The 56,789-nt window shown below is 72.8% G+C and carries 50 protein-coding genes, 1 tRNA gene and 2 pseudogenes (2 of these 53 cut by a window edge); 34 read left to right on the top strand and 19 right to left on the bottom strand.

Annotated features, from left to right (window positions below; all coding sequences use genetic code 11):
* The 3 genes in view from purB to LPU43_RS13950 are tightly spaced (at most 12 nt apart) and all read right to left on the bottom strand, a layout consistent with a single transcriptional unit that may run on beyond the window.
* On the bottom strand, positions 1-1,375 hold the 5' portion of the coding sequence (gene purB / locus LPU43_RS13940; protein ID WP_229400820.1) for an adenylosuccinate lyase. The gene continues 56 nt to the left of window position 1, outside the view; 1,375 of the gene's 1,431 nt are visible here — the first part of the coding sequence; it begins with the start codon at positions 1,373-1,375; its stop codon lies off the left edge, out of view.
* Between the two features lie 12 nt (positions 1,376-1,387).
* Positions 1,388-2,395: a beta-ribofuranosylaminobenzene 5'-phosphate synthase family protein gene (locus LPU43_RS13945; protein ID WP_229400821.1), complete on the bottom strand. Its 1,008-nt coding sequence runs from the start codon at positions 2,393-2,395 to the stop codon at positions 1,388-1,390.
* Positions 2,392-3,360 (bottom strand): phosphoribosylaminoimidazolesuccinocarboxamide synthase, encoded by a 969-nt coding sequence (locus tag LPU43_RS13950; RefSeq protein WP_229400822.1) that lies wholly within the window; start codon positions 3,358-3,360, stop codon positions 2,392-2,394. Before LPU43_RS13950 ends, LPU43_RS13945 begins: the two co-directional genes overlap by 4 nt.
* 125 nt (positions 3,361-3,485) lie before the next feature.
* Here LPU43_RS13950 and LPU43_RS13955 point away from each other — a divergent pair, with 125 nt between their 5' ends.
* On the top strand, positions 3,486-4,673 hold the full coding sequence (locus tag LPU43_RS13955; protein ID WP_229400823.1) for an amidohydrolase family protein: 1,188 nt from the start codon (positions 3,486-3,488) through the stop codon (positions 4,671-4,673).
* On the opposite strand, the gene LPU43_RS13960 is transcribed toward LPU43_RS13955, so the two are convergent.
* The 3 genes from LPU43_RS13960 to LPU43_RS13970 are packed head-to-tail and all read right to left on the bottom strand — an operon-like array spanning position 4,663 to position 8,647.
* The gene (locus LPU43_RS13960) at positions 4,663-5,778 is read right to left on the bottom strand and encodes an NAD(P)/FAD-dependent oxidoreductase (RefSeq protein WP_229400824.1); all 1,116 of its coding nucleotides are present in this window, start codon (positions 5,776-5,778) and stop codon (positions 4,663-4,665) included. The genes LPU43_RS13955 and LPU43_RS13960 overlap by 11 nt on opposite strands.
* A gap of 17 nt (positions 5,779-5,795) precedes the next feature.
* Complete coding sequence (locus tag LPU43_RS13965; RefSeq protein ID WP_229400825.1) at positions 5,796-7,430, bottom strand: FAD-dependent oxidoreductase; 1,635 nt, start codon at positions 7,428-7,430, stop codon at positions 5,796-5,798.
* Positions 7,427-8,647, bottom strand: a complete 1,221-nt coding sequence (locus tag LPU43_RS13970; RefSeq protein WP_229400826.1) for a Rieske 2Fe-2S domain-containing protein — start codon at positions 8,645-8,647, stop codon at positions 7,427-7,429. Before LPU43_RS13970 ends, LPU43_RS13965 begins: the two co-directional genes overlap by 4 nt.
* A 318-nt stretch (positions 8,648-8,965) precedes the next feature.
* Here LPU43_RS13970 and LPU43_RS13975 point away from each other — a divergent pair, with 318 nt between their 5' ends.
* From LPU43_RS13975 to LPU43_RS14025, 11 genes are all read left to right on the top strand, one after another.
* Positions 8,966-10,228 carry an ATP-grasp domain-containing protein gene (locus tag LPU43_RS13975; RefSeq protein WP_229400827.1) on the top strand — a complete coding sequence of 421 codons (1,263 nt, stop codon included), beginning with the start codon at positions 8,966-8,968 and terminating at the stop codon, positions 10,226-10,228.
* A 25-nt stretch (positions 10,229-10,253) separates the two neighbouring features.
* Complete coding sequence (locus LPU43_RS13980; RefSeq protein WP_229400828.1) at positions 10,254-11,420, top strand: saccharopine dehydrogenase family protein; 1,167 nt, start codon at positions 10,254-10,256, stop codon at positions 11,418-11,420.
* Positions 11,417-12,721 carry a lysine N(6)-hydroxylase/L-ornithine N(5)-oxygenase family protein gene (locus LPU43_RS13985; protein WP_229400829.1) on the top strand — a complete coding sequence of 435 codons (1,305 nt, stop codon included), beginning with the start codon at positions 11,417-11,419 and terminating at the stop codon, positions 12,719-12,721. Before LPU43_RS13980 ends, LPU43_RS13985 begins: the two co-directional genes overlap by 4 nt.
* 40 nt (positions 12,722-12,761) lie before the next feature.
* On the top strand, positions 12,762-14,741 hold the full coding sequence (locus tag LPU43_RS13990) for a class I tRNA ligase family protein (protein ID WP_229400830.1): 1,980 nt from the start codon (positions 12,762-12,764) through the stop codon (positions 14,739-14,741).
* A gap of 19 nt (positions 14,742-14,760) precedes the next feature.
* Entirely contained in the window at positions 14,761-16,068 is a 1,308-nt protein-coding gene (locus LPU43_RS13995; RefSeq protein ID WP_229400831.1) for an aspartate aminotransferase family protein, read from the top strand.
* 71 nt (positions 16,069-16,139) lie between these two features.
* Positions 16,140-16,736, top strand: a complete 597-nt coding sequence (locus LPU43_RS14000; protein WP_229400832.1) for a sigma-70 family RNA polymerase sigma factor — start codon at positions 16,140-16,142, stop codon at positions 16,734-16,736.
* A gap of 25 nt (positions 16,737-16,761) precedes the next feature.
* Positions 16,762-17,796, top strand: coding sequence for a hydroxyacid dehydrogenase (locus tag LPU43_RS14005; protein WP_229400833.1), 1,035 nt, complete (start codon positions 16,762-16,764; stop codon positions 17,794-17,796).
* Positions 17,796-19,064 carry an adenylosuccinate synthase gene (locus LPU43_RS14010; RefSeq protein WP_229400834.1) on the top strand — a complete coding sequence of 423 codons (1,269 nt, stop codon included), beginning with the start codon at positions 17,796-17,798 and terminating at the stop codon, positions 19,062-19,064. The genes LPU43_RS14005 and LPU43_RS14010 overlap by 1 nt, the downstream gene beginning before the upstream one ends.
* Positions 19,065-19,084: 20 nt before the next feature.
* Positions 19,085-19,657, top strand: a complete 573-nt coding sequence (locus LPU43_RS14015; protein WP_229400835.1) for a phosphoribosylaminoimidazolecarboxamide formyltransferase — start codon at positions 19,085-19,087, stop codon at positions 19,655-19,657.
* Positions 19,650-20,558: a carbohydrate kinase family protein gene (locus LPU43_RS14020; protein ID WP_229400836.1), complete on the top strand. Its 909-nt coding sequence runs from the start codon at positions 19,650-19,652 to the stop codon at positions 20,556-20,558. Before LPU43_RS14015 ends, LPU43_RS14020 begins: the two co-directional genes overlap by 8 nt.
* Positions 20,559-20,632: 74 nt before the next feature.
* On the top strand, positions 20,633-21,628 hold the full coding sequence (locus LPU43_RS14025; protein WP_229400837.1) for an alkene reductase: 996 nt from the start codon (positions 20,633-20,635) through the stop codon (positions 21,626-21,628).
* A 16-nt stretch (positions 21,629-21,644) separates the two neighbouring features.
* Here the strand turns inward: LPU43_RS14025 and LPU43_RS14030 are convergent, their stop codons facing one another.
* On the bottom strand, positions 21,645-22,247 hold the full coding sequence (locus LPU43_RS14030; protein WP_229400838.1) for a hypothetical protein: 603 nt from the start codon (positions 22,245-22,247) through the stop codon (positions 21,645-21,647).
* 483 nt (positions 22,248-22,730) lie between these two features.
* On the opposite strand from LPU43_RS14030, the gene LPU43_RS14035 reads away from it, so the two are divergent.
* Positions 22,731-23,606, top strand: a complete 876-nt coding sequence (locus LPU43_RS14035) for a hypothetical protein (protein ID WP_229400839.1) — start codon at positions 22,731-22,733, stop codon at positions 23,604-23,606.
* 140 nt (positions 23,607-23,746) lie between these two features.
* A complete protein-coding gene (locus LPU43_RS14040; RefSeq protein ID WP_229400840.1) occupies positions 23,747-24,223 on the top strand; it encodes an SMI1/KNR4 family protein in 477 nt (158 codons plus the stop codon).
* Positions 24,224-24,295: 72 nt separating this feature from the next.
* Here the strand turns inward: LPU43_RS14040 and LPU43_RS14045 are convergent, their stop codons facing one another.
* A complete protein-coding gene (locus LPU43_RS14045) occupies positions 24,296-24,568 on the bottom strand; it encodes a hypothetical protein (RefSeq protein WP_229400841.1) in 273 nt (90 codons plus the stop codon).
* Between the two features lie 3 nt (positions 24,569-24,571).
* Positions 24,572-24,910 carry a hypothetical protein gene (locus LPU43_RS14050; RefSeq protein ID WP_229400842.1) on the bottom strand — a complete coding sequence of 113 codons (339 nt, stop codon included), beginning with the start codon at positions 24,908-24,910 and terminating at the stop codon, positions 24,572-24,574.
* A gap of 147 nt (positions 24,911-25,057) precedes the next feature.
* On the opposite strand from LPU43_RS14050, the gene LPU43_RS14055 reads away from it, so the two are divergent.
* Positions 25,058-26,479 (top strand): helix-turn-helix domain-containing protein, encoded by a 1,422-nt coding sequence (locus tag LPU43_RS14055; RefSeq protein ID WP_229400843.1) that lies wholly within the window; start codon positions 25,058-25,060, stop codon positions 26,477-26,479.
* Between the two features lie 3 nt (positions 26,480-26,482).
* On the opposite strand, the gene LPU43_RS14060 is transcribed toward LPU43_RS14055, so the two are convergent.
* The 3 genes from LPU43_RS14060 to LPU43_RS14070 all read right to left on the bottom strand — a co-directional run bounded on the left by LPU43_RS14060 (position 26,483) and on the right by LPU43_RS14070 (position 30,455).
* Positions 26,483-27,049 carry an NUDIX hydrolase gene (locus LPU43_RS14060; RefSeq protein ID WP_229400844.1) on the bottom strand — a complete coding sequence of 189 codons (567 nt, stop codon included), beginning with the start codon at positions 27,047-27,049 and terminating at the stop codon, positions 26,483-26,485.
* Positions 27,050-27,400: 351 nt separating this feature from the next.
* A complete protein-coding gene (locus LPU43_RS14065; protein WP_229400845.1) occupies positions 27,401-28,600 on the bottom strand; it encodes a restriction endonuclease subunit S in 1,200 nt (399 codons plus the stop codon).
* A complete protein-coding gene (locus LPU43_RS14070; protein ID WP_229400846.1) occupies positions 28,593-30,455 on the bottom strand; it encodes an HsdM family class I SAM-dependent methyltransferase in 1,863 nt (620 codons plus the stop codon). The genes LPU43_RS14065 and LPU43_RS14070 overlap by 8 nt, the downstream gene beginning before the upstream one ends.
* A 520-nt stretch (positions 30,456-30,975) precedes the next feature.
* Here LPU43_RS14070 and LPU43_RS28680 point away from each other — a divergent pair.
* Positions 30,976-31,215, top strand: a pseudogene (locus LPU43_RS28680) (tyrosine-type recombinase/integrase); the annotation flags it as partial.
* 71 nt (positions 31,216-31,286) lie between these two features.
* Here the strand turns inward: LPU43_RS28680 and LPU43_RS14080 are convergent.
* Positions 31,287-31,363: transfer RNA gene (locus tag LPU43_RS14080), tRNA-Pro, on the bottom strand.
* A 190-nt stretch (positions 31,364-31,553) separates the two neighbouring features.
* On the bottom strand, positions 31,554-32,447 hold the full coding sequence (locus tag LPU43_RS14085) for a metallophosphoesterase (protein ID WP_229400848.1): 894 nt from the start codon (positions 32,445-32,447) through the stop codon (positions 31,554-31,556).
* A 25-nt stretch (positions 32,448-32,472) separates the two neighbouring features.
* On the opposite strand from LPU43_RS14085, the gene LPU43_RS14090 reads away from it, so the two are divergent.
* The 4 genes and pseudogenes from LPU43_RS14090 to LPU43_RS14105 all read left to right on the top strand — a co-directional run.
* The gene (locus tag LPU43_RS14090; RefSeq protein WP_229400849.1) at positions 32,473-32,928 is read left to right on the top strand and encodes a GatB/YqeY domain-containing protein; all 456 of its coding nucleotides are present in this window, start codon (positions 32,473-32,475) and stop codon (positions 32,926-32,928) included.
* An 83-nt stretch (positions 32,929-33,011) separates the two neighbouring features.
* Positions 33,012-35,183, top strand: a complete 2,172-nt coding sequence (locus LPU43_RS14095; RefSeq protein WP_229400850.1) for a glycoside hydrolase domain-containing protein — start codon at positions 33,012-33,014, stop codon at positions 35,181-35,183.
* Positions 35,183-35,845, top strand: coding sequence for a hypothetical protein (locus LPU43_RS14100; protein ID WP_229400851.1), 663 nt, complete (start codon positions 35,183-35,185; stop codon positions 35,843-35,845). The genes LPU43_RS14095 and LPU43_RS14100 overlap by 1 nt, the downstream gene beginning before the upstream one ends.
* Before the next feature lie 113 nt (positions 35,846-35,958).
* Positions 35,959-36,456: pseudogene (locus tag LPU43_RS14105) on the top strand (SanA/YdcF family protein); the annotation flags it as partial.
* Positions 36,457-36,749: 293 nt separating this feature from the next.
* On the opposite strand, the gene LPU43_RS14110 reads toward LPU43_RS14105, so the two are convergent.
* Positions 36,750-39,200: a penicillin-binding protein gene (locus LPU43_RS14110; protein ID WP_229400852.1), complete on the bottom strand. Its 2,451-nt coding sequence runs from the start codon at positions 39,198-39,200 to the stop codon at positions 36,750-36,752.
* A gap of 399 nt (positions 39,201-39,599) precedes the next feature.
* On the opposite strand from LPU43_RS14110, the gene LPU43_RS14115 reads away from it, so the two are divergent.
* Positions 39,600-39,917, top strand: coding sequence for a WhiB family transcriptional regulator (locus tag LPU43_RS14115; protein ID WP_229400853.1), 318 nt, complete (start codon positions 39,600-39,602; stop codon positions 39,915-39,917).
* 27 nt (positions 39,918-39,944) lie between these two features.
* Here LPU43_RS14115 and bagB read toward each other — a convergent pair whose 3' ends face one another.
* Genes bagB through LPU43_RS14130 form a run of 3 tightly spaced genes read right to left on the bottom strand, consistent with a single transcriptional unit; the run spans position 39,945 to position 42,729 of the window.
* A complete protein-coding gene (gene bagB / locus LPU43_RS14120; RefSeq protein ID WP_229400854.1) occupies positions 39,945-41,096 on the bottom strand; it encodes an ArsA family ATPase in 1,152 nt (383 codons plus the stop codon).
* 53 nt (positions 41,097-41,149) lie between these two features.
* Complete coding sequence (gene bagA, locus LPU43_RS14125; protein ID WP_229400855.1) at positions 41,150-42,127, bottom strand: ATPase BagA; 978 nt, start codon at positions 42,125-42,127, stop codon at positions 41,150-41,152.
* Between the two features lie 26 nt (positions 42,128-42,153).
* Positions 42,154-42,729: an Rv0361 family membrane protein gene (locus LPU43_RS14130; protein ID WP_229400856.1), complete on the bottom strand. Its 576-nt coding sequence runs from the start codon at positions 42,727-42,729 to the stop codon at positions 42,154-42,156.
* A 353-nt stretch (positions 42,730-43,082) separates the two neighbouring features.
* On the opposite strand from LPU43_RS14130, the gene LPU43_RS14135 reads away from it, so the two are divergent.
* From LPU43_RS14135 to LPU43_RS14165, 7 genes are all read left to right on the top strand, one after another.
* On the top strand, positions 43,083-43,568 hold the full coding sequence (locus LPU43_RS14135; protein WP_229400857.1) for a hypothetical protein: 486 nt from the start codon (positions 43,083-43,085) through the stop codon (positions 43,566-43,568).
* A 44-nt stretch (positions 43,569-43,612) separates the two neighbouring features.
* Positions 43,613-43,768: a Sp36 family protein gene (gene sp36, locus LPU43_RS14140; protein ID WP_229400858.1), complete on the top strand. Its 156-nt coding sequence runs from the start codon at positions 43,613-43,615 to the stop codon at positions 43,766-43,768.
* A gap of 5 nt (positions 43,769-43,773) precedes the next feature.
* Positions 43,774-44,235, top strand: a complete 462-nt coding sequence (locus LPU43_RS14145; RefSeq protein ID WP_229400859.1) for a RidA family protein — start codon at positions 43,774-43,776, stop codon at positions 44,233-44,235.
* Positions 44,236-44,361: 126 nt separating this feature from the next.
* Positions 44,362-45,159: an MBL fold metallo-hydrolase gene (locus LPU43_RS14150; RefSeq protein WP_229400860.1), complete on the top strand. Its 798-nt coding sequence runs from the start codon at positions 44,362-44,364 to the stop codon at positions 45,157-45,159.
* Entirely contained in the window at positions 45,156-48,737 is a 3,582-nt protein-coding gene (locus tag LPU43_RS14155) for an adenylate/guanylate cyclase domain-containing protein (RefSeq protein ID WP_229400861.1), read from the top strand. Before LPU43_RS14150 ends, LPU43_RS14155 begins: the two co-directional genes overlap by 4 nt.
* A 207-nt stretch (positions 48,738-48,944) precedes the next feature.
* A complete protein-coding gene (locus tag LPU43_RS14160; RefSeq protein WP_229400862.1) occupies positions 48,945-49,439 on the top strand; it encodes a hypothetical protein in 495 nt (164 codons plus the stop codon).
* 30 nt (positions 49,440-49,469) lie between these two features.
* Positions 49,470-51,083: a serine/threonine-protein kinase gene (locus tag LPU43_RS14165; protein ID WP_229400863.1), complete on the top strand. Its 1,614-nt coding sequence runs from the start codon at positions 49,470-49,472 to the stop codon at positions 51,081-51,083.
* On the opposite strand, the gene LPU43_RS14170 is transcribed toward LPU43_RS14165, so the two are convergent.
* Positions 51,070-51,423, bottom strand: a complete 354-nt coding sequence (locus LPU43_RS14170) for a hypothetical protein (protein WP_229400864.1) — start codon at positions 51,421-51,423, stop codon at positions 51,070-51,072. The two genes, LPU43_RS14165 and LPU43_RS14170, sit on opposite strands and share 14 nt — an antisense overlap.
* A gap of 264 nt (positions 51,424-51,687) precedes the next feature.
* Between LPU43_RS14170 and LPU43_RS14175 the strand changes: the two genes are divergently transcribed.
* From LPU43_RS14175 to LPU43_RS14200, 6 genes are all read left to right on the top strand, one after another.
* Positions 51,688-53,511, top strand: coding sequence for an alpha/beta hydrolase (locus tag LPU43_RS14175; protein WP_229400865.1), 1,824 nt, complete (start codon positions 51,688-51,690; stop codon positions 53,509-53,511).
* A gap of 131 nt (positions 53,512-53,642) precedes the next feature.
* A complete protein-coding gene (locus LPU43_RS14180; RefSeq protein WP_229400866.1) occupies positions 53,643-54,584 on the top strand; it encodes a transporter substrate-binding domain-containing protein in 942 nt (313 codons plus the stop codon).
* Positions 54,581-55,627: a hypothetical protein gene (locus tag LPU43_RS14185; protein WP_229400867.1), complete on the top strand. Its 1,047-nt coding sequence runs from the start codon at positions 54,581-54,583 to the stop codon at positions 55,625-55,627. Before LPU43_RS14180 ends, LPU43_RS14185 begins: the two co-directional genes overlap by 4 nt.
* 145 nt (positions 55,628-55,772) lie before the next feature.
* Positions 55,773-56,216 carry a helix-turn-helix transcriptional regulator gene (locus LPU43_RS14190; RefSeq protein WP_229400868.1) on the top strand — a complete coding sequence of 148 codons (444 nt, stop codon included), beginning with the start codon at positions 55,773-55,775 and terminating at the stop codon, positions 56,214-56,216.
* A 10-nt stretch (positions 56,217-56,226) separates the two neighbouring features.
* Positions 56,227-56,637: a VOC family protein gene (locus tag LPU43_RS14195; protein ID WP_229400869.1), complete on the top strand. Its 411-nt coding sequence runs from the start codon at positions 56,227-56,229 to the stop codon at positions 56,635-56,637.
* Between the two features lie 123 nt (positions 56,638-56,760).
* On the top strand, positions 56,761-56,789 hold the 5' end (the start) of the coding sequence (locus LPU43_RS14200; RefSeq protein ID WP_229400870.1) for a S8 family serine peptidase. It continues 2,860 nt past the right edge of the window; the window shows 29 of its 2,889 coding nt (coding positions 1-29); its start codon is at positions 56,761-56,763; the stop codon falls past the right edge of the window.

Raw genomic sequence — 56,789 nt, forward strand, 5'->3', positions numbered from 1 at the left:
CCCCGATCCGCTTCACGACCTCGGTGACCTGCGCCCCGGCCGCGCCGGTGAACACCAGCCGGTCGGCGAGGAGCGCCTCCAGCGCGGCGCGGTCGAGCGGGAACCGTTCGTCGGAGCCCAGCGCGTCGAGCAGGCCGTGCTCCCCGCCCCCCGCGCGCAGCCGGTCGCTGCACCGCACCGCGTGCTCCTTGATGATCTCGTGGGCGGTCTCGCGCCCCTGGCCGGCGCGCACCGCGGCCATCAGCATCCGGGTGGTGGCCAGGAAGGGCAGGTAGCGCTCCAGCTCGGCCTCGATCACAGCGGGGAAGGCGCGGAACTCGTCCAGCACCGTCAGCAGCGTTTCGAGCATCCCGTCGAGGGTGAAGAACGCGTCCGGCAGCGCCACCCGACGCACCACGGAGCAGGAGACGTCGCCCTCGTTCCACTGGCTGCCGGCCAGCTCCCCGGCCATCGCCGCGTAGCCGCGCAGCACCAGCATCAGGCCGTTGATCCGCTCGCAGGAACGCATGTTCATCTTGTGCGGCATCGCCGACGACCCGACCTGACCCTCGGCGAACCCCTCCGTGACCAGGTCGTGGCCGGCCATCAGCCGCAGCGACGTGGCCAGGGACGAGGGCCCGGCGGCGAGCTGGACCAGCAGGCTGAGCACCTCCCAGTCCAGCGAGCGCGGATAGACCTGCCCGACGCTGGTCATCACCCGCGTGAAGCCCAGGTGCTCGGCGACCCGGTCGTTCAACCGGGCGAGCCGCTCGTGGTCGCCGTCGAAGAGGTCGAGCACGTCCTGCCCGGTGCCCACCGGCCCCTTGATCCCCCGGATCGGGTACGCGGCGAGCAGGTCGTCCAGCCTGCGCACCCCCAGCAGCAGCTCCTCGGCCACCCCGGCGAACCGCTTGCCGAGCGTGGTGGGCTGCGCGGGGACGTTGTGGGTGCGCGCCGCCATCACCGTGTCGCTATGCTCCGTGGCGAGCCGACCCAGCCGGGCCAGCACGGCGACGCAGCGACCGCGCAGCAGCCGGAGGCTGTCGCGGACCTGCATCTGCTCGACGTTCTCGGTCAGGTCGCGGGAGGTCATCCCCTTGTGGATGTGCTCGTGGCCGGCGAGCCGGTTGAACTCCTCGATCCGGGCCTTGACGTCGTGCCGGGTGACCCGCTCGCGATCCTTGATCGCCGCCAGGTCGATGTGGTCGGCGACCGCGCGGTACCGCTCCACCACGCCGGCCGGCACGGCGACGCCGAGGTCCGCCTGTGCCGCCAGCACCGCCAGCCACAGCCGGCGCTCCAGGACGATCTTGTGCTCCGTCGCCCACAGCCCGACCATCTCGGCGGAGGCGTACCGCTCGGCCAGGACGTTGGGTACGGCGAGCTTGTCAGACATGCTTCCTCATCATCAGGGGACGTAGTCGAGGGTCAGGCCACGGTTGTCGGCGTTGGTGAACCAGAAGTCGCGGAGCAGGCCGCGCCGCACCAGCGACTGCGCCCACTCCCGCGCGGCCTCCGGGGCGCGGGTGAAGGCGAAGCAGGCCGGCCCGGTCACGCTGAGCGCGATGGCGTCGATCGCGGTGCTGGCGCGCCCGGCGGTGAGCACGTCCTCGACGGCCCGCCCCTGGAACGCGATCTGTTCGCGCTTGAAGTGACCGGTGAAGGTGATCTCGTTGACCGCGTCGCAGAACGCGTCGTAGTCGCGCTCCGCCACGGCGGGGGCCAGCCCCATGAAGACCAGTTGGGCGGTGCGCTGCGCCTGCTCCTGCGGGATCGGGGTGACCCGCTGGAACCAGGCCAGCTCCTCGGCGCCGCCGAGGTGGCGCCCGTTGGTCATCAGCACGAGCACCGGCCAGGGCGGGAAGGGCAGCCTGACGACCGGCTTGGGCACCGGCACGGGCTGGGCGAACCGGCTCGGTCGCAGGTACGTCGCCGGGGAGGCGGCGAAGTCGGCCGGGTTGCGGTGGCCGCCGTCGACCAGGAAGCCCCCGAACTCGGCGAGCCCGGTGCTCGCCCCCGACGTCCGACCCCGGCCGAGGAGCTCGGACAGTTGCGGCAGGGCCGGTTCCTGCCCGCACAGGGCCCCGTACGCCCGGCCGACGGCCAGCAGGCTGACCGTCTTCGACCCGAAGCCGCAGTGCTGCGGCAGCGGGCGGCTGACGGTGACCGTGGCCGGCGGGCCCTCCCACAGCTTCTCCAGCGTGGCGAGCGCTGCCGCCAGGTCCGCCGTGGTCTCCGGCTCGACGCCGAGCACCCGCGACGTGCCGTCGTCGCTCGGCCGCACTCGCACGGTCAGGCCCGGCCGCCGCACCGCCATCGCGGCGATGCCGTTGCGCCGCAGGGACGCCGCGTCCAGGTTGATGAGCGTGAAGCTCAGCCGGGCCGGACCGCTGACCTGCACGGTGTGGCCGGTCACCGGAGTTCCTCCCGCGCCGGTGCGGCGGCGGCGCAGCCGGCCCGGTAGGTCTCGACGGCGGCGGAGAGCCGATCGCGTGCGGCCGGCGTGCCGGCCACCCAGAGCTGCGCGAGGGCGGCGTACACCTCGGCCACCGCAGCCACCAACTCGGGGTCGAGCGGCTCGGGGCGCGGCCACCGCGAGCGGGGCAGGCCCTCGCGCACCCACCCCTGCACCCGCTCGCGCAGCCCCGGGTGCAGAGCCCGCAGCAACTCCTTGCAGACCGGCGTGTCGTCGAGGTAGAAGCGGTTCTCGTCCGGCGTGCCGGCGTGGTCCACCAGCATCAGGCCGCGACGCTCGTCGAACCCGTACTCGGCCTTGCCGTCCACCAGCGTCAGCCCCACGGTGGCGCAGTGCTCGTCGACCACCGTGCAGACCCGGCGGGCCCGCTCGGTGAGGCCCGTGAGGTCCTCCGGCGCGACCCGGCCCACCCGGGCCGCCTCCGCCGTGTCGAGGAACCTGTCGGTCTCCTCGAACTTGCTGGTGAACTCCACCATCACCGACTCCAGCCGGCCGGTCCCCGGCTCGACCGGCGGGATCGACGCCGGGTCGAGGTCACCGGCGGCCACCCGGCGGTGCACCGACGATTCCGGGCGGAGCTGACGCCGGTAGACGACCTGTAGCGGGATGAGCTGGGCCGGCCCGGTCTGCCCGGGCCCGTCGAGGTCCAGGTCGAGCAGCCGGATGCGGATCGCGTCGTCGGCGACCTGCTCGACGAAGTGCGTCGCGACCCCGGCCCGTTCGAGCAGCGCGAACGAGCGCACCGCCATGGCGCACGAGGCGCGGCCCTTGCCGGGCACCAGGTCCGGCATGACGCCGTGGTCGAAGACCGAGTACCGGTCGGTGAAGGTCAGCACCGCGTCGCCGGCCCGACCGTCGGCGGCGGGCCTGATGACGTGCAGGTCCTTCGTGGACCATTGCTTCACGGTCGTCCCCCCGGGTATCGGCATCAACAAGGGTAACCAGAAAGACGATCGAGGCCCTCCCCGTGTGACAAGGTGGACAGATCGACGTCTATTCGGTAAGCAGTGGTGAACCAGAGAGGGGCACCGTGTCCACGCTTGCCGTCACCCGCATCGGAACGCTGTTCTCCGGCATCATGGAAAAGCCGCTGATCAGCGGCGCCGACACCGTCCTCTGCCGGGACGGCGCAATCGCGGCGATCGGTTCCGCCGCCGACCTCGCGGCGGAGATCACCAACGCTGACCAGGTCCTGGACGTGGACGGCGCGACGGTGGCGCCCGGCCTCATCGACTCGCACGGTCACGTCACGATCGGCGACTACACGCCCCGGCAGAAGGCGGTCGACTTTCTCGAAAGCTACGTGCACGGCGGGGTCACCCGGATGATCTCGGCCGGCGAGGTGCACGTTCCGGGCCGCGCCCGCGACCGCGAGGCGGTGAAGGCATTGGCCGTGACGGCCCGGACCGTCTTCGAGAACATCCGGCCGGGCGGAATGCGCGTGCACGCGGGCAACGTGCTGTTGGAGCCGACGCTGACCGAGGAGGACTTCCGCCATCTCGTCCGCTGCGGGGTGTGGCTGGCGAAGTTCGGCTTCGGGGCGTACCCGGACCCGCTCGACGCGGTGGAGCAGATCCGGCTCGCCAAGTCCTGCGGCCTGCTGGTGATGTGCCATGCCGGTGGGGTCAGCGCCGCCGGCTCGGCGGCACTTCGGGCCGCCGAGATCATGGCGCTCGACCCGCACGTCTGCGGCCACGCCAACGGCGGCCCCACCGCCATGCCCGACGCCGACGTCGACCGGCTGCTGTACGACACCCGGATGGTGCTCCAGGTGGTGCAGGCCGGCAACCTGCGCTCCGGCCTGCGCCTGGTGCGGCGCGCGGAGGCGACCGGCGCGCTGCACCGCGTCGTGGTGGGCTCGGACACCCCGTCGGGCTTCGGCGTCATGCCGCTGGCGGTCCTCAAGACCGTCGTGGAGCTGTCCGCGCTCGCGCCGCTGGAGCCGGCGGTGTCCTGGGCGCTGGCGACCGGCAACGTCGCGCGGGCGTGGGGGCTGTCCGCGGGCCGCGTCCAGAGCGGCGCGGACGCCGACCTGGTCGTGCTGGACGCGCCGCTCGGCGGCGTCGCGACCGACGCCGCCGGGGCGATGCGCAACGGCGACGTACCGGGCATCAGCGCCGTCGTCACCGACGCCGAGGTGCGCGCCCTGACCAGCAGGAACACGCCGAAGGCGCGGCGTCAGGCGACGCTCGTCGCCCGGCGGCCGGTCACCCACTGAGCGGGCCGTCGGCCGGGGCGAACCGGTGCGGCCGGAAGGCCTCCGCCAGCTCGTGCCGGGCCCCGGTCACCTCCCGGGTGACGATCTCGGCGAGCACCGGCGCGAGCGTGACGCCGCTGTGCGTGACCACGACGTAGAGCCGGTCGGAGCCGGGCAGCCAGCCGACGACGCTGTGGCCGTCCACCGGCATCGGCCGTACGCCCACGAAGGCCGACTCGACCGTGACCCCCGCCGCGGCCGGCACCACGGCCGCCAGCCGGCCCAGTACCGCCTCCGCCGCCGTCGGCACGTCCGCCGGCAGCGTGTGGTCGACGTCGTGGCTGTGCAGCACCAGGCGCCGGCCGTGGTGCGGCCGGACGCTGAGCCCCGGCGCGTGCAGGACGCGGCGCACGGTCGCGTCGCCGGGCACCGGCGAGGTCCGCACCAGCAGACCCCGCGTCGTGACCGCCGGGTCGTCCGGCTCGACCAGCGGCACCGCGTGCCCGGCGGAGGCGAGGAGCGGGCCGGTGCCCCGCCCGGCGCAGCAGACCACCACGTCGCCGCGCAGCCGCACGCCCGAGGCGAGCCGCACCGTGCGGTCCTCGACCGCGACGGCGGCGTCACCGAGCACCAGCCGTACTCCCTGCCGGCGGCCGGCGGCCTGCACCTCCGCGAGGAAGCGGTCCGGGTGCAGGTGGGCGTCCTCCGGGTAGAGGACGACCGGGCCGGCCCGGTCGTCGAGCCGCAGGGCGGGTTCGAGGGCGCGGGCCTGCGGTCCGGTGAGGACCTCGGCCGGATACCCCTTCGACCGGTACGACTCGGCGGCGGCGAGCAGGCTCCCCGCGCCCTCGGGGGAGCCCGCCCAGGCCAGGTTCCCGGTGGGCCGGTACCACTGCCGCCCCGGCACCTCGTCGGCGAGCCGCCGGTGCGCGGCGAGCGACTCCCGGGACAGCGCGAAGTACGGCGTCGACCCGTCGTCCACCGCGTTCACCCAGGCGAAGGAGTGCGCCGACAGGGACCGGCCGGGGTCCTGCGCGTCCACCAACGTCACCGCCGCGCCCTGGCGGGCGAGCCGGTAGGCGGTGCAGGTGCCGATCGCCCCGGCGCCCACGACGACGACGTTCATCGCGGTTCCGCCGCCGTTCATCGCGCTTCCGCCGTCGCGCGCAGCGAGCGCCCACACCGGTAGCCGCCGGCCAGCGCCGGCGCCAGCGTGCCGCCCGAGCCGGGATAGCCGGGGCCCATCGGCCCGGCCGCCACGTTGCCGCAGGCGTACAGGCCGGCGATCGCCGTCCCGTCGTGCCGCAGCACCTCCCCGGACGGCGCGGTGCGCAGCCCGCCCCTGGTCCCGAGCATGCCGGAGCGCAGCTCGACCGCGTAGAAGGGCGGCTCCTCCAGCGGGGCCAGGCACGGGTTGCCGGGCCGGCGCTGGTCGCCGTAGTAGCGGTCGTGCGCCGACGAGCCCCGGCCGAAGTCGGGGTCCACCCCGAGGCGGGCGTGCCCGTTGAAGGCGGCCACCGTCTCCTCCAGGCCGCCCGGGTCGATGCCCGCCGTCTTCGCGAGAGCGGCGAGGGACTCGCCGCGCAGGAACCAGGCGGGCGCCGGCCGGTGCGGCTGCGCGGCGCCCACCGGATACCGGCGGCGGAAGGTCTCGTCGAAGACCAGCCACGCCGGCGCGTGGGCGTGCCGGTGCGCCGTGGGGTCGAAGGCGTGCAGCGCCCGGGTGACGTCGTTGTAGTTGACCGCCTCGTTGACGAACCGGCGACCGCGCCCGTCGACGACGATCGAGCCGGGTAGGCAGCGCTCGCCGACGAGATGGCGGTAGAGCGGGGCACCCTCGTACGTCTCGTCGGGGTCGGAGACCACCGGCACCCACCAGCCCTCGGCCATCGAGTCCACGGCGGCGCCCAGGCTCATGGCCATCACCAGGCCGTCGCCCCGGTTGCCGGGCGGGCTCACGGCGACCGTGCCGGGCTCGCGCAGGAACGCCCGCTTGAGCCGGTCGTTCCATTCGAAGCCGCCGCAGGCCAGGACCACGCCCCGGCGGGCGCGCAGCAGCGCGGGGCCGGTCGGCAGATCGACGTGTACGCCGGCGACCCGGCCGCCCTCGACCGCCAGCGACGCGGCCCGCGTGCCGGTGCGGAACCGCACCCCCCGGTCGTCGGCGGCGGCGACGAGCGCGGCGACCAGGCCGGCCCCGACGGCGAGCGCCCCGTCGCGCTCGCGGCGGGCCAGCAGCTCCTCGTCGCGGGTGCCGGGCCACCGCCACCGGTGCCGCTCGTCGTAGGTCATGGTGGCGGCGAAGTGCGCGCCGGCCCGCACGCGGTCCCGCAGTCCCGGGCGGTCGGCGGTCGGGAACGGCACCACGTCCAGGGTGCGCCCGGCCACCCGGGCGCCGGGCCACTCGCTGTGGTAGTCCGGCCGGTCGATCGGCGACAGCCGCAGCGGTGTCCGCGTCACCAGGTAGTCGACCGTCTCCGCGACGGTGTCGAGGAACAGCTCGATCGCCTCGCGCGGCACCGCGCCCTCGGTCACCCGATCCAGGTAGCGCAGCGCGTCGGCCCGGGTGTCGGTCTGCCCCAGCTCCGCCATGAACGGGTTTCCGGGCGCCCAGATCATGCCGCCGGAGACGGCCGTGGTGCCGCCGAGCCGGTCGGTGCTCTCGACCACCGTCACGGAGCCGCCCGCGTCGGCGGCCACGCAGGCGGCCAGGAGACCGGCCCCGCCGGAGCCGATCACGACGACGTCGGACTCCTCCGCCACGTCCGGGGTGGTCATGCCGTGCGCCAGTCGACGCCCGGGGCCACCGTGATCTCGGCGGAGCGGACCAGGGCGTAGTCGGCCTCCGGGCCCAGCCCCGGCGGGGTCTCGCCGCGCCCGTGTCGCCTGAGCGCGTCGAGCAGGTACCGGCGGGTCGCGACGATGCCCGTGTCGCTGCGGCCGGGGTTCTCCCTGGTCCGGTCGACGACGGGGCCCATGCTCTCCTGCACGGCGATGTCCTGCATCACCAGCCCCCGGATGCCCGAGAAGCTCCGGTTCTCCCGCATCTCGCGGCGGTCCTGACCCCAGTTGTTCTCCCGGGTGAACCCCGCCCGGATGTTGTCCGGGTCGAGGGCGTCGAGGTCCAGGCCGAACTGGTCGGCGAAGACGGTCGGGTCGACCGGGCGCTCCTCGTTGTACCAGAGGTACCACATGATGGTGCGGTGGTCGTCGATCGGCACCCAGGCGTGCCAGAGCCGGTCGCCGCTGGGCAACTCGGGCACCACCGTGTACCAGGGCATCGCGAACGGCTTCACGCGGACCAGCGCGTCGCCGGAGGCCAGCGTCCGGACGGAGGCGAAGCGCAGGCCGTACGGCTGCTCGTCGATCTCGTCGCGGGGCGCCCGGTCGTCGAGCAGGTCGCGCAGCGCGCCCGCCCGCGCCTCGGTCTCGTGCAGCAGCGAGACGTGCGCCGAGTCGATGTCGGCCTCCAGGCCCTGCAACCAGTTGCACTCGACGACGGCCACGAGGCCGAAGACCTGCTCCGGGGGCAGCTTGGTGAAGGTGAAGGCCGGTGGCGGCGGGGCGGCCCGGCCGGTGCCGCCGATCCAGACCCAGATCACGCCACCGGACTCCAGCACCGGGTGATGCCGGAGCTTCACCCGGGAGGCGAACCTGGTCAGCTCGGCGGGCTCCGAGGGGGTCTCCAGGACCTCGCCCGTGACCGAGAACTTCCAGCCGTGGTAGATGCAGCGCAGCGCGCAGTCCTCGTTGCGGGCCAGCGTCAGGGAGGCGCCCCGGTGCGGGCACGCCTCGGCGAAGCAGCCGAGGCGGCCGTCGTCGGCGCGGAAGACGACGAACCTCTCGCCGAGTAGCTCGACCGCCAGGGGCGCGCCACCCGGCTCGGCCAGCCGTGCGGCGCGCATGACGGGCATCCAGTACTCCCGCAGGAGTCGGCCCATCGGTGTCCCGGGGCCCACCCGGGTGAACTGATCATTCACTTTTCTGGTGGTCACTGCCTGGCCTCCGTCAGTTGCGGCGCGGGATGCCTCCGCCGTGTCGAGAGCTCCCTCCGATAGACGATGCGGGTCGGTCGATTGTGACAGGAGCAATGCGGCGGATACCGTCCTTGACATAGGAGGTGATCTATGTTGAAATTTCTCCAGTGTTGGGTCGACCCGGTATGCACGCGGCTGGTGCGGCGCTGTTGATCCGCTATTGCTGACGGCCTCCGCAATGGAGCACCGTAGCCGTCGGTCCGGGAAGAATCGTTAACTTCTATCGACCACGCGAGCACTATTCGACAGACCGATGAACAATTCGCGGGGGATCTGGTGGAAAGACCGAAGCTCCTGTTCGTCAACCTGCGGCGCATCGAGAGGGAGGGGCTGGAGTCCCTCCTGGCCGCGCGCCGGCTCGGCTACGACGTCGTCCTGCTGGGCCGCTCGCTGCCGGCGTTCGCGGCGCCGCTCGTCAGCGACTTTTGTCAGGTCGACACGTACGACACGGCGAAGGCGCTGGCCTCGGCCCGGGAACTGGCCGGTCGGTACGACTTCGTCGGCGTGCCCAGCTTCACCGAGATCGACGTCCAACTCGTCGCCGCCATCGCGGCCGAACTGGGCCTGCCCGGCATGACCGCGGAGGCCGCCCTCAGGGCCCGGAACAAATACCGGATGAAGCAGGGCCTCCAGGGATGCGGCGACGTTCTGCCCGGTTACCGCCGGGTGCGCACCCTTTCGGAATTGCGGGACGCGGTGCGCGAGATCGGCTTTCCCGCCGTCGTCAAGCCGACCGGCGCCTCCGGGTCCAAGGGGATTTTCGAGTTACGCGAGGAAGGCGATCTAGAAGCGGCGATCGGGCAGCTCGAAAAGATCACCAGACCGCAGTTCGACGCCGTGTTCCGACAGTTCGGTGCGGAATTCATCGTCGAGGAGTATCTGGAGGGCGACGAGTTCAGCGTCGAGGGTCTGGTCGCCGGCGGCGAGGTGCACGTGGTCATGGTGACGGACAAGGTGACCAGCGTGCCGTACCACCTCGAACTGCAACACACCATGCCCAGCACGCTGCCCGCCGATGCGCTCGCGGAGGCCAAGGCCACCACCGTGCGGATCGTCACCGCCCTGGGCTTCGACAACTGCGCCTTCCACCTCGAAGCCAAGTGGGGGCGGCGGGGGATGAAGTTCATCGAGGTGGCGGCCCGCCCGGCGGGCGACTACATCGCCTCCCACCTGATCCCGCTGAGCTGCGGCGTCGACTACTTCGCCAACGTCGTCCGCGTCGCCGTCGGCGCCCCGCTCGACCTGGAGCCGGACCGCGACCTGCACGTCGCCCTGCGCTTCGTGCTCGCCGAACGGCCGGGCCGGTTCGAGGGGCTGGACGGGATCGAAACCGTCTGCGCCGACCCCGGCTACCCGTACGTCTTCTTCGAGCACCCGGCGGGCACCGAGGTGACGTTGCCACCCGAGAGCTTCGGCCTCCAGCGGGTCGCCGCCGTGTGCGCGCGGCACGTCGACCGGGTGGGCCTCGACGCCCTGCTGTCGACGGTGGACGGCGCCGTCTCGGCGCGGGTCACCGTGGCCGAGAGCACCCCGGCGTGACAGCGGGCGGGAGGGGCGGACAGCGATGAGGGCGGCCCAGTTCGGGTGCGGAAAGATGGGCGTGGGCGCGGCGTACGCCCTGGCCACGGACCCCGCCACGACCCGGCTGACGCTGGTCGACCGGGACCGGTCGCGGGCCGAGGAGGCGGCCCGGCTGGTCGCGCCGCACAGCGCCTGCCGGATCGTCGTCAGCGCGGACCCGGAGGCCGCGATCGCCGGCCAGGACGTCCTCACGCTGGCGCTGCCCTGGGCGGCCACCCGCCAGGTCGTCGAGCACGCGGCGTCGGGCGGCACGCCCCTGGCGAGCATCACCCGCCCGCCCGTGGACCAGCTCGCCACGCTCGACGCGGTGGCGCGGGCCGGCGGCGCGCCCCTGCTGCTCCCCGTCGGGCTCGAACCGGGCCTCACCGAGCTGCTGGCGGCCTCCCTCGCCGAACGACTGGACCACACCGCCGCGGTCGAGATCTTCTGCGGCGGGATACCCCGGGAGCCGCGCGAGCCGATCGGGCACGTCACCTTCTTCGGCGGCGAGTCCGCCCACCACCTGCCGATCGCCCAGCGGGAGGCGTACGCGGCCACGGCCGGGCGGGTCGTCACGCTGCCCCGCTTCTCCGGGCTGGAGCAACGCAGCTTCCCGGGCGTCGGGACGCTCCAGGCGTACCACGACGGCATGGTGCCCTGGCTGTGCGACCACCCCGCCCTGCGCGCGGCCGACTGCACCCAGAAGACGGTGCGCTGGCCCGGGTTCGGCGAGGCGGTGACGGAGCTGGCCCGGCTCGGGCTGCTCGCCGAGGAGCCGGTCGATCTCGACGGCACGCCGGTGACGCCGAGACGGCTGACGGAACGGGTGCTCGCGCCGCAGCTCAGCGCCGGGCCGCAGGACAGCGACGTGGTGGTGCTGGACGTGGCGGCGCGGGGCACCGTCGCGGGCCGCCCGGCGCACCTGCACGTCGGGCTGCGCGACGCGCACGACCCCGCGACGGGCCTGTCCGCGATGGCGCGCACCACCGGGTTCACGCTGGCCGCCGCCGGCGCGCTGCTGGCCGAGGGCGCCGTCGGCGGCGCGGGGTGGCTGATGCCGCACCGGGCCATCGGCGGCGCCGCCCGGGAACGGCTGTTCCGGTCGCTGGCCCGGCGCGGCATCACGATCACCCGCACGCCCGACCCCCAGCCGCAGGAGGAGACACGATGAGCGCACCGCAGGAGACGCTGCACCTCGTCGGGGTCGGGATCGGGCCGGCCAATCTCAGCCTGGCCGCCCTCCTGCACGGCAACGACCGGGTGACGAAGACCTTCCTCGACCGCAAGAAGACCTTCGAGTGGCACGCCGGGATCATGGTCCCGGACGCCCACATGCAGGTCCACTTCCTGAAGGACCTGGTGACGCCGGTCGACCCGACCAACCCGTTCACCTTCCTGGCCTTCGCCGTCGAGGCCAGGCGGCTGTACCGCCTCCTGATCACCGGTCGTTCCCGGGTGCCCCGCCGGGAGTTCGAGCAGTACTGCCGCTGGGCCGCCGACCGCGTGGACGACGTGCGCTTCGGCGTCACGGTGGAGGGCATCCAGTGGGACGGCTCGGCGTTCGTGGTGCACACCGACGACGCGCCGATCCGGGCCCGCAACATCGTCACCGGCACCGGCCTGGTGCCGCAGCTTCCCGGGTGCGCGCAGGGCCACGCCCCGGAACAGGTGTTCCACGCCTCGCAACTGCTCGACGTCCCGCGCGACCTGAGCCGCCGGCGGGTCGCCGTGGTCGGGGGAGGACAGAGCGGGGCGGAGATCGTCCACTACCTGCTCGGCGCGGAGGCGGGGCGCCCCGAACGCATCGTCTGGGGCTCGCGCCGGCCGAACCTGTTTCCCCTGGACGACAGCCCGTTCGTCGAGGAGCACTACCTGCCCAACTACAGCCGGCACTTCCACGGCCAGCCCGCGGCCCGCCGCGACCTGCTCAACGAGCAGCAGCGCATGTCCAGCGACGGCGTGTCGGTCGACCTGCTGCGTGCGGTGTACCGGCGGCTCTACGACCTGGAGCTGCTGGAGGGGGTGGAGCGACCCTGCGAGGTGCTGGTGGACCACCAACTGCTCCGGATCGACAGGGAGCGGGGCGGCCTGCTCACCACCTGGCGCGCCGGCTCCGGCGAACTCGTCCGCGAACAGGTCGACGTGGTCGTCTGCGCCACCGGGTACCGGCACGGCCTGCCCCCGGTCCTGGACGCACTGCGCGACCGCCTGCCCCACCCGGACGAGCTCGACGTCCGCGCCGACTTCAGCGTCACCTGGGACGGCCCGCCGGAGAACCGCATCCACGTGCAGAACGCCGCCCGGCGGCACTTCGGCGTCGCGGACCCCAACCTCAGCCTGCTCGCCTGGCGCAGCGCGGTGATCGCCAACAGCCTGCTGGGGCACCGGCGCTACGACGTCGACGCGGTCAGCGGGGCCGTCACCTGGAGCCTCGCCGGCGAGCGCCGCCCGGTGGGCGCCCTCGGCACCTGAACCGACCGACCCCGCACCACCGACCGAGAGGAGCAAGGCCGTGCTGGTCGCCGGCATCCCGCGTTCCGTCAGCGACATGGGCGCGCCGACGTTCGTCCGCAGCAGCCCGCCGCCGTGGGCCGACGTCGCCCGCCCGCCCTTCAACGTCACCCGGGTGACCCTGCGCCCGGGCGAGACCACCGCCGCGCACAACCACCACGACAACGAGGTCTGGATCATCCTGGACGGGCGGGGCGTGGTCCGGTTCGACGACGTCGCCGAGCGGGTGGCCGCCGGCGACACGGTCTACCTCGCGCCGCTGGGGACGCACACCCTGCACAACGAGGCGGTGGACCGGCCCCTCACCTTCCTCAGCGTCTGGTGGGAGGACATGGGCGCGCTCGCCGAGGCGCACACCGCGCGCTCCGGCGCGAGCGCGACGGACGGCCGCCCGGTCCTGCTGCTCCCGTCGTTCCCGACCCCCAACGGCGAGCTGCACCTCGGCCACGTGGCCGGGCCGTACCTGGGAGCCGACATCGCCCGCCGGGCGCTGGCCGCCGCCGGAACCCCGGTGCACCTGCTGCTCGGCACGGTCGGCCACCAGAGCCAGGTGGCGGCTGCGGCGGCCAGGGCCGGCGTCTCCTTCCACACGCTGGCGGAGCGGAACACCGAGGCGGTGATGGCGGGGCTGGCCGCCGCGGGGATCGACTGGGACGTCTTCGTCCGCCCCAGCTCACCGGAGTACCCGGGCCTCGCCCGGCAGGTGTTCCAGCGGCTGCACGACGACGGCGTGGTCGTCACCCGGACCGAGCCGACCTACCACTGCCCCCGCTGCGACCGCTTCCTGTTCGAGGCGTTCGTCGCCGGCGCGTGCCCGCACTGCGGCTCCCACGACACGGCGGGCATCGAGTGCGAGGCGTGCGCGCTGCCCTTCGCCGACGGCGACCTCGTCGACGTCACCTGCGCCACCTGCGGCTCCGCCGCCGAGCGCAGGCCGCTCACCCGGTACTTTCTGCCGCTGGAGCCGCTGCGGGACCGGCTCACCGCCTACCTGCGCACGGTGCGCATGGGCTCGCGGCTGGCCGGCTACGTCGACCGGGTGCTGGCGAAGCCGCTGCCGGACATGCCGGTCAGCATCGTGGCCGACGACGGCATCGAGGTGCCCGGCGCGGACGGCCAGCGGCTGTACTCGGCGTTCGAGCTCCCCGCGCGCTACCTGACCGCCGTCGACCGGTTGGCCCGGGCCCGGGGCGAGTCCGGCTGGGAGTCCTACCTGGCCCGCCACCGGCCGAGGACCGTCCTGTTCTTCGGCTTCGACAACGCGTACCTGCGGGCCATCCTGTTCCCCGCGGTCCTCGGCGCGTTCACCGACCTCGCGCCGCTGCCCGACACGCTGGTCAGCAACGAGTTCTACGAACTCGACGGCGCGAAGTTCTCCACCGGCCGGCGGCACGCCATCTGGGCCCGCGACGCCTTCGCCGACAAGAACCGGGACCGGCTGCGGCTCTACCTGGCCGCCACCCGGCCGGAGAACCGCCGCAGGAACTTCTCGACGGCCGAGTACGACGCCTTCGTCCAGCGGGAGCTGGTGGAACGGCTCGACGGCTGGCTCGGCGCGGTCGGGGCCCGGTTGGCCGGGCACTTCTCCGGCGCGGCCCCCGAGGCGGGGGGTTGGATTCCGGAGGCCGAGGAGTTCTACGGCCGGATCCGCGCCCTGCACGCCGAGGCGGGTCCGGCCCTGCGACCGGAGCGGTTCTCCCCGGCCACCGTGGTCGCGGCCCTGTCGTCGTTCGTCGCGGCGGGCCGGCGCTTCGGGGAGGTGGCCGAGGACGTCCTGGCCGCTCCCGGGCTCACCGGGCCCGCACGCACCTGCATGGCCCTCGAACTCATGGCCGTCCGGACGGTCGCGGAGGTGCTGCGCCCGCTCGCTCCCGACGCCGCCGACCGGCTCGTCGGGCAGCTCGGCGGGGCGACCCCGGCACCGGACCCCCGGTGGGTCACGCCCGGCACGGCGGTCACCGTCAGCGCCCTGTTCTCCTGACGAACCAGAAGGGATCCGCATGACCACCTCCGCCCACGAGTTGAGCGACGCGCTCATCCCGGACTCGACCCGTTCCCGGCAGCTCTACCAGCGCGCGCGGGAGGTGATGCCCGGCGGCAACAGCCGTACCGCCGTCTTCACCACGCCCTACCCCGTCTACGTCCGGTCCGGGCGGGGCGCGCGGGTCGTCGACGTCGACGGCAACGAGCGCCTGGACTTCCTGAACAACAGCACCGCTCTGATCCACGGGCACGCGCATCCGCGGATCGTGGAGGCGGTGGCGCAGGCGGCGGCCCGTGGCACGTCCTTCGGTATGCCGACCGAGGTGGAGGTCGCCTTCGCCGAGGCGCTGTGCGCCCGCAACGAGACGTTCGAGCACGTCCGGTTCACCAGCACCGGCACCGAGGCCGTCATGATGGCCGTGCAGGCCGCCCGGGCGCACACGCTCCGCCCGAAGATCGCCAAGATCGCCGGTGCCTACCACGGCGCGTACGACTCGGTGGCGATCAACAACGACGGCTCGGGCTCGTTGATCACGCACGCCACCCGGGGCATCCCGGAGGGGGTCTCGCGCAACACCGTCGTCATCCCGTTCAACGACCCCGAGGGCGCGCTCGCGGTGCTCCGCGAGCACGCCGACGAGCTGGCCTGCGTCCTGATCGACCCGGTGCCGTGGCGCATCGGGCTCGTCGCGGCCAGCGCGGAGTACCTGGCGGCGCTGCGGTCCTTCTGCGACGAGACCGGCGCGGTGTTCATCTCCGACGAGGTGGGCTCGTTCCGGATCGACTGGCAGGGCGCGGTCGCCCGGCTCGGCTCCGCCGCCGACATCACGGTGCTGGGCAAGGTCATCGCCGGTGGGATGCCGATCGGCGCGGTGGCCGGGCGTCGGGAGGTGATGGCCGTCTTCGACCCGAGCAACGGCTCTCCCGCCCTGCCGCACTCGGGCTCCTACAACGCCAACCCGGTGAGCATGAGCGCCGGCCTGGCGTCGCTCGACCTGCTGACCCGGGAGGAGATGCGGCGCATCAACGACCTGGGCGAGTCGGTCCGCCGGGGCATGAGCGACATCCTGGCGGCGCGGACCGAGGGGTGGACCGTCAACGGCTACGGATCGCTGTTCCGGGTCCTCGGCCCGGCGGCCACCGACGCCTCGGGGAACCGGGTGAACCTGGTCAACCTGCTCAGCCGCGCGCTGCTGCGGCGGGGCGTCCACATCGGCGACAGCGGGCTGGGCTGCGTGTCGACCGCGATGGGGACGGCCGAGGTCGACAGCTACGTCGAGGCGTTCGAGGGCGCCGTGGACGACGTCGTGGCGGCCCGGCGCTGACACGGGAGTCGGGATCCGCGGGGGTGAGGCCACCTGTTCCCGCGGATCCCCGGACGACGGAGGGGCGGTTCATGGGGGGCAGCGTGCAGGAGTTCGAGAACCATCGCCGATGGCTCCTGGCGATGGCCTACCGGTGGGTGGGGTCGACGGCCGAGGCCGAGGACATCGTCTCCGAGGCGTGGATCCGGTGGCACCGCGTGTCCAACGTGCGCGACCACAGCGCCGTCCTCGCGACGATCGTCACGCGGCTGTGCAGCGACCACCTCAAGTCGGCCCGGGTACGTCGCGAGAAGTGCGGCGCAGCGGTCCTGTCCGCGCCCTCCCCGGACGCCTCGCCCACCCCGGACGGCCTGCTGGAACGCAACGAGGAGGTCAAGCTCGTCGCGCGCCGCCTGCTCGAACGGCTCAACCCGGCGGAGCGGGGCGTCATGGTGCTGCGCCACGGGTTCGAGTACAGCTACCGCGACGTCTCCGAGGTCCTCGGCATCCGGGAGGCCTCGTGCCGACAGCTCTACAGCCGGGGGCGGGCGCGGCTCGCGGTCAGCGCCCGCCGGTTCGCCGCGGAACCGGCCAAGCAGGCCGAGCTCGCGTCCCGGCTCGCCGCGGCGAGCCGCGCCGGCGAGCTGCGCGCCCTGGAACGACTGCTCGCCGCGGACGTGAAGATCTAGCCGCCACCCGGGAAGGGGCCTGCTGATGCGCCTGAATGTCCTGCTCGTCGGAGCGATGTACCACCAGGAGGCGGAGGCGCTGCTCGAGGAGCACTTCACCGTCAGCCGGATCGAGGCCGACGAGCTGCCCGGCCTGCCGGCCGCGCTGCGCCGGGCGCACGGCCTGGCCGTGCGCTACCCCGCGCAGATCACCGAGGACGTCCTCGCCGCCGCGCCGGAGCTGCTCGCCGTCCTGTCCAGCGGTCGCGGGGTCGACAACATCGACATCCCGGCGGCGACCAGGGCCGGCGTCGTGGTGGCCAACAACCCGGGGCTGGGCGGCAAGCCGGTCTCCGAGCACGCCCTGGGGCTACTTCTCATGATCACCCGAGATCTGGGCGCGGTGGCCCGCGACGGCATGGCCGGCGCCTGGACCAAGCGGCTCACCACGCGGCGCGTCGAGCTGACCGGCGGCACGCTCGGCATCGTCGGCTGCGGCAACGTCGGCGGGTGGGTGGCCCGGCGCGCCTCGGCGGGCTTCCGGATGCGGGTGCTCGCCTACGACCCGTACGTCTCGGCGGAGCAGATGGAGCAGGTCGGCGCCACGAAGGTGGACGACCTGGCCGACCTGCTCGCCGAGGCGGACTTCGTCACCTGCCATCCCGAGCTGAACGACGAGACCGACGGCATGTTCGACGACGACACGTTCGGCAGGATGAAGCGGGGGGCGTACTTCGTCAACACCTCGCGCGGCGGGGTGGTGCGGACCGACGCGCTGGTGCGGGCGCTGCGCTCCGGGCACCTCAGCGGCGCGGCCCTCGACGTCTACGACGAGGAGCCGCCGCCGGCCGACAGCCCGCTGCTGAAACTCGACAACGTGGTCCTGAGCGCGCACGTCGCCGACTTCACCGTGCAGACCACGCACGCGCTGGCCATGTCGGCCGCCCGCCAGCTCGTCACCGCCCTGAACGGCGAGCCGCCGCCCCACCCGCTCAACCCCCAGGTGTGGAACAGGGTCACCGCGAAGCGATCTAAATTCATAAACTCGTCGAGCATCATGTCTGAGCGAGGGGGCTCGTAGTGATCTCGACGGTGGTCGGCCTCAACTGGGGCGACGAGGGCAAGGGACGCATGGTCGACTGGCTGGCCGCCGACGCGGACATCGTCGGCCGCTACCACGGCGGCGGCAACGCCGGGCACACCATCCACGTGGCGGAGGGCCGGTTCACCCTGCACCACCTGCCGAGCAGCGTGTTCCGGCCGGGAGTGCGCAACATCCTGGGCCCCGGCGTGGTCGCCGACGTCGACGGGATCATGGACGAGATCGCCCTCGTCACCAAGCACGGCGTCGCCCCGGACAGCATCCTGGTCTCCGCCGCCGCCGCCATCTGCTTCCCGTTCCACCGGGACCTGGACGCGGCCGAGGAGGACCGCCTCGGCCGGAACCAGTACGGCTCGACGAAGATGGGCATCTCCCCGGCGTACGGCGACCGGGTCATGAAGAAGACGCTGCTGGTCCGCGAGATGTACGAGACCCGGCACCTGTCCGACCGGCTCGCCGCCGTCCTCGACTGGGCCAACGCCCGCTTCGAGAAGATCTACGGGCGTCCGGCGGTGCGCCTCGCCGACGCCGAGCGGTGGGTCCTCGGCATCCGCGACCAGATCGAGCCGTTCGTCGCCGACACCACGGCGCTGCTGACGGCGGCGGAGGCCGACGGCGCGTCCGTCCTCGCGGAGGGGCAGCTCGGCGCGCTGCGCGATGTCTACTTCGGCATCTACCCGTTCTCCACCTCGTCCTCCTGCCTGGCGGCGCACGCGCCGGTGGGGCTCGGCGTCCCCTGGGCCCGGGTGCGGCACACGATCGGCATCACCAAGGCCTTCTCGAGCTGCGTGGGTGCGGGCCCGTTCGTCACCGAGTACGAGCCGGACCTGGCCGCGTCGCTGCGCGAGCGCTGGGGCGAGTACGGCGCCACGACCGGCCGGCCGCGCCGACTGGGCTACTTCGACGCGGTGGCGACCCGCTACGGGGTGGTCATGCAGGGCGCCGACGAGGTCGCCATCACCAACCTCGACCAGTTGACCGGCGTCGACGACCTGCGGATCTGCGTCGCCTACCAGCGCGAGGGGCGCACGACCCGCGAGTTCCACCCGTCCCCGGCCCGGCTGGAGGAGTCGACGCCCTGCTACGAGACGTTCGCCGGGTGGGACGAGGACATCTCCGGCGTCCGCGACTTCGCCGACCTGCCGGAACCGGCCCGGGCGTACGTCCTGGCCATCGAGTCGCTGCTCGGTGTGCCGGTCCGGTACGTCTCCGTCGGCGCGCAGCGCGACGCCCTCATCACCCGCTGACCGGACCGGAAGGACCGCCCGTGCTCGCAGTGCTGGCAGTGAGCGACAAGCGCAACATCGAGGAGCTGGCGACCGGCCTGCTCGGCCTCGGCTGGGACGTCGTGGCGACGGAGGGCACGCGCCGGCTGCTGCGGGACAACGGCGTGACCGTCGGGGCGGTGTCGGACCTCGCGGGTGTGCCGACGCTGCTGGGCGGGCGGGTCAAGACGCTCACCGTCTCGCTGATGGGCGGCATCCTGGCCCGCGACGAGCCGGCGGACCGGGCCGAGGTGGAGGAGCACGGCCTCACCCGCGTCGACCTGGTCTGCTGCAACTACTACCGGCTGCCGGCCCCGGAGCCGGGCCGGTCGTTCGAGCAGTTCCGGGAGCTGATCGATGTCGGCGGCCCGGCGATGCTGCGCGCGGCGGCCAAGAACTGCGCCTACGTCGTCCCCCTCAGCGACCCGGACGACTACGCCGGGGTGCTGAGAGCGCTGGCCGACGGCGGCGTGGGCCGGCGACAGCGGCTGCGCTTGGCGGCGAAGGCGTTCGCGATCAGCGCCGCCTACGACACGGCCGTGGCCGACCTGCTCGCCGGAGCCGTCGATGGGTAGCCCGGTCCTGGTCGGCACGGTCACGCTGGACCTCCTGCACGAGGGGCCGATCGGCGCCGGCCGGCCGCCGGTCGTGCTCCGCTGGGGCGGGGTCATGGGCAACACGGCCTGCGCGCTGGGCATGCGCGGCGTCGACCCGGTGCTGGTCACGGTCACGTACACCGGGGAACTCGCCGCCGCGGTCTCCGCGCACCTGGCGGCCAACCGGGTGCGCTGGGCGCCGCTGCCCGTGAGCCTGCCGCTGCCGCTGTTCCACGCCGAACTCGTCGACGGGTCGGTGAAGCACAAGGTGTTCATCGGCGACGAGGCGCTGTCGGCGCTGACGCCGGCCGAGCTGGAGGCGGGTTCCGCCGTCCCCGCCGACGCGAGCGTCGTGGTGGCCGGCACGGACGCCGAGGAGGAGACGCTGGCCTGGCTCGCCGACGTCGCGGCGGCGCGCGGGCTGCCGTTCTGGCTGCTCTCCGCCGACCCGACCGAGGTCGGCAAGCTGCGGCCGAACGGGCGTGGGGCGGACCTCGTCGCGCTCAACCTGCCGGAGCTGTCGGGCTGGGCGGGCCGGGCCTTGACCGGCCGGGCCGACATCGTGGCGGCGGCCCGCGAGCTGGCCGCGCCGGGCGGCCGGTGCCTGGTGACGCTCGGGGCCGAGGGGGCCCTGCTGGTACGGGCCGACGACGCGGAGGTGACGTTCCAGCCCGCCCCGCCCATCGAGCACCCGCCGCTGGCGGTGGGCGCCGGCGACGTACTGTTCGGATGCCTGCTCGCGGCCCGCCTCGACGGCGTCGACTGGGCCACGGCCCTGGAGCGGGCGTCGATCCTCACCGGCACCTTCCTGCGGGGCGTCGCCTCCGACCGCTTCCCCTACCACGCGCTGGACTCCGCCGTCGTGGCGCGGTCAAGCTGAGCGACGACGCCGTGGCCACCGCGCTGTGGGCCCCGACGGCGGTCGGCGGGCTCGAGCTCGCACACCGACTCGTCATGGCCCCGATGACCCGCAACCGGGCGACCCCCGACGGCGTCCCGACCCCCCTGAACGCCACCTACTACGCGCAGCGGGCCTCGATGGGTCTCCTCATCAGCGAGGGGACCCAACCCTGTGCCGACGGCCAGGGGTATCCGCTCACCCCCGGCATCCACACCCCGGAGCAGATCGCCGGATGGCGTCGGGTGGCCGACTCGGTGCACGAAGCCGGCGGCCACCTGTTCGTCCAGCTCATGCACGCCGGCCGGATCGCCCACCCGGCCAACACCCCCCACGGGCGGCGGCCGGTCGCGCCCTCGGCCGTCCGGCCGGCGCACACGGTGTTCACCGCCTCGGGCCCGCAGCCCACGCCGGTGCCCCGCGCGATGAGCGAGGCGGAGGTCAGCGCCACCATCGAGCACTTCCGGCACGCCGCCGCCTCGGCGGTGGCCGCAGGGGCGGACGGCGTGGAGATCCACGCCGGCAACGGGTACCTGATCCACCAGTTCCTCTCCGACAACGCCAACCAACGCGACGACGCGTACGGCGGCACCGTCGCGGGCCGCATCCGCTTCGCCGTGGAGGTGGCCCGCGCCGTCGCCCGGACGATCGGGCCGGAGCGCACCGGCATCCGGATCTCGCCGGGCGGCACCCTGCACGACATCGTCGAGCGCGACCCGGGCCGCGTCTACGGGGCGCTGCTGCGCGCCCTGGCCCCGCTGGGGCTGGCCTACCTGCACCTCGTCCACGGCGGCGACGACCGGCTCGCGGCGGCCCTGCGCGGGGCGTGGCCCGGCACGGTCATCCTCAACCGGGGCGGCGCGGCCATCGGGACCCGGGCCTCGGACGTCGAGACGGGCCTGGCCGATCTCGTCTCGGTGGGCGCCCTGGCGCTGGCCAACCCCGACCTGGTGGAGCGCCTGCGCGCCGGGGCCCCGCTGAACAGGCCCGACCGCGCGACCTTCTACGGAGGGGACCACCGCGGCTACACCGACTACCCCTGCCTGCGGTAGTCCCGGGTGAGGCCGGTCAGGAGCCGGTCGTCCGGTACCTGTGGAGCGCGGCTTCGGCGAGCGGGGTGACGTATCGGTCGCCGCCGGGATCGCCGCCCTCCCCCTTGATGACCAACAGGGTGCTTCCGGTCCGGACGATCAGGGCTTCGCATCTGAGCGTGTCGGAGTCGGACGTCGAGTTGCAGCCGAGGCGAATGCTGTCGTCGCCCAGCCGTGGGCCTGGTGCCACGGTGAACCGGGAGGTGCTGCCATCGCCCAGGCCGGACGACACGACGGGGCAACGGCCGACGAAGGTCCGCAGGTCGGCCATCGCTCGTCGCGCGCCGTCGTCGGCGTACGTCCTGAGGACCTCGCTTCCCACCCAGAGGTCGAGGTCGTCGGGGTCCCCGTCGTAGCCGAGGGTGGCGGCGGCCATCGCCGACGGGGTGCCGGTCAGCCGCGTGCCCGACAGCAGCGGAATCATCTCCGAACAGGAGGCTTCGGGGCCTGGGCGTCGCTCTCCCGCATCCGACGCCATGACTGTGGCGATCTGCACGGTGAATCCGGCCGGCACCGAGTCGGCGGTCAGCAGGCGTGCGGACAGCGACGCGGAGTAGCCGGGGCCGCCGGTCGCCGGCACCGCCGGGGAGGCTGGCCTCGTGGCTGCGGCCGAGCCTCCCACCTGCGCGGTGGAGGGGGTCGTCCCGCCCGCTGACCGATCCGTTGTGGCCGTCGAGGAACCGCACGCGGTCACCATGCAGACGGCCGCCACCGCGACCGCCCTTCGCAGCACCGTCCTGGGCACCGGGCAGACCCACCTCTCGCGCGAAACGCGCGTCAGGCTACCAGCACGCGTGGCCTCAACCGTCACGTTCGACAGATCGTCCGCTCACGTCTGCGGGCGACCGGTGATTGTCGATCGGTAAGCGACCTGGGTCCGTGGGCGTCTTCCTCGCCTGTGCCGGCGCGGCGTTCGTGGTCTCCGGTCCAGCGCGATCCGGGCGCGGCACCGCGCTGGGCGGCGGTCGTGTCGGCGCTGGCCGGGCGGGAGTCGGAAGCCTGGAAATATAGGCTTTATCGGTCATAACGGGCATATCGTTGTAGCCTCGCCCTAGGAGGTATGATGAGCCCGAAACTACTCAAGAAGACCAGCCGGAGATTCGGTCGGTACGTCGGCTACGGCCTGGTGGCCATCGGCATGGCGGCCGCAGGGACAGGTCTCCTGCTCGCCCCGTCATCCGGCGTGTCAGCCCAGATTCCGGCCGGATCGACGATCCAGGTGGTCGTCCCGACCAATGGCGAGTGCGATCTGAGCGACGTCGTCGCGCACACCCTGCCCACCGACGTGATCACCTACGAGGCACCTAACTTCATCATCACCCGAGTGACCGATCAGGAGATCCCCACCAATGCTGCGGTGCAGTTCGGCCTGATCGTGAACACGCCGATCAGCGGGTGCGCCCTCCAACAGCCGGTCACCATCACGGTGAACGGTGAATCGGTGGAACCGTTCGAGAACAACATCTCGCCCGGGGGCGCCACGTTGACGGTCACCTTCAGGGCGCCCGCATCACCGCCGCCCCCCACGGCGACCCAGCCGACGGGCACGCCGACCGTGACGCCCACGGTGACCCCGACGGTGACGCCCACTGTCACGCCGACGGTGACGCCCACTGTCACGCCGACCGTCACGCCGACGGTGACGCCCACTGTCACGCCGACCGTCACGCCGACGGTGACGCCCACTGTCACGCCGACCGTCACGCCGACCGTCACGCCGACCGTCACGCCGACCGTCACGCCCACTGTCACGCCGACCGTGCAGCCGACTCCGCCCACCCCCAAGCCGACGCGGACCGGTCACCCGTCCCTCCCCGTGACCGGAGCAGGTACTGGTCCGCTCATGGCCCTGGGGCTCGGCATGGCCGGCGTAGGCGCTCTGCTGCTGATCGGCATGCAGATGACCACCGCCGGCGCGGGAATGTCCCGACGTAGATAGGGAACTGCCCGTCATCCCGTCCGCCACCGTCCGGACCCTGCTCTTGGGCTGAACGGTGGCGGACGGGACCGTCCGCGTTGCTGTCGACAGCGGCAGGGCACCGGCGCTTCTGACTGACGTCAACCGCCTACCATCGACCGGTGCTCGATCCCGCAACCGTCTTCGACGGATCCGGCCCGCTGGAGGCCCCGCTCACCGACGAGGTCCTGCGGGAGGTGGAAGCGCAGCTCGGGCACCGGCTGCCCACCGCGTACGTCGACCTGGCCCGTCGACACAACGGCGGCTCGTTCGCCCGTGGCATCCACCCCGCGCCCAGCCGAACCTCCTGGGCCGAGGACCACGTCGGCGTCACCGCGCTGGCGGCGATCGGTCGAACTGCCGAATTCAGCCTCTGCGGCGAGTACGGCAGCGAGTTCTGGGTGGCGGAGTGGGGCTACCCCGACATCGGCATCTACATCGTCGACTGCCCGTCGGCGGGCCACGACATGATCGCCCTCGACTACCGCTCGCCCGGTGAGCCGGCCGTCGTGCACGTCGACGAGGAGTGGGACTACCAGATCACCGTCCTCGCCCCCGACTTCGAGACCTTCGTGGCTGGCCTGGTCGACAAATCCTAGTTCGGCGTCGAGGACTAGATCCGACCGGCGACCTCCTTGTTCGAACTCTCAACAGGCCCGTCGGATCGGGTGTCATCCGAGGTCGTCCGGCGTGCTGGAGTCGCTTCGGGTCGAGTTCGGTGGGCTGGGTTGCTGTACTTCGCCGCTGTACTGCTCCCCGACCAGGAACTGCCTGAAGTGGGTGCGCACCTCCAGCCAGTGTCGACGTTCGTCGCAGGGGTGGAGTCGGCCGCATCTACACAGGCTCAGGGCCGACTCGGAGTGCTTGGTCAGCAGGATGTCCGCGTAGGCCACCTGCGCCCTGGCGTATTCCCGGAAGGCCGCCGAGGTGTAGAGGGCTCCCATCGGTCACCGCCCCGGCCTGCGGGTGTGGCGGTGATGCCAGAGGACTTCGGCGACGGCGTCCACGGGGTCGATGTCCCCGGCCGCCAGACGCTCCCGGGTGATGGCGATCCAGGGTGGCGAGGCGGGGGTGGCTTCGCCACAGGCGGTTCGCATGCCCTCCTGAGCGAGTCGGGCCAGCCGGCAGGGATCGCGTTGGTTCGTGTGCCAGCAACCGGTTGCCACGCAGAAGCCGGCGCTGTCGGGCCGGTGGGCCTCCCAGAGGGCACGGGCCAGTCGCCACAGCAGGCGGTGCTGGCACGCGGCGGGCGGCTCCACGGGTGGGCTCTCGACATCGAAGGACATGCGCCGACCATCCCGCCGGGCGACGGGGCGTTCCATGGCCAGCGGTCATGTCACGGTGGCATGGGGCGGCTCGACCAGCACGAATGGCCGCCCTAGGCTGTCGACCTGAACACTTTGAGTAGTCGGAACGCGACGCTGGGAGCTGCCGTGCTGCTCGATCCGCTTCGGATACCGGAGGATGCGTGGTCGCACGGCGAGGTGCTGACCGCCCTGGCTGCTCGCGACATCGGCAGGCTGTTCCGCTGGATCACCAGTCTCACTGGGGCGAGTCAGAGCCGGATCGGGGCCGCCGTCGGGCTGGAACAGGGCTACGTAAGCCGGATCATGGCCGGACGCAAGGTCACCTCGATCGACGTCTTCGAACGGATCGCCGACGGCTGCCGGATGCCCGACCAGGCGCGGATCACGATGGGCCTGGCACCCCGACAGGCCGCACCGCCGGCCGACCCCAGCCGGTCCACCGCCGGTCGGCCCAGCGAGCCGCCGGCCAACCGGACCTGGCGGGACGACATACGTAGTGCCGCAGAGCTTTGGCGAGGTGACGTGAACCGTCGAGACGTGCTCCGGCAGGTGGCCTTCAGCTCCGCCGGCTACACCCTGCCGGCGCTTCGCTGGTTCACCGCACCCGACCCGGCCCCGGTCACCCAGCCCGGACGCAACACGGTCGGTCAACCCGAGATTGACACCATCCGCGCGATGACCGCGACCTACCGCCAGCTCGACAACCAGTACGGCGGCGGGCACGCCCGCGACACCGTCGCCCGCTACCTCCACCAGGAGGTGACCCCACTACTCACCGACGGCCGGTACGACCACCCCACCGGCCAACGGCTGCTCAGCGCCGCCGCCGAACTGGCCCAGCTCGCCGGCTGGCAGGCGTACGACACCGCCGAGCACGGCATCGCCCAGCGGTACCTGACCCTCGCCCTGGACTTCGCTTACGCCGCCGGAGACGACGGCCTCGGCGCGGAGATCCTCGCCGCGATGAGCCACCAGGCCACCTACCTCGGCCACATCACCACCGGCCTCGACCTCGCCCGCGCCGCCGGTCGGACCGCCCGCCGCGCCGGGGTTCCCGTCCTGACCGCCGAAGCCCACGTCATGGAAGCCCACGCCCTGGCCAAGGCCAACGACGAACGGGCTTGCGCCGCTGCCCTGCACCAGGCGGAACAGGCCCTCGACCGGGCCGACCGCAGCAGCGACCCACAATGGCTCAGCTACTTCGACGAGGCGTACCTGTCGGCCAAGTTCGGCCACTGCTTCCACGCCCTCGGCCGCAACGCCCACGCCGAACGCTTCGCCGCCCGATCCCTGCGGATGGACAACCGCTACGTACGCGGCAAAGCCTTCAACCTCGCCCTGCTCGCCAGCGTCCAAGCCCAGCAGGGCGAACCGGAGCGGGCCTGCGCCATCGGCGCGGAAGCCCTGACCCTGACCGCCCAGCTACGGTCCGCCAGAGCCGTCCGCTACCTCCGCGACCTGCAAACCCAACTCGCCCCGCACCGGCGAGTGCCCGCCGTCCGGCACTTCACCGGCCGCATCGACGCCACCCTCGGTCCACGACGCTGACCATCACAGCTCCCCCCGAGCCCTGCGGGCGACCAACTCCAGCACGGCGATCACCGTGCCGGCACCGACGATCTCGCCCCGGGACACCAACCCGTACGCCTCATCGAGCGGAATCCACGCGACCTGCTCAGCCTCGTTTACGTCCACGGGTGCGCCGATGTGCTCGGCCTGCCGGGCCAGGAACAGCAAGTTCTCGGCGTCGGCAGTGCCAACCCACGGTTGGAAGGACAGCAACGGCTCCACCGCCCGGGGCCGCCAGCCGGTCTCCTCCTCGACCTCCCGCACCGCACACTGGGCCGGCTGCTCCTCGTCATCGACGTAGCCACCGGGCAGCTCCCACACCCACCGGTCGAACACGAACCGGTGCCGCCGCATCAACAGCAGGCGTTCCTGGTCGTCGAGTACGGCGACCAGGGCCGACCGAGGAGCCCGGATCACGTACTGCTCGAACCGCACTCCGTCGGGCAACTCCACCTCGGCGATACTCAGCCGTGCTCGGCGGGTGTCGTCCACCACCCGCTCGCCGTGGATGGTCCACCGGGTCAACTCTGTCGCCTGCTCCTCCACCACCCCGCCAGTATCCGCACCGAACCCCCGCTCGCGTAGTAGGCGGCGTCTACCGGGGGCACAGCCCGGTGCGCCGCCCAGACGAACCCAACACCGAACCCCGTCGGGGTGATGCGGGCTCAGGTTGTCGGCTACTGAAACCTGTTGGCGGACCGCGTCAACGGGCAGGTGCCGGACGTCGTCGGTTAACGTTCCGGAGCGACCCGCATCGAAGCTCGCGCTGCCTCCTTGCTGCCTCGCTGCCTGACGTCTCGTTTACAAGCTCTGTGCGGTTCGTTCAGCATCGTCTGCCGGCGTTCACGACCTCGGGCGTTGTCCTCACTCATCCGCCAGTGGGCGCCTGGGCTCTGCATGTCATGCCGGGTCGGTAGGCAGGTCGGACGGCGTGACGTCGATTTTGTGGGTCAGCAGGGCGTCCAGCAGCGCCGCGCGCGCGGTCTGGGCTCGAGCCACCTCGTCCGAGATCGCGCGCACCTGCCGGTCGATGGTATCCATCGTGTCGGCGATCTCCTTCTGCGTGTCAGGAAGCGGCACCGGAACGGTCAACCGTTCGAGCGCGTCCTTGGAGACCCGAACGACCTTGGTATTCGAGATAACGGCCGGCAGCTGCGCACGGAAACCAGGAGACGCGAACACGTAGGACGCAAACCGAGGCTCCATCTCGTGCTCGAAGATGTACGCGTCGTCATGTACCGCCACGTCTTCCTCGCCGAGCCAGGCAACGGCCTTCAGCACCCCGTCGAAGTTCTCGCTGGTGCCGGCGATCACGAGGTCGCCCGGCTTGGCAAACCGCAGCTTGGGGCGCATCCCCTCCGGTAGCCAGGAGTGGACCTCGTCGGTGTGCGCGCCGAAGTCCGTGTGGATCTGCGAGTAGTGGATGCAGCCGATGCCGCTGTCGACATAGTCCGATTTGATGAACCGTTTGCCCCGAGTTACGAAGCCGAGTTTGCCTATCGGCTTGTCGGTCCACGAGTCATCCCGTCGCCGTAGCAGCTCATCGAGCAGGGCCGTCCGGGCTGCCGCCGCGGCTGCCGCCTCGGCCAGCAATGCTTCGATGACGGTGTCGACAGCGGTGATGACCTCGAGGATGCGGTCCTGCACCTTCAGCGGTGGACACGCGACCTCCAGCCGGAGGAAGTCGGCTTCCTTCAGCCGATTCCGGCTCACGGCAGCTGATCCTGACGACAGGCTTAGTGCCTTGGCGGCGAAGACAGGCGACGAGCAGTAGAGGGCGAGGAACTCGGGCGTCGCCTGCGCGGTGTCCACCTCGAATTGGGGAAACTCATTCGAGACCACGACTCCGTCGTAGTCGTCCGTGACGACCGCGAACGACTGCTTCCAGGCAAACAGCCGGTTGTAGACCAGCAGTCCCGGCTTCAGCGCGTAGCACTTTCCCTTGACTGCGGAACCCTTGCGCTCCTCGCGCACGAATAGGCCGTCGCCGTACCAGCGCACTCCCGCGAATCGAACAGTGTCGTCGGGGTTAGGGGTGACCAACTCCGGAGCGTGCTGGGTTACCAGCCGCTCAAGAGGAACAGAGTGCCACTCAGTCATCGAAGCCGCCGATGCCTGCGGCCGATAGCACCGCCGCCATCGCCACCTGGGCTTCCTCGCGGACAGCACGGGCTTCCTGCCAGTCGGCGATCGCCGTGTCCAGGTCGTGCGACTGCGTCTGTGGCCAAGGGTTGTGCCGGACGCCGCGCGGCATGAACCGGCCGGCATCGTCGAAGACCGGTGTGCGCCAGGACCGGGCCTCTCGGTCTTCTAGACCGTCACGGATGGCGCGCTGGACGTTCGTGGCGATGCCGCCCCATCGACCGGTGTCGCGGCGTCCGTGCGCGAGCTGCACCTCGTGCCCATCGTCCTCCATATCAGCGAAGGTCACGAGGGCGTCGTGGTCGTGACCGTTGCTCGTCTTGGTGAAGCCGAAGATCGACGTCTTCACGCCGCGCTTCTGTTCGAAGAAGAGCTGCTGGGGCATATCGATAATGAAGTCGAGGCGAGCATGCTCGAGAATCGCGAGAGCTGCCTTCTGGTTCGAGTTTTTCGACAGCGTATTGTTCGGCATGATGATGACTAGCCGACCGCCCTCTTCGAGGTACTCGATTGCTGACATCGTGAAGTTGATCGGGTTATCGTTCTCGTACGGCGGATTGATCACGCACTTCGTCGGTTTCAGACCCTTGACGTAATCGCGGAACTTCTCATCTCGCTTGGCCACCGTGAACGATTTGCCTCGCGTGATGAGCGAATCGCGGTAAAGCAGGTTCGACCGGCCGTCGCCGTGGAGAAACATGTTCGAGCAGGCGAGAGCGAAAAGGATCGGGTCCAGCTCCAGCCCGATCAGCTGGTGCTCGTGTATGTGCTCGATCCTCTTCCCGTCGCCGTGGGCCTTGTCGACGAGTTGCTCCATAGCGTCCATGAGGAACCCGCCGGAGCCCATACAGGTGTCGAGGACAACGTCGTCGCGCTCCAGCCGGGCCAGATCGACCATAAAAGTCTTGATGTGGTCGGGCGTCAGGATGATGTTCTTATTGTCCATCTTGCCGGCGCGCGACAGAAAGATTTTGTACGCGCGGCCAAGGATGTCCCGCTTCACCGAGCGCTTGGACGGCTGGTGCACCCTCTCGTCAATCTCGCCGATGATCTCCTTATACTCGTCGAGCGGGATGTCAACGGTCTTCACGAACGCGAAGCGGTCGCGCCAGTCGATCTGCTTCGACTCGGAGTTGATCTTTTTCTCCAGCTGACGGGTGACAGCGTCGACGATCTGATCGTTGAGATACCTGGCCCCGACCAGCCGGTCGTCCTCGGGCTTGCTGATCGACCTGTAGACGTTGCGGAACGGCTCGTCGTCGAGCGCGATCATCAGCGCCGAGAAGAACAGTGAGCGCTCGGTGTCCCGCACCCGCGAGTCCCTGTGGAACCGCTCGTTGAGCCGCCGCAGGAAGCGTCGCAGCTCGGTATCGGAGAGCGGATCGCCGATGGCTGCAGCCGCGTAGTGGTTGGTGAGCGCTTCCAGGCTTACCAGGCTCTGCATGCCTTGGAGCTCTTCAATCTCGTCGCTGTCGCCTTTGCGCAGCAGATGCGTGACGCGCAGGCTCTCGAGGCTCTGGCCGGAGACGGCGATGCCGACGATGTCGGTGTGAGGCACGGCGTTGTTGGTCATGTAGCTGCGTACGTCAGTCAGGGCGGCGGCGTGATCCGACCGCGGCCCAGGCTCGCCGGACTTGGCCTCCACGACGATGAGCCACGAGCCCATGTCTTTGAAGAAGTCCGGGAAGCCATCGTCGGTCGACCCCTTGCGCTTGGACCGGAACCCGAACTTCTTCGGAATGTCACGCTTCTCGACGAACGTCGAGGCCCCGTAGAACTCGCGGAACAGGTTCTCCGTGGTGCTCTCTGCCATGGCCAGCTCCTACTTCTTCCCCTCACGCGTTGAAGCGGAACATAGAGCCGCTGCCCTGTCACCAGCCGCAACGGCACGCGCTCCTGCTCACACGGCGTCCGAGCTTCGCACGACTGATCACTAGTCGACAACGTTGGAGAGTGTGTTGTGCCCCCTGCACGCCCCGCAGACGGGTGCCTGACCCTCCTGGCTGATGATCACCGAAACTTATCGCACATGGTTCGCACGGCGGCTCCCTACCCCAGGGAGGCGAACTCTTCCTGGAGTGATAGTCCTCCACGCGAACTGTCAGCAGCCGCTCACGGAGGTGATCGGAGAGGGGGAGCCGCTGCGGGTTCCTGAGCGCTCAGCCGGCCCCACGGGGAAGCTGCCCGTGCCGCATCGCTCGGCGACTACCTGCTGCCATCCCGTCTGCCGTCGACCCGCCCTCCTGGGGAGCGGGCCGCCGCCCGGCCCGCCACGTCAAGACGGCCTTGACGGCTCGTACGGACGCTGGCGGGTCGGGCGGTGGTCTGCTCGGCTGCTGCTCACCACCCGTTACGGAACCCCGGTCGAGCCGCGCAACTTCAACCGTTCCTGGGACGCGCGCTGCGCCCGCGCCGGGGTCCGGAAGATCACCGTGCACGACGCCCGGCGTACCTGCGCGACCCTGCTCGTCGACCCGGACGTGCATCCGCGCGTCATCATGCAGGTGCTCGGGCACGCCGAGGTGTCGGTGAGGATGGAGATCTACTCCCAGGCGTCCGAGAGCCTGCGCTGACCCGCTGCTGTACCGGACTGCTGTACCAATGCACTGAGGGCACATCCTTCGATAGGATGTGCCCTCTTACCTGGTCGGGGTGGCCGGATTCGAACCGACGACCTCTTCGTCCCGAACGAAGCGCGCTACCAAGCTGCGCCACACCCCGTGGCGTGCTGACAAATAGTAGCCCACCCGGTCCGATGGTCAAACTCGGTACCCCCTCCACCGGCCGGGCGGCCCCGACGGTGCAGGTCGGCGGGGGTGGCACGTACGGGGCAGCTCCATCAGGCGCGCGGGCCACACTCCAGCCCGGCCCGGCGTCGCCCCCCAACAGGGCCGCCGGGCCGGGCCGGTGGTCAGCGCGGGATCAGGGTGAGGATGCTCGCCTCCGGGCGGCAGGCGAAGCGGACCGGCGCGGTCGGGTGGGTGCCCAGGCCCGCCGAGACGTGCAGCCAGGAGTCCGAGCCGGGCCAGCGGTGCAGGCCCTTGGCCATCGAGCGGGGCAGGCCGCAGTTGGTCACCAGCGCCCCGACGCCGGGCACGCAGACCTGGCCGCCGTGGGTGTGGCCGGCCAGCAGCAGGGCGAAGCCGTCCGCCGCCATCCGGTCGAGCAGGGCCGGCTCGGGGGAGTGGGCCAGCGCGATCGACAGCTCGGCCGAGGGCGAGACCGGGCCGGCGACGGAGGGGTAGTCGTCCCGCTCGATGTGCGGGTCGTCGACCCCGACCAGCTCGATCAGCCGCCCGCCCGCCTTCAGCGTCGTCCGGGCGTTGTTGAGGTCCGCCCAGCCGGCGCCGGTGAGGACGTCGCGTAGCTCCTCGTACGGCAGCTCGGCGCCCTCGGTGTACTCCCGGTCCGGCAGGAAGTAGCTGAACGGGTTCTTCAGCACCGGGCCGGTGTAGTCGTTGGAGCCGAACACGAAGGCGCCGGGGAGGTCCAGCAGGGGCTGCAGGGCGCGCAGTACGCCGGGCAACGCCGCCGGGTCGGCCATGTTGTCCCCGGTGACCACTACCAGGTCCGGGTCCAGCGCCGCCAGCGACGCCACCCACTCCTGCTTGCGGCGCTGCTCCGGCATCATGTGCAGGTCCGACAGGTGCAGGATCCGCAGCGGCTCCGTGTCGGCGGGCAGCACCGGCACGTCGAACCGGCGCAGGGTGAACATGTTGCGCTCGACGAGTGACGCGTAGGCAAGGGTGGCGGCTCCGAGGGCGGCGGTTCCCGCGGCGAGCCGGAATAGTGTGCGCTTTCGCATGCCCTTCAGGGTAGTTTCAGCGTTCATGAGCACGCTGAAGGACCGCCTCACCGCCGACATGCGCACCGCCCTGAAGGCGCGCGACGAGCTGACCACCTCCACGCTGCGGATGGCGCTGGCCGCCGTCGGCACGGCCGAGGTCGCCGGCAAGGCCAAGCGCGAGCTGACCGACGACGAGGTGCTCGCGGTGCTCACCAAGGAGGCGAAGAAGCGGCGCGAGGCCGCGACCGCCTTCGCCGACGCGGGCCGCGCCGAGCAGGCCGCGAAGGAGACGGCCGAGGGCGACGTGCTGGAGCGCTACCTGCCGAAGCAGCTCTCCGACGAGGAGCTGGCCGAGCTGGTCGCGGGGGCGCTCGCCGCCGGAGGGTTCGACGGCAAGGCGCAGATGGGCCCGGCCATGAAGGCGGCCCAGGCGGCGGTGGCGGGCCGGGCCGAGGGGGGCCGGGTGGCCGCCGAGGTGCGCCGCCAGCTCGGCCTCTGAGGGGCAGCCCGCGTCACGGGGCACCCCGATAGATCGAAGCGTTGTTATATTCGGCTCCCCGATCCTCAGCGAATCGAGGGGTCATGCCGGTCACGATCAACAAGCGGGCGACCTGGGCGGCGTACGTGCCCAGCGCCAAGCGGGCGCACGCCGCCGCACCTCCAGCGCCCAGTACGAACCCCAACTGGGACCCGGTCGGCGGCGTGTTCGTCCACCACCGCGGCCCGGCCAGTCCCGTGGCGACCGACTACCCGACGGAGGCCGACTGCCTGCGGGACGTCGCCGCGATCTACGGCGAGCACACCCAGGACGCCACGTTCAACGGGGACATCGGGTACAACTTCCTCGTCTGCCGGCACGGCAACATCTACGAGGGGCGGGGGTACGAGCGCGGCGAGGCGAACTCCGGCGACGCGGGCTACATCGACGGCCTCGGCCGCAACGCCGGCTTCTACTCGATCTGCGCCCTCATGCGGTCGAACCACACGGCCAGCGAGGCGATGCTGCGCTCGTACCGCGCGCTCATCGACCACCTGCGCAGGGAGGCGCCCCGGCGGACGGGCACCCGGATCCTGCCCCACCTCCACGGCGTCGCCACCGAGTGCCCCGGAAACCTGACAATGTACGCGCAGCCGGGCTCGACCATCGACCCGGCCGTCCCGTGGACCGGGCTCGCGGACGTCCACATCTTCGCCGCCCAGAAGTGGGTGAACACCACCTACGCGAACGCGCCGGGATACCTCCGGTGCCCGGAGGACGGGCGGACCGGCTGGCCCACGGTGCTCTCGCTCACCCAGGGGCTCCAGCACGAACTCGGCATCTCGCCGACGGTCCAGAACTTCGGCCCCGGCACCTTCGAGGCCGTCAAGCAGCGCAACAAGCTGCCCGTCGCCGAGACCAACGCCAACCTGATCCGCGTCTACAACGCCGCCCTGTGGTGCAAGGGCTACTGGACCTCGACCAGCCAGGGCACCTGGAGCGCCGACTCCGAGGCGGCGCTCCAGAAGCTCTACGCCGACGCCGGCCTGTCGTACTCGAACGTGACGATGCGGAACAGGATGTGGCCGTACGTCGTCAAGGCCCTGCTGCGCATGGACCAGTTCCAGCTCGTGGCGCGCGGCGACGTCACCGTCCAGCGCATCCAGCAGCGGCTGAACGCCCGCTACGTCGCCGAGGTCGGCATCCCCGCGATGTCCCTCGTGCCCTGCGACGGCATCTACTCCCGGGACGGCCAGCAGGGGCTGATGATGGCCGTCCAGTACGAGGTCGGCATCGACCTCAACGCGATCAACGGCTACTTCGGCGCCGGCACCCAGGCCGCACTGAAGGGGAAGGGCTCGGGCCCGCTCACCGGCGACCTGCGCTACCTGTTCCGCTCGGCGTGCTACGTCAATTCCCCCACGATGCTGCCGGGGAATCCGCAGGTGCCGCTGGCGTACCGCCCGGAGGACCTCGCCACCGACGCGCAGACCACCACGCACCTGGAGTGGCTGCGCGCGTTCCAGCGCTTCTCGCAGCTCCCCGTCACCGCCACGAACGACTACACGACCTGGGCCCAACTGCTCGTCTCCTCCGGTGACACGAGCCGGCCCGCCACCGGCTGCGACTGCATCACCGAGATCACCGCCGCCCGGGGCGCCCAGCTCAGGGCCGCCGGCTACCTGATCGTCGGCCGGTACCTCGACGAGCACCTCCCGCCCACGGACCCGTACTTCCTCGACAAGGCCCTCAAGCCCGGCGAGCCGCAGGCCATCCTCGACGCCGGGCTGCGGTTCTTCCCGCTCTTCCAGTACAACGGCACCCAACTGGCCAACTTCACCCAGCAGAAGGGGTACGACCAGGGCAGGATCGCCCACCAGAAGGCGGTCGAGCACCGCATCCCGGCGGGCGCCTGCATCTACTTCGCGGTCGACTACGACGCCCTGGACACCGACATCGACAGCAACATCAACCCGTACTTCCAGGGCGTCAAGGCCGGCCTCGCCGAGCTGGGGAACCGCTACACCTTCGGCGTCTACGGCTCCCGCAACGTGTGCCTCCGCGTCTCGCGGGAGGTCGGTGCCCGCTGGTCGCTGGTCTCCGGCATGTCCTGGGGCTACTCCGGCAACCTCGGCTTCCCGCTGCCGGCGAACTGGTCGTTCAACCAGATCAGGGAGTACGAGTTCCAGCCGGGCTGGGGGCTGGACCACGACGTCTGGCGCCAGGGAGCCGACCCCGGCGTGTCCGCCCTCGTCCCGGTCAGTGAGGAATTCTGATGATCACCAGACGCAGCCTCCTCGGCGCCGCCGCCGGCGCGGGTGTCCTCGCCGTGGCGCCCCCGGCCACGGCTCACGCCGCCGGCACGGGAGCGGGGACGTGGACCCGCGCCGAGTCCGCCAACGGCTGGCCGATCGACCCCGCCGCCGTCGCCACCCACCGGATCGAGGGGTCGAGGGCCTCGGTGGCCCTGCGGCGGGGCCCCGCCGCAGCGGTGCTGCTGCACGTCGCGCGCCGCTGGCACTACGAGATCGCCGCGCTCGACACCGGCGAGGGCGGCGGGGTCGCCGGCCACACCACCCGCCGCGCGGTCGCGGCGAGCTTCGAGTCCAACCATCTGTCGGGCACCGCCCTCGCCCTGCACCCGACGGCCTACCCGCTGGGTGGCAGCGAGCGGCTCTGGCCCCACCACGAGGCGATCGTGCGGGACATCCTCGTCGACTGCGACGGCACGGTCGTCTGGGGCGGCGACCTGACCCCGGCGAAGGCGTCGCACTTCCACCTCGTCGCGCGCCCCGGCGACGCGGCCCTGGCCCGCGTCGCCGCCCGGCTGGACACCAGCCGGCAGTCCGAGTTCCGCGCCCAGACCGCCGGGCTGGTCGCCGACCCGGCGACGCCCGCGCGCCGGGCGAAGGCCCGGACGCTGCCCCGCCCGCGCTGACCAGGCCACGACCCTGGTGAGGCCGGGCCGGGCCGACCGCACGCCCTCCGGGCCTGCTGCCCCCTACGATGGGGCGCGGCCGTAGCAGGCCCGGAGGGGCGAACGGGGTGGGTATGCGGATTCTCGCGGGGCCGTCGCGCGGGGGCGGGCCGACCGGCCCCGCCCGTGCCCGGGTTCGGTGGCGACTCGTGCGGCGCCTGGCCGCTGCGGGCGTCGTCGCGGTGCTCCTCGCCAGCGCCCCCTGGCTGTGGACGACGATCGCCGCGCACGGTCACGTCCACGACGAGGCCGGCTCGCCGGTTGCGGACGTCGTCATCGTTCTCGGGACCGAGGTGGCGGCGGACCGACGCCGCCCGGCGGAGCGGCTCGCCGGCCGCCTGGAGACCGCCGCCGCGCTCGTGCGCGCCGGGCGGGCCCGGGTGATCCTCGTGTCCGGCGACGGCGGCGGCGCGTCCGGCGACGAACCGGCGGTGATGACGTCGTACCTGATCGGGCTCGGGGTGGAGGCGCGACGCGTGGTCTCGGACCCGTTCGGGCTGGACACCTACGACAGTTGCGCCCGGGCACGCCAGGTGTACGGGGTCACCCGGGCGCTGGTCGTGACCCAGTCCTACCACCTGTCGCGGGCGGTGACGCTGTGCCGACGCCTCGGCGTCGACGCCGACGGGGTGGCCGCCCGCTGCGCCGGCTGCCCGGCCGGACTGCTCGCCGAGAAGGCGGTCCGCGACTACTTCGCCAGCGGGAAGGCGGCGTGGACGCCGTACGGGAGAGGCCGCCGGCGGTCCGCTCGCCCGAAGACTCCGCCGTCCGGGACGCGCTGCGGGCCGGCTGAGCGGACCGCCCACGACGTGAACGGGCGGGCACCCCCGGAAGGGTGCCCGCCCGTTCTGTCGTACAGGGTGAATCAGTCGTCGCGGCCCGGGCGACCGCCGTTGCCCGGACGTTCGGTGCCGGGCACCTGGCCGGTGCCGTCATGGTTCGGCGGGTTGACCGGCTTGCCGCTGCCGCTGCTCACCTCGATGGTGACCACGCCGCCCTTGATCGTGCGGCCGTTCGGGCTGGTGCCGGCGGCCTGGCCGGCGACGCAGGTCGACGGCACGCGGGTGGAGGAGACGACGGGCTCGAAGCCGGCGTCCTTGAGGCGCTTCTTGGCGGTCTCGACGTCCACGCACTGCACCTCGGGGATGCTCCGCTCGTCACCCTGCATGATCTTGCCGCTGGGCGGGGTGAACTCGATGCCCTTCTTGCCCTTCATGGCGTCGCGCAGCGTCTCGTACACCGGCGGGTTGATGCCGGTGGGGACGTTGTGGCCCATCTTCTGGGTGGTCTGCGGCCAGTCCGGGTCGGCCTGGATGCCGGCGACCGCGTACTGCTTGGTCATGGCGACCAGCGCGGCGGTCTTCTCCGAGTCGGTGGTGCCGGACTTGCCGGCCACCGGCTTGCCCACGACGCCGCGCACGTTGGCGGCCGTGCGGCCGACGCACTTGGAGGTCGCCGAGCGGTCGCCGACCGGGCAGCGGGCGGCGTCCACGGCGGCGCGGGCGACCTCGGTGCTGATCCGCTGCTCGCAGCGCGGCTTGGCGACGTCCAGCTTCTTGCCGTCCGGCCCCTTGATCTCCTGCACCGGGATCGGCTCGCAGTACTTGCCGTCGGCGGCCAGCGTGGCGTACGCGTTGGCCAGGTCCAGCGGGGTGGTGGCGGAGACGCCGAGGGTGAACGCGCCCCACTGGTGGGCCGCTTCCTTGTTGTTGGCGAAGTCCGCGTCCTCGGACGAGCGGAACTGGATGCCGAGCTTCTGCGCCGCCTTGACCACGTTCTCCGAGCCGACCTGCTGCTGGAGCGGGACGAAGTAGGTGTTCACCGAACTGCCGAACGCGCTCCACATGTTGTGCGGGCCGGCCATCGACTCCACCGAGTTGGTGGGGCAGTAGAAGTGCGTGCCCGGGCAGGCCGCGGGGCTGCTGCTGTCGATGATGTATTCCGACTTGAACTGCTTCGGCGAGTTGATGGTGTAGCTGAGCGGGATGCCCTTCTCCAGGGCCGCCACGATCGTGAAGATCTTGAACGTCGAGCCGGCCTGGTACCCCTTGATGTCGCCGCCGCCGGTGAGCAGCGGGTTGACCGTGTTGGGGTAGTTGCCCCGGATGCCCTTGCTGCGCTTGCGTGGGTCGCTGCTGAGCTTGTTCTGCGGCTTCTTCGGGTCGTCGATCTTGAAGTTCCGGTTCACCGAGAGCGCGCGGACGCGGCCGGTGCCGGGCTCGATCGCCGCGACCATGCGGGCCGCCTTGCTGTTGACGCCGAGGTTCTTGCGGACGGCCTTGTCGGCGCCGTTCTGTGCCTGCGCGTCGAGGCTCGTGACGATGGTGTAGCCGCCGCTCTTGAGCCGCCGCTCCCGGTCGTACGAGGTCGAGCCGAACGTCTCCTGCTGCATCCACCAGCGGTAGAAGTAGTCGCAGAAGAAGCCCCACTCCTTCTTGTTGGTGGCGACGCAGCCGTTCGGGGTCTTCTTGTCCTTGACCACCATCTTGGTGGCCTTGGCCGCCTCGCCCTCCTCCTTGGTGATCGCGCCGATCTCGACCATGTTGTCGATCACGTAGTTGCGGCGGTCGCGGGCGAGCGGGTAGCCGGCCTTGGTGGTCGGGTCGTTCGTGCTCGGGGCCTTCACCATGCCGGCGAGCATGGCGGCTTCCTCGATCTTGAGCTTGCTCGGCGGCTTGCCGAAGTAGACCTGGCTGGCGGCGTAGACGCCGTAGGCGCCGTTGCCGAAGGAGGCGAGGTTCAGGTAGCGGGTGAGGATCTCGTCCTTGGAGAACTGCTCGTCGACCTGGAGGGCCAGCTTCATCTCACGCAGCTTGCGGGCGCTGGTGTCCTCGGTCGCTGCGACCACGTCGGCCGGGTGGGTGGCCGAGTACGCGATGGCCAGCCGGACGTACTGCATGGTCAGGGTGGACGCGCCCTGCTGGGAGTTGGCGTTCGACTGGTTGTTGACGAACGCGCGGGCGACGCCGTTGAGGTCGACTCCATTGTGCTTGTAGAAGTCGTGGTCCTCGGCGGCGATGATCGCCTTCTGCATGTACGGCGAGATGTCGGCGAGCTTCACGTCGCGCCGGTTCTCGTCGTACATGGTCGCCAGCGGCGTCTTGGCGTCGGAGGCGAGCAGGTAGCTGATCTGGGGCGCGCGGGCCACCGTCAGCTCGCTGGGCAACGCTCCGAAGGTCTCCGCGCCGGCCTTGGCGGCCAGCCCCGACATCGCCACTGCGGGGAAGGCCGCCGCGGCGACCACCACGCCGGCCAGGAGGCCACAGATGAGCAGCGATGCGGCGTTGGTCAGCACATTGTGGTCACGTTTCCGCATCCAGGTCACCTCGACAGGGTACGCGAGTAGGGAACGAGGGGCGCTGGGGCGTCTTTTCCCCATTTCCAGCGCGCGCCGACCTCGTTGTGCTAAACGCACGAACCCTGGTGGGAGGTTGCGTGGACCCGCGACGAGTCTCCACCGATCGGAGGAGCGGCGCGGCGTTTTCACGTACTCCGGCCGGGTAGACGGGGGCCGAAGGCCCGGTAAGCCGGGAGTGTCCGTAATGATGGATTTTGCCGACAACGTTGCGTAATCAGCCGACTACAGAGCATGATGGTGGCGATGACACAGCCACACGTCGTCCGTGCCGCCCTGGGGAGGTCGGGCGGACGACCGGGGGGATTCGCCGGCTGGTCGCGCGACGTCGGTAGGTACTGCAAGGGGGGACGTGTACACATGGGCATGATCACTGACTGGCCGTCACTGGCGGCGTGTCAGAACGGGGACCCGGACGCGCTGTTCGTACAGGGCGCTGAACAGAACGTGGCGAAGCGGATCTGCCGGAGCTGCCCAGTTCGGTACGAGTGCCTGGCCGACGCGCTCGACAACCGGATCGAGTTCGGGGTGTGGGGCGGCATGACCGAGCGGGAGCGCCGGGCCCTGCTGCGCCGGCACCCCCAGGTCGCGAGCTGGCGGAAGATGTTCGAGGCAGCGATGAAGAAGAACGCGAAGGACAAGTCCGGCAAGGACAAGGTGCTCGTCAGCGCCGGCTGACGCGTCAGCCGGCCACCGATCAGTCGGTCACGGCCGGCTGATCGCCGCGCCGATCGTCCGCAGCCCGTCGACGTCGTGCACGTCGGCGGGCTGCGCCGTCACCGACACCGCCGGCACCTGCGGGAACGCCTCGGTGAACCGGGCCGCCACCCGCTGCTCGCGGGCCGCCTGCTGGGCCAGCGCGGCGTGCGCCCGCAGCACCTCCACCGTGCCGTCGTGCCCGCCCTCCTCGGCCAGCCGGTCGGCCGCCGCGAGGCTCGTCGCCGCGTCCAGCGAGTCGACCGCCGGGCGGTGCACCCGGTTGAGCACCAGCCCGGCCAGCGGCATCCGCTCGGAGCGCAGCCGGCCGGCGAAGTAGGCGGCCTCCCGGACCGCGTCCGGCTCCGGCGTCGCCACCAGCAGGAAGGCCGTCTCCCGCGCCTGGAGGATCCGGTACGTCTGCTCGGCCCGCTGCCGGAAGCCGCCGAACATCGAGTCCAGCGCCGCCACGAAGCCGGACAGGTCGGTGAGCAACTGCGCGCCCAGCACCTTCTGCACCACCTTCGAGAACATCCCGAAGCTGGCGGTGACCAGGCTGAACATGCTCCGGCCCCCGCTGCGTGCCGGGGCCAGCAGCAGCCGCAGCATCCGCCCGTCGAGGAACCGGGAGAGCCGGGCCGGCGCGTCCAGGAAGTCGAGCGCCGAGCGCGACGGCGGGGTGTCCACCACGATCAGGTCCCACTCGCCCCGGGCGTGGAGCTGGCCGAGCTTCTCCATCGCCATGTATTCCTGCGTGCCGGCGAAGGTGCTGCTCATGGCCTGGTAGAAGGGGTTGGCGAAGATCTCCGCCGCCTTCGCCGGATCGGTGTGCGCGAGCACCACGTCGTCGAAGGTGCGCTTCATGTCCAGCATCATGGCGTGCAGCTCGCCGCCGCCGGCCTCGACGTCGATGCCCTTGACCTGGCGGGGGGTGTTGTCCAGCTCGGTCAGGCCGAGGGACTGGGCCAGCCGCCGGGCCGGGTCGATCGTGAGCACCACCGTGCGCCGCCCGTGCTGCTCGGCGGCGCGCAGCGCGAGCGCGGCGGCGGTGGTCGTCTTCCCCACCCCGCCCGCCCCGCAGCACACCACGATCCGCACGCCGGGGTCGGCGAGGATCTGGTCGACGTCCAGCCGGGGCGCCGCGTCTTCGGAAGGCACCAATCGAGCGTATCGGGCCGACGGGGCCGGGTGCGCCGTGCCGGCGGCAGTGTGAGTCAATCGGCCCCGTGCAGCGCCCGCGCGAGCGCCTCCAGGCCCGCCCGGTCCACCCCGTCGGGCAGCAGCGGCAGCTCGGTCAGGGGCCGACCCAGCTCCACCAGGTCGCCGCGCAGCGAGTCCTCCAGCTCCCGGCGGATCGCCTGGTCGCGGGCCTCCCCGGCGAGCGCGGCGACGGTGTCCCGGTCGGCCGGCAGCCCGGCGGCGGCGAGCCCGCGCCGCAGCTCGGCGGCGGTCACCTCCCGCCCGGCGGGCAGCGGCGGCCGGGCCGCGTTGACGATCACCCGGCCCACCGGGAAGCCGAGCTGGGTCAGCTCGGTGATCGCGTCCAGGGTCTCCTGGACCGGCATCTCCTCCAGCAGCGTCACCACGTGCACGGCGGTCATCGGGGAGCGCAGCAGCGCGGCGACCCCCTCGCTCTGGGTCTTGATCGGGCCGACCTTGGCCAGCCGGGCCGTCTCCGCCGTGACGTTGAGGAACCGGCCGATGCGCCCCGTCGGCGGCGCGTCCAGCACCACCGCGTCGTACGCCCGACGCTGGCCGGCGGTGCGGGTGGTGGCCTCCTTGACCTTGCCGGTGAGCAGCACGTCGCGCAGGCCGGGGGCGATGGTGGTGGCGAAGTCGATCGCGCCGAGCTTGCGCAGCGCCCGGCCGGCGGCACCGAGCTTGTAGAACATGTCGAGGTACTCCAGCAGGGCCTCCTCGGCGTCCACCGCCAGGGCCCGCACCTCGCCGCCGCCGGGGGCGTCGGCGAGGTGCCGCTCCTCGTACGGCAGCGGGTCGGTGCCGAAGAGCTGGGCGATGCCCTGCCGCCCCTCGACCTCCACCAGCAGGGTGCGCCGGCCGTCGCGGGCCAGCGCCAACGCCAGCGCCGCCGCCACGCTGGTCTTGCCGGTGCCACCCTTGCCGGTCACCACGTGGAGGCGGGCCGGCCACCCCGTACCGGCCGGGTCGGCCGGCCGCTCGACTGCTCGCACCCGTCGAGCCTATCCAGGCCGCCGGCTCAGGCGACCTCGCAGACCCACCAACCGGTCGTGCGCACCACGGTGAAGCGGAGATCCTGCTCGGCGGTCTTCTCGTCGGAGGTGGTCATCGTCACCTTCGTCGAGACCGTCGCCCGCTTCCCGGTCCGCTCGTCGACCTGCGGCTCGCTCCACCGGAACCGGGCGTCCCGGTGCTGCTCGGCGTACCGCTTCAGCTCCGCGACCTTCGCGGTGATCTTCTTGTCGTCCCGGGCCGCCGCGCAGACCAGCCCGCCGGCCTTCCGCGCGTCCCGCTCCTCGTAGACGGCGGTGAGGAAGCTCTCCACCGCGACCGTCGGCTCCCGCGCGCCCTCGCCGGTCTCGGCGTCGCGCAGGGCCAAGAACGCCGCCGTGCCACCGCCGCCGCAGAGCAGCAGGGCCGCGACCGCGACGACCACGGCGATCAACCCGCCGCGCCTCCGCCTCGCGGGCGACGCCGGGGCCGGGTGCGGGTGGGTGACCGGCGGGACCGCCCCCGGGGCGAGGGGCCCGGTCGGGCCACCGGAGGTCGGGCCGCTGGGCGACCCGGTGGCGCCGCCGCTGGGCGGGTGCGTCATGTCGGTCCTTCGGGGGTGCGGCGCTTCGCCGTCCTCGCCGGACGGGCGGCGCGCTGGGTCGAGCGCGAAGGCGGGCGGGCGGCCCGTCCGACGGAAGGGTAGCGGTGAACCGACACGGGGAGGTGCCCCTGGGACCGGGCGATGGCGCGTCAACCATCGGAGCGCTCCCAGCGCCGTCCGCTACCGGACCCATCCTGTGTCGCATATGTGACTAAACGTGATCAAGACTGCGCGTCCCGTTGTCCGTGTCCGATTTCGGTCCTACGTTCGTGCCGATACGGGGGACCGGATCGGCGGACGGCCCGAGCCGGATGGTGACGACGTGGATCAGGCGCGAGGCCCGGAGGCAGTACATGCGCGAAACCGAGAACAGCTCCCGAGCCCAGTTCCCGCCCAGCGCGAGCGGGCGGAGGGTCGGCACCGGCGCCGCCGGGGAGGAGGGGCCGGTCACCGGCCTGCCGTTCAACGAGCGCTCCTACCGGCGGCTCGCCGACCCGGGGGAGATGCTGCGCACGCTGAGCCGCCCGGCCGAGCGCCCCCGGGACGAGGAGGAGACCGGGTACGTCATCCACCTGCCGATCCGGGTCGCCGACCTCGCGGCGGCCACCGCGCTGGCCGGACGGGTGGCCGTCTCGCTCGGCTTCCTGCCCGAGATGGACGCCGGGGAGACCACCGTCTCCACCGCCGACGACCAGAACAACCGGCACCGGGTCTTCTGCGACCTGCCGCTGCCCGACCGCTCCCGCTGCCCCCAGCGGTACGACCACGAGGGGCCCTGCGGCGAACCGCCGGTCGCCCCGGAGCAGCGTCCCGCGCCGGGCGGCGGCGACGGCTCGTAGGCTGTCGACGGTAACCGTCACGCCTCCTAGGGAGCCCCGCACCGATGCAGAAGTGGGAATACGCGACCGTCCCGCTGCTGGTCCACGCGACCAAGCAGATCCTCGACAACTGGGGTGAGGACGGCTGGGAACTCGTCAACGTGATCCCCGGCCCGAACCCGGAGCAGCTCGTCGCGTACCTCAAGCGGCCGAAGGCGTGAGCGGCGTGGGCAACGGACCGCACGCCAAGCTCGCCGAACTGGGCCTGACGCTGCCCGAGGTGGTGCCCCCGGTGGCCAGCTACGTGCCGGCCGTGCAGTCCGGGCAGCACGTCTACGTCTCCGGGCAGCTCCCGATGGCCGAGGGGAAGCTCCTGGCCACCGGCAAGGTCGGCGCGGGCGTCTCCGCCGAGCAGGCCAAGGACCTGGCGCAGCGGTGCGCCCTGAACGCCCTCGCGGCCGTCGACGCGCTGGTCGGCCTGGAGAAGGTCGTCAAGATCGTCAAGCTGGGCGGGTTCGTGGCGAGCGCGCCGGGCTTCACCGGCCAGCCGGGCGTCGTCAACGGCGCGTCCGACCTGCTCGGCGCGGTCTTCGGCGAGGCCGGCCGGCACGCCCGCTCGGCGGTGGGCGTCGCCGAGCTTCCCCTCGACGCCCCCGTCGAGGTCGAACTGATCGTCGAGGTCGCCTGACCCGTCCCGCCCGCTCCCCGCGACCATGCCCTTCCGGGCCACGGCGAATGCCGTGAACGGGCACGAATCCCGGCCCGCAGGCGCGAGATCGCGGGGAGTGGCGGGCGGGGTCGTACGATCGCTGGCATGACCGGGCACATCACGGGGGCCGTGGCGGCGCTGGCTGACGAGCTGCCGGGGTGGGTGACGCTCCTGCGCGCCCCGAACCCGGGGCCGATGACGCTCGACGGCACCAACACCTGGGTGCTGCGCGCCGGCCCCGGCGAGCCGGCCGTCGTGGTCGACCCCGGGCCGGCCGACGACGGCCACCTCGCCGCGATCGCCGCCCACGCGCCCGTCGCCACGGTGCTGATCACCCACGGGCACGCCGACCACACCGAGGGCTCGCCCCGGCTGCGGGAGCTGCTCGGCGGCGCGCCCGTGCGGGCCGTCGACCCGGCGCACAGCCACGGCGGCCCGCCGCTGGCCCCCGGCATCCGCCTCGACGCGGCCGGCCTCGCCCTCACCCTGCTGCCCACCCCGGGCCACACCGCCGACTCGGCGTGCTTCCTCGTCGAGCGCGACGGCGAGCGGGTGGTGCTCACCGGCGACACGATCCTGGGCCGGGGCACGACCGTCGTCGCCCACCCCGACGGGCACCTCGGGGCCTACCTGGCCAGCCTGGAGCTGCTCTCGACGTACCGGGGGATCCCGGCGCTGCCGGGGCACGGCCCGGCGCTGGCCGACTGCGGCGTGGCCGCCGAGTTCTACCTCGCCCACCGCCGCGCCCGGCTCGACCAGGTCCGGCAGGCCGTCGCCGAGGGCGCACGGACCGCGCCCGAGGTGGTGGCGCGGGTCTACGCCGACGTGGACCGCTCCCTGTGGTGGGCGGCCGAGTGGTCGGTGCGCGCCCAGCTCGAACACCTCGGGGTGGAGCAGCCGTGACCTGCCCGGTGTGCGGGACGGTCGCCGTGCCCGGCGGCCGGTTCTGCCACAACTGCGGGGCCGCCCTGCCGGCCGCCGCCACCCTGCCCGCCGCCGAGCGGCGGGTGGTCACCGTGCTCTTCGGCGACCTGTCCGACTTCACCTCCTGGTCGGAGGACCTCGACCCCGAACGGGTCGGCGCGGTCACCGACCGGGTCCTCGCCGCCCTGGCCGGGGCCGTGAAGACCTTCGGCGGGCACGTCGACAAGCTCACCGGCGACGGGATCATGGCGGTCTTCGGCGCGCCCGTCACCCACGAGGACGACGCCGAGCGGGCCATGCGCGCCGCGCTGGCCATGCAGCGGGCCGTGCGCCGGGTGCTCGACGACGAGCGCGGCGGCGGCGCGCCGCTGGGCCTGCGCGTCGGGCTCAACACCGGCGACGTGATCGCCGGCATCCAGGCGGCCATCGAGTACACGGTCATCGGCGACACCGTGAACACCGCCGCCCGGCTGGCCGACGCCGCCGCCGTCGGCGCCGTCTACGCGGGCGCGCGCACCTCCGCGGCCACCCGGCACGTCGCCTCCTGGCGGGCGCTGCGCCCGCTGCGGCTCAAGGGCAAGCGCGAGCCCGTCGAGGCGTACGAGCTGCTCGGCCTGCTCGACGCCCCCGGCACCCGCTCCGGCCTCGGCGACGAGGCGCCCTACGTCGGCCGGGAGACCGAGATCGGCCGGGTCGCCGGCCGGCTCGCCGAGGTGATCGACCGGGGCGAGCCCCGGGTGCTGCTGATGACCGCCGAGGCGGGGATCGGCAAGTCCCGCTTCGCCGCCGAGGTGGAACGCCTCGCCGCCGGCTACGACGTTGGCCCGGGCCGGTACGCCGCCCACACCGGGGCCCGGGTGCTCTCGGTGCGCTGCGCCGCGTTCGGCGAGCGCCGCCGGCTCGCGCCCCTGGCCGACCTGGTCCGGGCCGCCGCGGGCCTGCCCAGCGACGCGGCGACCGCGCTGACCCGCCCGGCAGTCGAGGAGCGGCTGCGCCGGCTCCACCAGCGCCTCGGCCGGCACCGCGAGGACGACGCCCCGCCGGCCGCCCCCGACCAGCTCCTGGCCCTGCTCGGGTACGCCGACCTGCCCACCGGCGGCCCGACCGAGCAGGACGAGTGGGGGACGGGCACCCAGGCGCCGGCCGACGCCGAGGCCGTGCCGAACGCGGTGGCGGACCTGCTCAGCGCCCTGGCCGCCGAGGCCCCGCTGGTGGTGATCGTCGACGACCTGCACGACGCCACCGCCGAGACCATCCGGGCGCTCGGGGTGACGCTGTCGCGGATCGCCGGCCCGGTGCTGGTGCTGCTGCTCGGCCGCCCCGAGCTGGTGCGCACCGCCGGGGCGCTGACCCGCGTCGCCGACGCCGAGGTGCACGCGCTGCCCCCGCTGCGCGGCGCCGACGCGGCCCGGCTGCTCACCAGCTACCTCGGCGGCGGAAAGCTGCCGCAGCCCGACGCCGACCGGCTGCTCGCCACGGCCCAGGGCAACCCGTTCTACCTGGCCGAGCTGGTCACCCTGCTGATGGAGCGGGGCGCGCTGACCGCCGTGGCCGACCGGTCCGCCCCGGCCCACGCCGGCTGGCGGCTGGCCCCCGGCTCGCTCGGCAGCCGGCTGCTCTCCCGGGACCTGGCCGCCGTGCTCGCCGCCCGCATCGACGCGCTGCCGCCGGACGCCCGCGCGGCGCTGCGCGACGCCGCCGTGGTCGGCGACACCGTGCCCGCCGGCGCGCTGGAGGCGCTGGGCGAGCAGCGCGCGGGGCGCGACGGGCGGCCCGCCGCCGTGGTCGCCGTCGACCTGGACCGGGCCGTCGAGGAGCTGCTGCAACGCCGGATGCTGCACCGCACCCGCTCCGGGTACGCCTTCGCCACCCCGCTGATGCGGGAGGCCGCCTACTCCGGGGTGAGCAAGGCCGAGCTGGCCGAGCGGCACGCCGCGCTGGCCCGCTGGGCGGCGCCGGGCGGGCCGGGGGGCCCGGCCGGGTTCACCGACGCCGACCGGGACGCCTTCGTCGCCGAGCACGTGGAACGGGCCGCCGCGCTCGCCGACGCGGTCAAGCTGCGCCCGGACGCGCCGGCCCGCACCGTCGCCGACCTGGGGGTGGCCGCGCTGGGCCGGGCCGCCCGCCGCGCGTTGCAGGCCGGGGAGCCGGCCGCCGTCGTCGAGCACGCCGAGCGCGCCGCCGAGCTGGCCCGGGGCGCGCTGCCCGCGGCCGACCGGGTGGTGCACGCTCGCGCGCTGCTCCAGGTGGGGCGGCCGGGTGACGCGCTCGCCTACGCCGAGAAGATCGGCGCGAACGCCGGGGACGACCTGGGCACCCGCGCCAGCGCCCTGCTGCTCGCCGGGCAGGCCCACCAGGCCCTCGGCGAGCGGGCGCGGGCCGTAGCCTGCTGGCACGAGGCGTTGCAGGTGGCCACCGCCGGCGAGCTGCCCCACCAGCGGGCCTCGGCGATGCGGCGGCTCGGCATGGCCGACTTCATCGCCGGCCACCTCGGGCAGGCCAGCAGCCGGCTCGCGGCGTCGTACCAGATCAGCCTCACCGCCCAGGACCGGCGCGGGCAGGCGTGGTCGTTGCAGGACCTGGCCTGGGTGACCACCACCCGGGGCGACTTCGCCGGCACCGACGCGGTGCTCGGCCGGGCCGCCCGGCTCTTCGCCGAGCTGAAGGACCCGTACGGGCGGGCCTGGCTGCGCGGCACCACCGCGTTCGCCCGGCTGCTCGCCGGCCGACTACGGGAGGCGTGCCGCCTCGCGCGGGTGTTCCTGCCGTTCGGGGAGCGGGTCGGCGAGGCGTGGGCCGTCGGCACGCTGCGCGCGGTCGAGGCGTTCGCCGGGGCCGAGCTGGGCGAGCTGGGGGAGGCCGACGGGGCGGCCCGCCGGGCGTACCGGGACTTCGCCGAGGTCGGCGACGAGTGGGGGCAGGGCTTCGCCCTGGTGGTGCGCGGGACGATCGCCCGGGGCCTGGGCGAGCCGGAGCACGCCGCCGACCTGCTCGCCGACGCCCTGGAGTTCGGCGCGCACACCTCCCATCCGCTGCTCACCGGGATGGCCGGCACGCTGCGCGGCTTCGTGGCGCTGGACCTGGGCGACTGCGACACCGCCGAGCGCTCGGCGCGGGCCGTGCTGACCGCCGTCGAGCCGCACAACCCGCAGGCCCCCGCCCAGGTGGGCCCCCGGGTGCTGCTGGCCACCGCCCGGCTCGCCGCCGGCGACCCGGCCACCGCCGTGGGGCTGCTCGCTCCGGTGGCCACCGCCGCCGCCAACGCGCCGTCGCTGCTCTTCTCCCGCCGGCAGACGATGGCCCGGTACGCCTCCGCGCTGCTCGCCCACGGCCAGCGCGAGCAGGCCCTCGACTGGGCGCAGCGGGCGGTCGCCGCCCCGGCGGAGGACGTGCGCAGCCAGGTGGTCGCGGCGATGGTGCTGGCGGAGGCGCTCAGCGCCAGCGGGCGCGACGTGGAGGCGCTGGCCAGCGCGGAGGAGGCGGTGCGGTTGGCGCACGCGACGGAGCAGCGCAGCGAACGGGCGGCGGCCGCCGCGCTCCACGCCCGCCTGGGGTAAGGAAGGGCACCTTGTTAACGCCTACGGTAGAGAAGGGCTCCCTTCTCACCGAGGTCCACCGAGCCGCACCGAGACCGACCGAGCCGCACCCCGACCCGCCGAGGCTTGCCGAGGTGGGCGATGCGGGGCCGGGCGGCACCGGCTACGGTGGCAGGACCGGGCGAGCGGTCCACTGTGGGTCGCGTGCGCCGGGCTCCGGGAGGCGTGATGAGGCTGCCGCGCTCCAGCGCCGGTTGGACGATGGCGGTCTTCGGTCTCCTCGCGCTGGCGATGGGCGCGCTCGGGCTGCTCTGGCCGGAGGCGCAACTGCGGATGCTCGGGTTCGAGGTGCCGCAGAGCCGGGCCCCGGGTGACCACACCGGCACGTTCCTGACCGCGTCCGCCATGGCGTCGTTCAACATGGGCGTCTACTACCTGCTGGCCACCGCCACCGAGTGGCGGTCGTTCTACCGGTTCACGGTCTTCTTCCGACTGGTCACGTTCACCGTCTTCACCCTCACGGTGTTGGCGGGCGTCGCCCCGGGCCGGTTCTTCACGGTGGCGCTCTGGGAGGGGCTGGGCGCGGTCGCCACGGCCGTCGCCCTGCGCGTGGACGCCCGCCGCGCGGCGACCGCGAAGCCGGGCACGACGCCGGCCACACAGGTCACCACAAAGGCGGCCAAGGCGGACGGTGCCGTCCGTTCCTCGGGCGCGGAACTCTGAGCGACCGGGCCGGTTAGGTATTTTCGAGCAGTGACCGACACCCCGCCCGGCGCGCTGCGGCTGCCCCTCGTGCCCGGTCTGACCGATCTGCAGGTCTTTGCCCGTGGCGGGTACGCCACCGTCTACCGGGCCACCCAAATCTCCGTGGGGCGTGAGGTCGCGGTCAAGGTGGAGAACCGCACCCTGGCCAACGAGCGGGACCAGGCGAGGTTCCTGCGCGAGGCGCGGGCGGCGGGGAGGATGTCCTCGCACCCGCACGTGGTGGACCTGTTCGACGTCGGGGTGACCGTCGACCAGCACCCGTACCTGATCATGGAGCTGTGCGACGGGTCGTACGCCGAGCGGATGCGCACCTCGCCCCTCGGCCCGGCGGAGACCCGCGACCTCGGCGTGAAGATCGCCGACGCGCTGGCCCACTCGCACGCCAACGGGGTGCTGCACCGGGACGTCAAGCCCGCCAACATCCTCTACTCGCAGTTCAACCCGGCGGTACTGGCCGACTTCGGGCTCGCCGTGCTGGCCGAGGCGCGCGACGCGTCGGTCACCCTGGAGGTGCTCACCCCCGCGTACGCGCCGCCGGAGATGTTCAACCACAGCCCGCCGTCGCCCGCCGTCGACGTGTACGCCCTCTGCGCCACCCTCTACGCCGTGATGAACGGCCGCCCGCCCCGCTGGCAGTCCGAGCGCAACCCCAGCCTCGTCACCGTGCTGGAGATGTTCCACCAGCCGATCCCCGGGCTGCCCGGCGTGCCCGAGGAGCTCGTCGACGTGCTCCGGGCGGGCATGGCCAACGACCCGGCCGAGCGCCCGTCCGCGGTGGAGCTGCTGGGCATGCTCGCCGCCCTGCCGCTGGACCCGGTGAGCGCGCCGGTCAGCGGCGCCCCGACCTCCGGTGGGCCCGGCTCCGGCGGCCCGCCGCTCACCGTCACCGGCAACCCGTCCACATGGGGCGGGCTGTACGGCAACACCACGGGTAATCCGTCCACCTCCGGCGGCCTGTACGGCACCGGCCAGCCGGGGCGGCCCACCCCGCGTCCCCCGGTGGAGGACGAGCACCCCACCGTGCGGACGACCGGCCGCCGGTGGCGGCGGCGCTGGTTCCTCGGCGGCGCGGGGGCGCTCGCGCTGGCCGCCTCGGCGAGCGCCGGGGCCTGGGTCGCCGGGCGCGCGCCCGTCACGCCGACGCCCACCCCGGTCGCCAGCAGCAGCGTGGGCACCACCACCGCTGCCAGCCGCTGGGGCGCGCTGCCGGGCTGCGTGTCCGCGCCCCCGGGCGCGGCCGGGTTGCCGGCGGGCGCGTCCTGCGCCGCCGAGCTGGAGTGCTTCGGGCCGATGCGGGTGCGCGGCGACCGGGCGGAGGCCCCCCGGCTGCCCTGCGACGGCCCGCACACCTGGGAGAGCTACGCCGAGGGCGAGCTGCCCGCCGCCCTGGTCGGCGCGGGCCACGACGAGGTCGTCGACGACCCCGAGGTACGCCGGGTGTGCAACGCGGCGACGTTCCGGTTGACCAGCGGGATCACCTATCCCAGCGGGTGGCACCTGGAGGTGCTGCCGCCGGCCGAGTCCGACCCGGAGCGGACGTACCGTTGCCTGGCCGGGCGCGGCGTCGACGGGCTGCGCATGCCCACCCTCACCGGTCGCTGACCCCGCCCGGGGCCCGGCGGCGCTCCTGCGCCATCCGCAGGGCGTCCCTGCTGTCCAGCGCTTCGAGGGTGTCGGCGTCGAGGCCGCTCGGCAGGGCGACGGGCTGCCCCGACCACTCGACCGGCTCGCGCCCCGCCTGCTCGCGGGCCTTCGCGCGGCGCTGCCGCGAGTCCGTCACCGACACTCCGGCGATCATCACCAGCAGGACGCAGAGCAGTGCGAGCACGACCGCCATGATGCTGCGCGGACGCCACCAGACCAGCGTCACCAGCACGGCGACCGCTGCCAGCGACGAGGCGACCGCCGTGAGGGACGTCTCGATCCGAGGGATTCGGGTCACCCGTCAAGGATGTCGAAGCCGGCCGACCTGTCAACCGCCTGAGGCCGACTCGACGCGCCGCCCGAGGCCGGCCCGGTGCGTCGCACGGGGCGAGTCGGCGAAGGTCGGGGCCGACCCGGCGCGCCGGGCGGGGGCCGAGGCGGCGAAGATCGGGGAAGTGACCCGTTGATGGGATTTCCGGTCGATGATCGTTGTCTCCATTTCCTAGAGTGACGGGGGTCGAGGTTCGCTCGACGCATCCCGTCGCCCACCGGAAGGCAGTCGATGCCACCTACACCCCGGAAGCTCGCCGCAGCAGGAATCGCCGGCGTTCTCCTCGCCACGACGGCCGTCGCCACGGCCGTCGCGCCGGCCGCCGCGGCGCCGGACACCGCCGGCTGGGGCCGCCCGGCCGCCGCCGACCGCACCGACCCCGCCGAGGCCCGGCGGGTCGACCGCGTGCCCACCCCGAAGCTCGGCTGGTACGCCTGCTACAGCCACGCCGAGTGCGCCACCGTCCGGCTCCCGCTCGACTACGACAAGCCCACGGGCGCCACGACCGAGGTGGCGGTGCTGCGGCTCAAGGCGCGCGACCAGAAGAAGCGCGTCGGCAGCCTCTTCATCAACCCGGGCGGCCCCGGCGGCTCCGGCACGGACATCGCGCTCGTCGCGCCGTACTTCCTGAGCGACGACCTGCTGGACCGCTTCGACATCGTCGGCGTGGACCCGCGCGGCGTCGCGGCCAGCCAGAACGTCCGGTGCTTCCCGTCGGTCAAGGAGCAGACCGAGGCGTACGCCGGGCTGAACGTCGCCTTCCCGTGGACCAAGGCCGAGGAGAAGGCGTACGTCGCCTCGGCGAAGGCGATCGGCCGGGCCTGCTCGACCACCGGCCGGCCGCTGACCGGGGCGATGTCGACCGCCGAGGTCGCCCGGGACATGGACGTGCTGCGCCGCGCGGTCGGCGACCGGAAGCTGACCTACCTCGGCTTCAGCTACGGCAGCGCCCTCGGGCAGCACTACGCCAACATGTTCCCCGACCGGTTCCGCGCGCTGGTCATCGACGGCGTGCTCGACCCGAACGCGTGGGTCGGCCAGGGCCGGGCGCGCAAGCAGCTCCAGGAGAGCCGGCTGCGCAGCGCAGACGGCGCGTACAAGGCGCTGCGCGAGATCCTGGTGCGCTGCGACGCGGCCGGCGCGGCGGCCTGCCCGCTCGCGGCCGGCGACCCGCTCGCCTCGTTCGAGCTGGTGGCCAAGCGGCTGCGCAAGAAGCCGGTGGTGATCACCGACCCGGACACCGGGGAGACGGTTCGGGTCGCCTACGCCGACTTCGTCGGCGCGACGCTCAGCGCCCTCTACGGCCCCGCCGGGTACGCGGACGTCGTCGCGATCACCGCCGAGCTGCTGGTGCTCACCGACCCCGCGTCGGCCACGGTCGCCCGCCGCGCCGAGGCCCGCGCGGCCGTCGCGAAGCGTGCCGCCGCCGCCCGCGCGCAGGCCCGACGCGGGTACGACTTCCCGTACGACAACAGCATGGAGACGTTCCTCGGGGTGGACTGCACCGACGCGTACCACCCGGCCGACGCCGCGGACTGGCCGGCGCTGGCCGCCGAGCAGGACAAGCGGGCCCCGTACTTCGGCCGGGCCTGGTCCTGGATGACCGCGCCCTGCGCCCGCGACACGTGGACGGTGCGCGACTCCGACGCCTACACCGGCCCGTTCAACAAGCGGACCAGCGCCCCGGTGCTGGTCGTCGGCAACTACTGGGACCCGGCGACCAACTACCAGGGCGCGGTCGGCTCGGCGGCGGTGCTGCCGAACAGCCGGCTGCTCAGCAGCGACAGCTGGGGGCACACCGCGTACGGCACCTCGGCGTGCGCGACCGGCGCGATCGACGCGTACCTGATCGCCGGGACGCTCCCGGCCAAGGGGACGGTCTGCGTCGGCGACGTGCAGCCCTTCGCCGAGCCGGCGCCCGGGGCCGCCGGTGAGCGCGTCACGGCGTCCAAGAGCGACCTGGCCCGCCGGGCCGCCCCCGCCCGGGGCGAGCCGAAGCGGCTGCCGCCGGTGGTCGCCCCGCTCCCGGCGGTCGGCACGCTGACCGTCCGGTGACGACACCCGGGGGTACGGCGGCGATCGCCCGCCCGCCGTACCCCCGGGCCCGGCCGTGCGGGTGACCACGCGAATGGACGGGAGCGGCTACCCTCGGTGTCCCGCAGGTGCGCCGGTCAGCGAGGTCGCCGATGAACCAGTTCCTCACCCGGTCCCGGGTCCGCTCCGTCGCCACCACCGTGGCGGTGGCGCTGACCCTGACCCTTGCGGCTGCCGCCGGCTGTGACAGCAGGCAGGAGCCGGAGATCCCGTCCGTCAACGACAAGCTCCGCGAGACACACATCTACGGCCAGCCGACCATCAAGATCGGCGTCTCCACGACCGGCCCGCTGATGGGCGAGCTGCGCGGCGGCACGTACAGCGGGTTCGACGTCGAGATCGCCCGCTACGTCGCCGCCCAGCTCGGGTACGAGGGCGACAAGCGCATCGAGTGGGTGCCGGTGGCCACGGAGGACCGCATCCCCGCCCTCCAGGGCGGCTCCGTCGACATGGTGGTCTCCACCTTCTCGATGACGGAGGAGCGCGCGAAGCTGATCAGCTTCGCCGGACCCTACCTGGTGACCACGCAGGAGGCGATGGTCCCGCTCCGGCTCAAGGACAGCATCCGCAGCATCGAGGACCTGCGCGACCCCCGCTACAAGGTCTGCACCAGCGGCGGCTCGACCACCGAGGCCGAGCTGGGCCGGCACCAGATCCGGGTGTTCGTGGTCAAGGAGGTCGGCGACTGCATCAGCGGCATCCTCGCGGGCCGGTACGACGCGGTCAGCTCCGACGAGACCATCCTCGCGGGCTTCCTCTCGAAGCACCCGAGAGATTTCACGATCATCGACATGCCCTTCGGCACCAGCGAGCAGATCGGCGTCGGGGTGCCGATCAGCGACCCGGCGCTGCGCGACCTCGTCGCGTTCTTCCTCGACAAGAGCTACCAACAGGGGCGCAAGGGGCAGACCAGCCCGTGGCTCACCGCGTACCACCGGACCCTCGGGCCGTGGATGCGGGCCCCCAAGGTGCAGCCACCGACGCTGGACGTGCCGAAACTGGTGGACTTCGACGACAAGGCGCCCCGGACATGACCGCCCCGGCGGCCACCGGCGGCAACGACGTGGACGCCGACCCGCCCCCGCCCCGCGTCGCCCCGGGGCGGGGTTCCGACGAGCGCCGTGCCCGGGCCAGCCAGTCGTTCTGGGCGGTCGTGGTGGCCGTGCCCGCCATCTTCTCCGTGCTCCGGCTCGGCGTGGAGGCCGGCGGCGAGCTCCAGACGACCCTGTTGCTGGTCGCCAACGTCGGGCCGGTGAACCTGCTCGCCGGTTTCCTCACCACGGCCGCCCGGCTGCTCTCCACCGGCCTGGTCTGCGTCTTCGCCCTCGGCGCGGTGCTCGGGGTCAGCGTCGACCGGCTGCCGGGCTACCGCCGCCCGCTCTTCGCCCGCTGGGCGGACATCACCCCGGCCTGGTTCGTCGTCGCCAGCTTCCTGATCGCCCTGGTCACCTGGCCGCTGCTCTACCTGCCGCTGCTGCTGCCCGCCTTCGCCGCCGCGTTCCAGCTCCGGCCGGAGCGGCTGCACGACCTGGCGGTGGCGCGGACACTGATCGTCGCGGCCCTGTTCGGCGGGTACCTGTTCCTCCTCGCGCCGACGCTGCTCGACGCCTGGCGGCAGGGGGAACCGCTGGTCCTGGCCCTGTTCGTCGTCCCGCCGGTGCTCGCGCTCGCCATCGCCGGGCCGCTGCCCGGCGCGGTGATCCGGCCGCTGGCCTCGGTCACCGAGGCCGCCGTGCTGGTCATGCTGGTCTGGGCGGCGCTGCCGGTGATCAGCACGCCGGTGCTGCCGCTGACCGTCACCACCGTGCAGACCGCGCCGGACGTGACGGAGGACGTGCGCGGCCACGTGGTCGTCGTCGACGACGTGAACATGGTGCTGCTCCAGGAGCGCGGCGGCGTTCGGTACGTGCCGATCGACCAGGTGAAGGAGCAGGTGCTCTGCCCGAGCGAGGAGGAGCTGCCCCGGCACCGGCTGCGGGTGCGCGACTTCCACGTGGAGGACTCGCTGATGGAGGGGCTGGGCCGCCGGGTCCGCCCGGTGCACCGCGTCGACGCCTCCTGCCGCGCCACCGGCTGACCGCCACCGACCCTGGCCGCCCCACGTCCTGGGTTTCCAGGCACGGGCGATCGTGGTACGAACGTGCCCCTCCAGGGGCCGTTTCGTACCAAGATCCTCTCCGCGCGCCGGCCGTGGCGGAGTGGGGGCGTGGCAGGATCGGCGGGTGAGCAGCGCCGGCGCGGGCGAGCAGCGGCTGCGGGACCTCGCGCGGTTGCGCCGCGTCCGGGACCGGATCGACCGGGAGTACGCGCAGCCGCTCGACGTGGAGGCGCTCGCCCGCGGCGCGCACATGTCGGCCGGGCACCTCAGCCGCGAGTTCCGCCGGGCGTACGGGGAGCCGCCGTACGCGTACCTGATGACCCGGCGGATCGAACGCGCGATGGCGCTGCTGCGGCGCGGCGACCTCGGCGTCACGGAGGTCTGCTTCGCGGTCGGCTGCTCGTCGCTGGGCACGTTCAGCACCCGCTTCACCGAGCTGGTCGGCGTCCCGCCCAGCGTCTACCGGCGCGAGGCGGCGCGGGCGACGGCGGAGATGCCGTCCTGCCTGGCGAAACAGGTGACCAGACCGGTCAGGAATCGAGAAGCGCGGGCCGTGGGCCACGCCTAGCGTGACCGGCATGGACATCACCATCCACACGACCTTCCTGCCGCACACCGACCCGGACGCCTCCCTGGCCTTCTACCGCGACACCCTCGGCTTCGAGGTCCGCAACGACGTGGGCGGCGGCGCGATGCGCTGGATCACCGTCGGCCCCGCCGGCCAGCCCGGCACCTCCATCCTCCTCGCCCCGCCGGCCACCGATCCCGGCATCACCGACGACGAGCGCCGGGTCATCGCCGAGATGATGGCCAAGGGCACGTACGGCTGGATCATGCTGGCCACCCCCGACCTCGACGCCACCTTCGACAGGCTCCAGGCGAGCGACGCCGAGGTGGTCCAGGAGCCGATCGAGCAGCCGTACGGGGTGCGCGACTGCGCCTTCCGCGACCCGGCCGGCAACCTCGTCCGCATCCAGGAGGTGCGCTAGCCGCGACGTGGGTGCCGCTGACGCTGACCCCCGGTGACGGACCACGCCGAGCGCGTGAACCCGGCGACCCTGCCGGTACGTGCCAGCAGTGTCCGACGACCCCCGACCGGAGGAAGTGTCTGCGTGAAACACCCCCGAAGGCCGGGCACCGT

Source organism: Micromonospora okii (genome assembly GCF_020884795.1).
GTDB classification, from domain to species: domain Bacteria; phylum Actinomycetota; class Actinomycetes; order Mycobacteriales; family Micromonosporaceae; genus Micromonospora; species Micromonospora okii.

Excerpts from the sequence above, each read along its gene's own strand:
- LPU43_RS14160 (WP_229400862.1), top strand. The coding sequence starts at position 48,945 with ATGAGGCTGCCGCGCTCCAGCGCCGGTTGGACGATGGCGGTCTTCGGT.
- sp36 (WP_229400858.1), top strand. The coding sequence starts at position 43,613 with ATGCAGAAGTGGGAATACGCGACCGTCCCGCTGCTGGTCCACGCGACC.
- LPU43_RS14070 (WP_229400846.1), bottom strand. The coding sequence starts at position 30,455 with ATGGCAGAGAGCACCACGGAGAACCTGTTCCGCGAGTTCTACGGGGCC.
- LPU43_RS14135 (WP_229400857.1), top strand. The coding sequence starts at position 43,083 with ATGCGCGAAACCGAGAACAGCTCCCGAGCCCAGTTCCCGCCCAGCGCG.
- LPU43_RS14085 (WP_229400848.1), bottom strand. The coding sequence starts at position 32,447 with ATGCGAAAGCGCACACTATTCCGGCTCGCCGCGGGAACCGCCGCCCTC.
- LPU43_RS14180 (WP_229400866.1), top strand. The coding sequence starts at position 53,643 with ATGAACCAGTTCCTCACCCGGTCCCGGGTCCGCTCCGTCGCCACCACC.
- LPU43_RS13995 (WP_229400831.1), top strand. The coding sequence starts at position 14,761 with ATGACCACCTCCGCCCACGAGTTGAGCGACGCGCTCATCCCGGACTCG.
- LPU43_RS14065 (WP_229400845.1), bottom strand. The coding sequence starts at position 28,600 with ATGACTGAGTGGCACTCTGTTCCTCTTGAGCGGCTGGTAACCCAGCAC.
- LPU43_RS14185 (WP_229400867.1), top strand. The coding sequence starts at position 54,581 with ATGACCGCCCCGGCGGCCACCGGCGGCAACGACGTGGACGCCGACCCG.
- LPU43_RS14150 (WP_229400860.1), top strand. The coding sequence starts at position 44,362 with ATGACCGGGCACATCACGGGGGCCGTGGCGGCGCTGGCTGACGAGCTG.
- LPU43_RS14110 (WP_229400852.1), bottom strand. The coding sequence starts at position 39,200 with ATGCGGAAACGTGACCACAATGTGCTGACCAACGCCGCATCGCTGCTC.
- LPU43_RS14005 (WP_229400833.1), top strand. The coding sequence starts at position 16,762 with ATGCGCCTGAATGTCCTGCTCGTCGGAGCGATGTACCACCAGGAGGCG.
- LPU43_RS14020 (WP_229400836.1), top strand. The coding sequence starts at position 19,650 with ATGGGTAGCCCGGTCCTGGTCGGCACGGTCACGCTGGACCTCCTGCAC.
- LPU43_RS14090 (WP_229400849.1), top strand. The coding sequence starts at position 32,473 with ATGAGCACGCTGAAGGACCGCCTCACCGCCGACATGCGCACCGCCCTG.
- LPU43_RS14050 (WP_229400842.1), bottom strand. The coding sequence starts at position 24,910 with ATGTCCTTCGATGTCGAGAGCCCACCCGTGGAGCCGCCCGCCGCGTGC.
- LPU43_RS14100 (WP_229400851.1), top strand. The coding sequence starts at position 35,183 with ATGATCACCAGACGCAGCCTCCTCGGCGCCGCCGCCGGCGCGGGTGTC.
- LPU43_RS14025 (WP_229400837.1), top strand. The coding sequence starts at position 20,633 with ATGGCCCCGATGACCCGCAACCGGGCGACCCCCGACGGCGTCCCGACC.
- LPU43_RS14035 (WP_229400839.1), top strand. The coding sequence starts at position 22,731 with ATGAGCCCGAAACTACTCAAGAAGACCAGCCGGAGATTCGGTCGGTAC.
- LPU43_RS13980 (WP_229400828.1), top strand. The coding sequence starts at position 10,254 with ATGAGGGCGGCCCAGTTCGGGTGCGGAAAGATGGGCGTGGGCGCGGCG.
- LPU43_RS14195 (WP_229400869.1), top strand. The coding sequence starts at position 56,227 with ATGGACATCACCATCCACACGACCTTCCTGCCGCACACCGACCCGGAC.
- LPU43_RS13965 (WP_229400825.1), bottom strand. The coding sequence starts at position 7,430 with ATGACCACCCCGGACGTGGCGGAGGAGTCCGACGTCGTCGTGATCGGC.
- LPU43_RS13985 (WP_229400829.1), top strand. The coding sequence starts at position 11,417 with ATGAGCGCACCGCAGGAGACGCTGCACCTCGTCGGGGTCGGGATCGGG.
- LPU43_RS14130 (WP_229400856.1), bottom strand. The coding sequence starts at position 42,729 with ATGACGCACCCGCCCAGCGGCGGCGCCACCGGGTCGCCCAGCGGCCCG.
- LPU43_RS14175 (WP_229400865.1), top strand. The coding sequence starts at position 51,688 with ATGCCACCTACACCCCGGAAGCTCGCCGCAGCAGGAATCGCCGGCGTT.
- LPU43_RS14000 (WP_229400832.1), top strand. The coding sequence starts at position 16,140 with ATGGGGGGCAGCGTGCAGGAGTTCGAGAACCATCGCCGATGGCTCCTG.
- LPU43_RS14115 (WP_229400853.1), top strand. The coding sequence starts at position 39,600 with ATGGGCATGATCACTGACTGGCCGTCACTGGCGGCGTGTCAGAACGGG.
- LPU43_RS14045 (WP_229400841.1), bottom strand. The coding sequence starts at position 24,568 with ATGGGAGCCCTCTACACCTCGGCGGCCTTCCGGGAATACGCCAGGGCG.
- LPU43_RS14095 (WP_229400850.1), top strand. The coding sequence starts at position 33,012 with ATGCCGGTCACGATCAACAAGCGGGCGACCTGGGCGGCGTACGTGCCC.
- LPU43_RS13960 (WP_229400824.1), bottom strand. The coding sequence starts at position 5,778 with ATGAACGTCGTCGTCGTGGGCGCCGGGGCGATCGGCACCTGCACCGCC.